Raw genomic sequence first — 57,671 nt, forward strand, 5'->3', positions numbered from 1 at the left:
AAGGGGGATTAGCTCAGCTGGCTAGAGCACCTGCCTTGCACGCAGGGGGTCAACGGTTCGAATCCGTTATTCTCCACTTATCTCATATTGCTGTTTCTTTCTACATTCAAATTGTAAATTGTAAATAGTCAATTGTAAATGAGATTTCGTTCTTTGACATGTTGTACAAAACCAAATTTTTATTTTTAGTATTGAGCTAAAAGTATATATCAACCGACGTTTCATGGTTTTGGAATTAGTTGTTGTAGCCTTGCTACTAACTTCTAACTTCTAGCTCCTGAAATAGTGTGATAAAAGAAAGTAATTAAGGGCGCATGGCGGATGCCTTGGCTCTCGGAGGCGATGAAGGACGTGATAAGCTGCGATAAGTTACGGGTAGGTGCAAATAACCTTTGATCCGTAAATTTCCGAATGGGACAACCCGGTATGTTGAAGACATATCATCTTACCTAGTAAGAGGCTAACGCAGGGAACTGAAACATCTTAGTACCTGTAGGAAAAGAAAATAATAATGATTGCGCTAGTAGTGGCGAGCGAACGCGCAGTAGCCCAAACCATACTTGTTACGGCATGTATGGGGTTGTAGGACCACGTCGTGGGACGACATTATACGAGAAGAACGTGGCTGGAAAGTCCGATCATAGAAGGTGATAATCCTGTATTCTAAGTATAATTAACCCTAGTGGTATCCTGAGTAGCGCGGGACACGAGAAATCCTGTGTGAATCTGCCGGGACCATCCGGTAAGGCTAAATACTCCCGAGAGACCGATAGTGAACCAGTACTGTGAAGGAAAGGTGAAAAGCACTTCGAATAGAAGAGTGAAATAGTTCCTGAAACCGTGCGCCTACAAGCGGTCGGAGCACCTATATGGTGTGACGGCGTGCCTTTTGCATAATGAACCTACGAGTTACTTTTACTGGCAAGGTTAAGATTCTTGAGAATTGCAGCCGAAGCGAAAGCGAGTCTGAATAGGGCGTTTTAGTCAGTAGGAGTAGACGCGAAACCAAGTGATCTACCCTTGGGCAGGTTGAAGGTTAGGTAACACTAACTGGAGGACCGAACCGATAAGCGTTGAAAAGCTTCCGGATGACCTGAGGGTGGGGGTGAAAGGCTAATCAAACTTGGAGATAGCTCGTACTCCCCGAAATGCATTTAGGTGCAGCCTTGTTTCATTACTAATGTGAGGTAGAGCGACTGATAAGATGCGAGGGCTTCGCCGCCTATCAAGTCTTGATAAACTCCGAATGCGCATTAGTTAAGAACAGGAGTGAGGGCATGGGTGCTAAGGTCCATGTCCGAGAGGAGAAGAATCCGGACCATCAGCTAAGGTCCCCAAATATATGCTAAGTTGAACTAACGAAGTCAGATTGCTAAGACAGCTAGGATGTTGGCTTGGAAGCAGCCATTCATTTAAAGAGTGCGTAACAGCTCACTAGTCGAGGAGTTTGGCGTGGATAATAATCGGGCATAAGCATATTACCGAAGCTGTGGGATGAACACGAAATATTGTTCATCGGTAGGGGAGCATTCCACTCTGCGTTGAAGAAGTATCGTGAGGTATTTTGGAGCGTGTGGAAACGCAAATGTAGGTATAAGTAACGATAAAGCAGGTGAGAAACCTGCTCGCCGAAAGACTAAGGTTTCCTGATCAACGCTAATCGGATCAGGGTTAGTCGGGTCCTAAGGTGTAGCCTAATGGCGAAGCCGATGGCTGAACGGGTTAATATTCCCGTACTACCCATAAGAGTGATGTGGGGACGGAGTAGTGATAGTGCCGCCAGCTGACGGAATAGCTGGTTGAAGGGTGTAGATGTTGAGGGTTATAGGCAAATCCGTAACCCAAGTCGAACCTGATAGTATGGAGCGTACTTTGTACAATCCAATAGTGCATGTAAACAGACTTCCAAGAAAATCCGCTAAACTTAATCTTATGTGGTACCCGTACCGTAAACGGACACACGTAGTCGGGATGAATATTCTAAGGCGCTTGAGTGATTCACGGTTAAGGAACTAGGCAAATTGACCCTGTAACTTCGGGATAAAGGGTCCCTACCCAGCGATGGGAGGGCGCAGAGAATCGGTCCAGGCAACTGTTTAACAAAAACACAGGGCTGTGCAAAATTGAAAGATCACGTATACAGCCTGACACCTGCCCGGTGCTGGAAGGTTAAGAGGAGATGTCATCGCAAGAGAAGCATTGAATTGAAGCCCCAGTAAACGGCGGCCGTAACTATAACGGTCCTAAGGTAGCGAAATTCCTTGTCGGGTAAGTTCCGACCTGCACGAATGGTGTAATGATCTGGACACTGTCTCAACCGTGAGCTCAGTGAAATTGTAGTATCGGTGAAGATGCCGATTACCCGCGATGGGACGAAAAGACCCCGTGAACCTTTACTATAGCTTAACATTGAATTTGGGCACGTGATGTGTAGGATAGGTCGGAGACTTTGAAGCTGGTACGCTAGTATTGGTGGAGTCGTTGTTGAAATACGACCCTTTGCTTGTCTGAGTTCTAACTCGTTGTTGCGAGGACACTGTTTGGTGGGTAGTTTGACTGGGGTGGTCGCCTCCAAAAGTGTAACGGAGGCTTCTAAAGGTGCCCTCACGACGATTGGTAACCGTCGGTAGAGTGTAATGGCATAAGGGCGCTTGACTGGGAGACTTACAAGTCGATCAGGTAGGAAACTAGAGCATAGTGATCCGGTGTTTCTGTATGGAAAGGACATCGCTCAAAGGATAAAAGGTACTCCGGGGATAACAGGCTGATCCCTCCCAAGAGCTCATATCGACGGAGGGGTTTGGCACCTCGATGTCGGCTCGTCACATCCTGGGGCTGGAGAAGGTCCCAAGGGTTGGGCTGTTCGCCCATTAAAGTGGCACGCGAGCTGGGTTCAGAACGTCGTGAGACAGTTCGGTCTCTATCTATCGTGGGCGTATGAAATTTGCGTGGCTCTGACACTAGTACGAGAGGACCGTGTTGGACTGACCTCTGGTTTATCGGTTGTGCCGCCAGGTGCATTGCCGAGTAGCTACGTCGGGATCGGATAAGTGCTGAAAGCATCTAAGTACGAAGCCGGCCACAAGATTAGATTTCTTAGGGTCGTTGTAGACTACAACGTTGATAGGAGGCAGGTGTACAGGTAGTAATATCATAGCCGAGCCTTACTAATTGCCCGTTAACTTTCTTTTGTCAGTATGGTTGTTATATACTTTTAGTTCTACTAAGAATAATTTGCTTAACTACACGCTATAATTATAGTAAGTAGCACAAAGCATACAAGAATAGATTTGGTTTTTGTATCACCATGTTTTTGACATGTTTGATGGTGTTTAATTCGTTGATATTTAGTTTTTAACTGTCAACTGTTAACTCTCAACTGTCAACTCAATGAAATTTAGGTGACTATAGCACAAGGGTTCCACCTCTTCCCATTCCGAACAGAGAAGTTAAGCCTTGTCACGCCGATGGTACTGCGTAACAGTGGGAGAGTAGGTAGTTGCCGTTTTAGTGAAGCCTCGTTATTGATCCGATAAGGAAAGATAACGAGGCTTTTTTGTATATCTTACTACCTATCTGCATAGAACTTCGCAGCGGCACGTTGCCGCTTTATGATTTTTCACTATCTTTGCGCCACACTATCTGATTAATTAATATTTAAAGCAAATCTATTATGAAAACAAAATTATTTTTTGCTGCTGTAGCTGTATTGTTTACTGTGGGTGTTGTAACATCATGTGGAAATAAAAAAGCTGCTGCTACTGCGGATGAAACTACTGTAGAAGTTTGTGATTCTACAAAGGCTTGTTGTGCGGAAAAGGTTGAATCTGCTGCCTGCGACTCAACTGAAACTTGCTGCGCTGAAAAAGGAGAAACAGCTGCATGTGACTCAACCAAAGCATGTTGCGCTGAGAAAGCTAAATCAGCAGAATAAAGAAAGCGAAGAAGGCCAAATTAATTTAAGGCCATAAATATATAATAAGAGGTTGTTTCAAAACTCCTCCCCATCCAAAGAGGGTAGGGGGAGGAGTTTTGAAACAACCTCTTATTATATGCAGCTTTTAAATTGTAACCTACAGTTGATAAATAGCTTCGAACTACTATTCATAGCAACGTTGGGTGATACATTTGATTTATTTCTATTCGAATTCTTATAAAATGAAATTTATTTCGATAAAAAAGTAACGTTTTTCTTTGTGGGTAAAAAAAAACACTTACCTTTGCAGCGTTAAAGATAGAAACAAGATAAGATGAATCAATCATATATACATATTCTACTCTGTGGTATTATTATTCTACTAGCAATGTTAGTTGGAAGTGAGCGCTGTATGTAGTTATGTATGATGTAGATATACGAAAGCCTTTCTCACTTCCAAGTGTGAAAGGCTTTTTTTTGCAGTGAACTGCCCAAAGTTATTTGTTAATCGTATTAGAATAAGTTATAAATTAAAAATATAAAGAAATGAGTGACAGATTATTTATTTTCGACACAACGTTGCGTGATGGTGAACAGGTACCGGGATGCCAGTTGAATACAGTAGAGAAGATTCAGGTAGCAAAAGCGCTGGAAGCATTGGGAGTTGACGTGATCGAAGCCGGTTTCCCGGTGTCTAGTCCGGGTGACTTTAATTCGGTTATTGAAATCTCTAAAGCTGTGACATGGCCAACGATTTGTGCCTTGACACGGGCAGTACAAAAGGATATTGAAGTGGCGGCTGAAGCCCTGCAATATGCAAAGCGTAAGCGAATTCATACAGGAATAGGTACTTCTGATTCTCATATCAAATATAAATTCAACTCAAACCGGGAAGAGATCATTGAACGTGCGGTTGCCGCTGTGAAATATGCCCGCCGGTTTGTGGATGATGTGGAATTCTATGCTGAGGATGCTGGACGTACGGATAATGAGTACTTGGCCAGAGTAATCGAAGCTGTAATAAAAGCAGGGGCTACTGTGGTTAATATTCCCGATACTACCGGCTATTGTTTGCCGGAAGAGTATGGAGCGAAAATCAAATATCTGGTAGATCATGTAGATAATATTGATAAAGCGATTATCTCTACTCATTGCCACAATGATTTAGGTATGGCAACAGCAAATACGATTAGTGGGGTACTGAATGGTGCGAGACAAGTAGAGGTAACGATCAATGGTATTGGCGAGCGCGCAGGAAATACTGCATTGGAAGAAATCGCAATGATCCTGAAGAGTCATCACGAAATAAAGATCGAAACGAATATCAATACCCAGAAAATATATCCGATAAGCCGTATGGTGTCCAGCTTGATGAATATGCCGGTGCAACCGAATAAAGCGATTGTTGGACGAAATGCATTTGCACACTCATCGGGTATTCATCAGGATGGTGTATTGAAGAATATGGAAACATATGAAATTATCAATCCTCGTGATGTGGGTATTGATGATAGTTCCATCGTATTGACTGCACGTAGCGGACGCGCAGCTTTGAAACATCGCCTTTCTGTATTGGGAGTAGAACCATCTCAGGAAAAATTGGATGAAATTTATGAGCAGTTCCTTAAACTGGCTGACCGTAAAAAAGATATTAATGATGATGATGTACTGGTATTGGCAGGTGCCGACCGGAGTCAGAATCACCGGATTAAGTTGGAATACCTACAGGTTACCAGCGGTGTCGGAGTACGTTCGGTTGCTAGTTTAGGATTGAATATTGCCGGTGAGAAGTTTGAAGCGGCGGCCAGTGGAAACGGACCCGTTGATGCTGCAATCAAAGCATTGAAGAAAATCATTGATCGCCACATGACGCTAAAAGAGTTTACAATTCAGGCTATTAGTAAAGGTAGTGATGATATGGGTAAAGTGCACATGCAGGTAGAATACAATAATCAGATGTATTATGGTTTTGGCGCAAATACGGATATTATTGCTGCATCAGTAGAAGCTTATATTGACTGTATCAACAAATTTGTGAAATAGTGGCAAGGCGCCGCTGCCAGGCTTCTCTGCGGGTGGATGTTTTTAACCGCAGATTTACGCAGAGTTTAAATGATGAGTACATTAAAAGACTAATTGAAAAGACTAATTAATATGAGTGAAAAAAAAACATTATTTGATAAGATCTGGGATTCCCACGTAGTGACTAAGGTAGAAGACGGTCCCACACAATTGTATATTGATAGACTTTATTGTCACGAGGTAACCAGTCCGCAAGCTTTTGCCGGAATGCGCCAACGGGGTATAAAGTGTTTTCGTCCGGAAAAGATATATTGTATGCCCGACCATAATACGCCGACACATGATCAGGATAAACCGATTGAAGACCCGATCTCTAAAACGCAGGTGGATACTTTAGCTAAGAATGCTGAAGATTTCGGTTTGAATCATTTTGGCATGTTGCACCCTAAGAATGGTATTATTCACGTAGTAGGTCCGGAAAGAGGGTTGACTCTGCCGGGAATGACGATTGTTTGCGGTGACTCTCATACATCTACTCATGGTGCTATGGGGGCTGTCGCCTTCGGTATTGGTACCAGTGAAGTAGAGATGGTGATGGCTTCGCAATGTGTCCTTCAAACGAAACCTAAAACAATGCGTATCACTGTTGACGGTAAGCTGGGCGAGGGTGTTACTGCTAAAGACATGGCACTTTATATCATTGCTCAAATGACTACAGGTGGGGCAACCGGATATTTTGTGGAATATGCCGGCGAAGCTGTACGTAACTTATCTATGGAAGGTCGACTTACTCTTTGTAACCTCAGTATCGAAATGGGAGCACGCGGCGGTATGATCGCTCCGGATGATGTGACTATTGAATATATAAAGGGTCGTGAATACACACCAACAGGCACAGAGTGGGATAAAGCGGTATCTTATTGGAAAACCTTGAAAACGGATGAAGGTGCTGTATTTGACAAAGAGATTGTGTTCAAAGCGGAAGATATTGAACCGATGATCACATACGGAACCAATCCGGGTATGGGTATGGGTATTACGCAACAAATTCCTGCGATGGAAAGTGTGCCTGAAGCCGGACGGATTTCTTATGCTAAGTCATTGGAATATATGGGGCTTGAAGCCGGTGCTTCTTTACTTGGAAAGAAAGTTGATTACGTTTTCCTGGGTTCTTGTACCAATGGGCGTATTGAAGATTTCCGTGATTTTGCAGCTTTGGTAAAAGGCAAGAAGAAAGCAGAAGGTATTGTGGCTTGGTTGGTTCCGGGCTCATGGATGGTTGATGCTCAAATAAAAGAAGAAGGATTAGATAAAATCTTTATGGAAGCTGGCTTTGAATTGCGTCAGCCGGGATGTTCGGCATGTTTGGCGATGAATGATGATAAAGTACCGGCCGGAAAATACGCCGTGTCTACTTCAAACCGAAACTTTGAAGGCAGACAAGGACCTGGAGCACGCACTTTGCTGGCTAGTCCGCTGGTAGCTGCCGCCGCCGCCATAACAGGAGTTATAACTGATCCAAGAACTTTAAAATAGAACTGCAATGAAAGAAAAATTCAATATACTGACCTCTACATGTGTGCCTCTCCCATTAGAAAATGTGGATACCGACCAGATTATTCCTGCTCGTTTTTTGAAAGCTACTACAAAGGAGGGCTTTGGAGATAACCTGTTTCGTGACTGGCGTTATGATAAACAGGGAAATAAAATAGAATCGTTTGTTCTGAATAACCCTACTTACAGTGGGAAGATTCTGGTGGCCGGTAAGAACTTCGGTTCCGGATCAAGTCGTGAACATGCAGCTTGGGCGATCGCAGGTTATGGCTTCCGAGTGGTAGTTTCCAGTTTCTTTGCCGACATCTTTCGCAATAATGCTTTGAATAACTTCGTACTTCCGGTAGTGGTAAGTGAAGCATTCCTGGCCGAGTTATTTGATTCAATTGATAAAGATCCGAAAGCAGAAGTGGAAGTGAATCTTCCATCACAAACCATCACCAATAAATCGACAGGTAAAAGCGAACAGTTTGATATTAATGCTTATAAGAAACATTGCCTGGAGAACGGATTGGACGATATAGATTTTCTGTTGACCAACAAAGATAAAATAGAGGCATGGGAAGAAGAAGTGTCAAAATAGAAATCATGGACACTACGCTCCGCGATGGTGAACAGACCAGTGGAGTGTCTTTTGTGCCTCATGAAAAATTAATGGTAGCACGTCTGCTTTTAGAAGAACTAAAAGTAGACCGGATAGAAGTCGCGTCGGCCCGGGTATCGGATGGAGAGTTTGATGCTGTGAAGATGATCTGTGACTGGGCCGCGCGACGAAACATGCTGCAACGGGTGGAAGTGCTGGGCTTTGTTGATGGGCGGACTTCTTTGGAATGGATTCAGAAAGCCGGGTGCCGTGTTATCAACCTGCTCTGTAAAGGTTCTCTGAAGCATTGTACTTGCCAATTAAAGAAAACATTGGAGGAGCATGTGGAAGATATTGTTGCCGTAGTTCGCTATGCCGACGAGATGGATATTGATGTAAATGTCTATCTGGAAGATTGGAGCAATGGTATGAAACATTCTCCCGAATATGTATTTCAACTGATGGATGCTTTGAAAGATACAAGCATCAAGCGATTTATGTTGCCTGATACACTGGGAGTTCTTAATCCGTTGGAAGTTGTGGAGTTTATGCGTAAGATGGTGAATCGCTATCCGGATAAACATTTCGATTTCCATGCCCATAATGATTATGACCTGGCGGTAAGTAACACACTTGCGGCCGTGTTAAGTGGGGCTAAGGGATTGCATACTACCATCAACGGACTGGGAGAAAGAGCAGGAAATGCACCATTAGCAAGTGTACAAGCCATTCTGAAAGATCACTTCAATGCGGTTACCAATATTGATGAGAGTCGTTTGAATGATGTGAGCCGGGTTGTAGAGTCTTATTCCGGTGTGATTATTCCTGCCAATAAGCCGATTGTCGGTGAAAATGTATTTACCCAGGTAGCCGGTGTACATGCGGATGGCGATAATAAAAGCAATTTATACTATAACGATTTGCTACCGGAACGTTTCGGTAGGGTACGCGAGTATGCACTCGGAAAAACATCGGGTAAAGCAAATATCCGCAAGAACCTGGAAAGTCTGGGACTTGAGCTGGATGAAGAATCCATGCGTCGCGTAACCGAACGTATTATTGAATTGGGTGATAAGAAAGAATTGGTCACTCAGGAAGACCTGCCTTATATTATTTCCGATGTGCTCAAAAGTGAAACGATGAGCAATAAGGTGAAACTGAAAAGTTATTTTGTTACTTTAGCGCATCGTTTGCGCCCAATGGCTACATTGAGTGTTGAAATCAATGGAAAAACGTATGAAGAAAGTTCTTCCGGAGATGGTCAGTATGATGCTTTCGTTCGTGCCCTGCGTAAGATATATAAGGTGACGTTGAATCGTAAATTCCCCATGTTGATAAACTATGCTGTAAGCATTCCCCCGGGAGGAAGAACGGATGCTTTTGTACAGACAGTTATCACGTGGAGTTACGAAGATAAAGTGTTCCGTACCCGTGGGCTGGATGCCGACCAGACAGAGGCGGCCATAAAAGCTACCATCAAGATGCTGAATATAATTGAAGAATACTAACTTAATTTTAAATTATGAATTTTGAATTATGGCTGTTAAAAGGAATAATTCAAACTTCAAAACTCAAAATTTGAATTAACATGAAATTGAATATTGCCGTCCTGCCGGGCGATGGGATTGGTCCCGAAATTGTTAAAGTAGCCCTGGATGCTACTATTGCCGTGTGTGAGAAATTTGGTCATGAATTAAGCTATACGTATGGTATTTGTGGCGCTACAGCGATAGATCAGGTGGGCAATCCGTATCCTGAAGAAACACATGAATTGTGTATGAAGAGCGACGCTGTTCTTTTCGGTGCTGTTGGTGATCCTAAATTTGACAATGATCCTTCGGCTAAGGTACGTCCCGAGCAAGGCTTGCTCGCTATGCGTAAACGTCTTGGGCTTTATGCCAATATCCGTCCGGTAACTACGTTTGAGTCGCTGATACATAAATCTCCGCTGCGTGCGGATCTGGTTAAGGGTGCTGATTTTATGTGCATCCGTGAATTGACCGGTGGTATGTATTTTGGTCGTCCTCAAGGACGTTCAGAGGATGGTAATACAGCCTATGATACGTGTGTATATAGCCGCGAAGAAGTTGAGCGCATCGTGACGTTGGCTTATGAATATGCAATGAAACGCCGTAAGAAAGTAACCATTGTAGATAAGGCAAATGTCCTGGCTACATCTCGTTTATGGCGTGAAGTAGCTAAAGGTATTGAACCTAAGTATCCTGAAGTGGAAACTGAATACATGTTTGTTGATAATGCTGCCATGCGTTTGATTCAGTGGCCTACTTCATTTGATGTAATGGTTACCGAGAATATGTTCGGTGATATTTTAACGGATGAAGCATCTGTTATTACCGGCTCTATGGGACTGTTGCCTTCAGCTTCTATCGGTACATACACTTCTGTATTCGAACCTATTCACGGGTCATGGCCACAGGCAGCAGGTCAGGATATTGCTAATCCGTTAGCTACGGTATTGTCGGCTGCTATGATGTTTGATTATGCATTTGATCTGAAGGCTGAAGCTGAACTGATACGCAAAACTGTAGATGCTTCTATGGATGCGAATATACGTACACAGGATATTCAGGTGGAAGGTGAGAAACCTTACGCTACTTCAGAACTGGGAGAATGGCTTGTTGATTATATCAAAAAAGCATAAGGAGATTTGCTATTTTATGATTTACGATTTACGATTGAAATTACTATAATCAAGTTACTTCAATCGTAAATAGTAAATCGTCTAATCGTAAATCTAATCATATTCGTCCTGGCAACGCTCGGCAGTTGTTTCAAACTCTAGTGTTGCATGATTTATTCCGCTATCGGCAAGCCGGTGGCGGATTTCATTTTTAATACCTTCCATTTGTCCCATTTGTTCGGTTACAATATGTGCAGTGAGTGCGACCTCCGTAGTGCTGATTGCCCAGATGTGAACATGGTGGACGCTCTTTACTCCAGGGGTTGAGTCAATAATCTTAAGAATATCTTCTGTATGTATTCCTAACGGAACGCCATCCAGAGATAACCGGATACTGTCGTGAAGCAACCGCCATGTGGAAATTAAAATAACAATGGCAACAACGATACCTATAATAGGGTCTATAATATAAAAGCCGGTCCAATTGATGACCAATCCGGACACCAGTACGCCAATGGAAACCAGGGCATCGGCAGCCATGTGTAAATATGCACCTTTTACATTCAAGTCCTTCTCTTTATCTTTCATGAAAAGCATGGCTGTTATTCCATTTACAATAACTCCGACGCCGGCAACCCAAGCTATGGCAGTTCCGGGGACTTCTGCCGGGTGCTGAAGTTTTTCAATACTTTCTACAAGAATGGCCCCGACTGCTACTAATAAAATTACTGCATTTAGTAATGAAACCAGTATGGTGCTCTTTTTATAGCCATATGTATATTTATCATTGGCTTTAATCTTTGCCAGTTTAAAAGCCAGCATAGCCAGAATCAGGCTGACAACATCACTTAAATTGTGCCCGGCATCGGAGAGGAGAGCTAATGAATTGAACCATAAGCCTGCACCAAACTCTGTAACAACGAAGACCAAGTTTAGAATGATACCAATGATAAACGCTTTGTTGAGCGAGGTGACATTGATTGTATGGTGATGATGATCATGGTCGTGCGACATAATTATTGAATTTATTTAGTTAGAAAAACTATATAATTTGAAAAACAACCAAATAGGGCGAACTGTTTACGAGGCTAAGTTACATTTTTAAGTATATTTGCCGCCATCGAAATTCATTAAACATATGTATATTATGAAAAGATTTGCATTACTGATTTTAATACTATGTAGTACATTCGCTTTAGTTCAGGCACAAACCTATCAGGAGCTTACCGACCGGGCTTTAAATCTCGTAGAAGCAGATGATTTGGTACAGGCAGAGGAGGTATTCCGCCAGGCACTAAAGCTGGAGCCATCTAATCCGCGCAATGCATTGGTCTTTTCGAATATTGGCACCATACAGCGTCGCATGAAGAAGTACGATAATGCCATTGAATCTTATACTTATGCTTTAAATATAGCGCCTACAGCTATTCCTATTCTATTAAATCGCGCTACGGTCTATATGGAGCTGGGGAAAACGGATCGTGCTTATGTGGACTACTGCCAGGTTCTTGATGGTGATAACTCAAATGCGGAAGCCTTGTTAATGCGTGCCTATATTTATGTGGTACGTCGTGATTATAAAGCTGCCCGGATAGATTATGATCGCTTGCTGAAAATAGAACCGAATAATTATAATGCCCGTTTGGGATTGGTTACCTTGAATCAGAAAGAGAAAAAGTTCAGTGAGGCTATTGAACTTATAAGTAAATTGATTGTAGACTATCCCGAAGACGCCACTTTATATGTTGCCCGTGCTGATGTAGAATCGGATATGCAGCATGTCGATCTGGCTATGATTGACCTTGAAGAAGCTATCCGCTTAGATCCGGAGAATTCGGATGCTTTTTTATTACGTGGTGAGATTTACTTATCCCAGAAAAAGAAGGCTTTGGCCAAGCAGGATTTTGAAAAAGCTATTCAATTAGGAGTACCTCAATCGGAATTGCATTCTCAGATGCAACAATGTCGGTAATATATACAATAATCTAATGAAATAATTGGATATTGAGACAATAATATAATATATCAGGTTTTGTGATTTTTTTAATGCTTTGGGGGAGAATAACGTCCGTTTTTTACTAATTTTCCTTTGCTTCTTGTTGCCAGGTTTATTTTTTTACTAATAAACCGTTAGGTTTGAAATTTACTTTTTAACGGTCTTTATTTTATCCGGTTTGTTATCTGGATATCTGTTTTTATTGAAGTGGTTATAATTTGCAAGTTTGACTATATGATGCCTTGTGTCTCTTTATGTGCTTTGTATTTAATGATATATCTGTCTTTTGTGTATCTGTGTGCCTTATTTTGTTGTTTTATGTAAGCTCTTGAATTTGAGATGGAGATGAAAAGATGAAGATAATGATCGTGAATAGGGGTTCTAAAGTTGAATATTTGATGCATGGATATTGTTAAAAAGTAATTCGTCTTGTTTATGTACTGTAAGAAAGTTTTTTTAATTGTTAAAGAATAGCCCTGGAATCATCTCTTGAAAGGCTTTCAAGGTTTTTTTATACTTTCTATACAAAAAATTTATACGAAAGGGTTGCGTATATAAAAAAAAAGTACGATTTTTGTAATATCAAATGTGCGTAAGCACGATGAGATGAAATTAAAAACACCTAACCAGTTAATTCAATGAGTGATTTAGAAAACAAAAAACAAGAAGGAACTCCGACGAAGCGCCCTTATAACATTAAGGAAAAGAAGGAGAAAAAAGCTGCTTACAGATCTTTGATCAGACCTGAGTTAGCAGATGAGTTGTATGACAAGATCATGGAGATCGTTGTTATGCAGAAAAAGTATAGAGATCCGGATTATTCAGCAAAAGATCTGGCAAAAGAGTTGAAAACGAATACTCGTTACTTGTCTGCAGTAGTAAATTCACGTTTTGGAATGAACTACTCTTGCCTGTTGAACGATTATAGAGTGAAAGATGCTTTGCATCTGTTGACAGACAGAAGATATGCTGATAAAAACGTAGAAGAAATCAGTGCGATGGTAGGTTTTGCTAACCGTCAATCTTTCTACGCGGCTTTCTATAAAAACGTAGGTGAAACACCTAATGGATATCGCAAAAGAAACGCAAAGAAATAATAAATTGTGCGTTTGATACAGGAAAAAAGGAATTATCCCGGACCAACCACCGGGGTATTTCCTTTTTCTCATTTTGATAACTATAATATCCCATACTATGAAGAAATATTTGATAGCTATGACAGTAGGAATAACCGTATTAGCTTCCTGTGATGGAGGCAAAAAAGATACAGCGGAAGCTGAAAGTTTTGAATATTCGGTAGAGCAATTTGCCGATTTGCAAATCCTTCGGTATAAAGTGCCGGGATTTGAAGAATTGTCGTTGAAGCAGAAAGAGTTGATCTATTATCTGACAGAAGCGGCATTGGTTGGCCGTGACATTCTGTTTGACCAGAATGGAAAGTATAATCTGGCTATCCGTAAAACATTGGAAAGTGTATACACCAATTACGATGGTGATAAAAATAGCGCCGACTATAAAAATATGGTGATATACCTGAAACGGGTATGGTTCTCCAATGGAATACATCATCATTATGGAAGTGAAAAGTTTATTCCTGAATTTTCGCCCGAATTTTTGAAAACAGAAATGTTGAAGATGGATGCTGCTGAACTTCCATTGTTGGAGGGACAAACAGCAGAGCAGTTGTATGAAGTGTTGTATCCTGTAATTTTTGATCCTGGCGTAATGCCCAAACGGGTAAATCAGGCAGATGGTGAAGATCTGGTATTGACATCGGCATGTAACTATTACGACGGAGTAACCCAAAAAGAAGCAGAAGCTTTTTATAATAGCTTGAAAGATCCTAAAAATCAGACTCCCGTATCTTATGGTTTGAATAGCCGCCTGGTTAAAGAGGATGGAAAGATTCAGGAGAAGGTTTGGAAAGTAGGCGGACTATATACAGGCGCTCTCGAAAAGATTGTGTATTGGTTGGAGAAGGCGGAGGCTGTGGCCGAAAATGAGGCACAGAAAGCAGTTATCTCCAAACTGATTGAATATTATAAAACAGGTGATCTTAAGACATTTGATGACTATTCCATTCTTTGGGTGAAGGATCTGGATTCGCGCATTGATTTTGTGAACGGATTTACAGAATCTTATGGTGATCCATTGGGCATGAAGGCAAGCTGGGAATCGTTGGTGAACTTCAAGGACATGGAAGCCACTCGTCGTACTGAACTTATAAGTAATAATGCACAATGGTTTGAAGATCATTCTCCGGTCGACAAACAATTCAAAAAAGAAGAGGTAAAAGGTGTATCGGCTAAAGTGATTACTGCTGCGATTCTTGCAGGTGATCTTTATCCGGCAACAGCCATCGGTATAAATCTTCCCAATTCAAACTGGATACGCGATCAGCATGGTTCTAAATCTGTAACCATAGGGAATATAACCGATGCTTACAATAAAGCTGCGCACGGCAATGGTTTTAATGAAGAATTTGTGTACAGTGGTGTTGAGCGGGATTTAATTGACAAATACGGCGATCTGACAGGCAATTTGCATACCGATCTGCATGAGTGTCTGGGACACGGTTCCGGTAAACTATTGCCGGGGGTAGATCCTGACGCATTGAAAGCTTATGGTTCTACTATTGAAGAAACCCGTGCAGACTTATTCGGGCTGTATTATGTTGCCGATCCTAAACTGGTGGAGTTGGGATTAACTCCTAATAATGAAGCGTTCAAAGCCGAATATTATACTTTCCTGATGAATGGGTTGATGACCCAGCTTGTACGTATTGAGCAGGGAAGCAATATCGAAGAGGCTCACATGCGCAACCGTCAACTAATTGCCCGCTGGGTATATGAAAAAGGCACTGCTGACAATGTGGTAGAGATGAAAAAGAAAGAAGGTAAAACGTATGTAGTTATCAATGATTATCAGAAACTACGTGATTTGTTTGGCCAGCTTTTAGTTGAAATTCAACGAATTAAATCTACCGGCGATTTTGATGCGGCACGTGCTATTGTAGAGAACTATGCCGTTAAGGTTGATCCTACATTGCATGCCGAAGTCTTGGAGCGCTATAAAAAGCTGAACTTATCACCTTACAAAGGTTTTGTTAATCCGGTGTATGAAGCTGTAACCAATGCCAATGGCGACCTTGTTGATGTGAAGGTTTCATATAAAGAAGGATATGTTGAGCAGATGCTGCGCTATAGCAAAGATTACGCTACGTTGCCGTTCTGCAATAAATAGAATTTCATGGAGTTAAGTGAGAAATTAAAAGATATCAGAACACAACTCCGTTTAGGTATGAACGGGGTTGTGTCTCAAAGCATGCGCGAAAAGGGGCTGGTTTATAAACTGAACTTTGGAGTGGAGCTTCCCCGTATTAAAGTCATAGCCGCGAACTACGAAAAAGACCATGCACTTGCCCAGGCGCTTTGGAAAGAGGATATTCGTGAGTTTAAAATACTGGCTGCTATGTTACAGCCCATTGAGAGCTTTTACCACGAAATTGCAGATATCTGGGTTGAAGATATCCGGAATATCGAGATTGCGGAACTAACGGCAATGAATCTTTTTCAATATCTGCCTTATGCTCCTGCCAAGTCTTTCCAATGGATAGCCGGTGAAAGAGAATATGTGCAGGTTGCCGGGTATCTTACCATCTCCCGATTGTTAATGAAGAAGGGCGATATGACCGAAAGGGCATCTTCCGAATTACTCGACCAGGCTATTACGGCTGTGCTTTCCGGCGCTTATCATGTGCGCAATTCGGCTCTGTTGGCTATCCGTAAATTTATGGAACATAGTGAAGAGCATGCTTTTCGGGTATGCCGGCTGGTTGAAAGTTATGCGGGGTCTGAAAATGAGGCAGAACACATGCTTTACACGATGGTAAAAGATGAAGTAGAGAATTATCGGAACTCCTAAAAAAACTCCTTTTTATTCCTTGCCTTTTACAAAAAACGGTTAACTTTGTTGGCGCTTAAATAAACACCCCTATGGAAGCTCCGGAAGTGAGAGATATAGTAAAGCAGATATTTACCGAATATCTGAAAGCTAACGGGCATCGGAAGACTCCTGAAAGGTATGCTATACTCGATACTATCTACTCCATAGAAGGGCATTTTGATGTTGATATGCTGTATTCCCGAATGATGAATGATGAGAAGTTCAGGGTCAGCAGAGCTACTCTTTACAATACCATCATTTTACTAATCAATGCCAAACTGGTTATAAAGCATCAGTTTACACACTCTTCGCAATATGAAAAGTGCTATAACAGAGATACACATCATCATCAGATTTGTATGCAGTGTGGCTCTGTTACGGAGTTTCAGAATGAAGTTTTGCAAAAGGCCATTGAAAGTACCCGGTTGAGTAGATTTCAATTATCGCACTACTCTTTGTATATTTATGGGTTGTGCAGTAAGTGCGACAGGAAAAATAAACGTAAACAAAGTAATCAAAATAAGAAAGAAAAATGAAAGTAGATGTACTATTAGGTTTGCAATGGGGCGACGAAGGGAAAGGAAAAGTAGTCGATGTGTTGACTCCCAGATACGATGTAGTAGCACGTTTTCAGGGTGGTCCTAATGCAGGCCATACGCTAGAGTTTGAAGGGCAGAAGTATGTACTTCGCTCCATCCCTTCAGGTATCTTCCAGGGCGATAAGGTGAATATCATCGGCAACGGTGTAGTGCTTGACCCGGCTTTATTCAAAGCGGAAGCCGAAGCATTGGAAGCGGCGGGACATAACCTGAAAGAAAGACTTTTTATCTCGAAAAAGGCGCACCTTATTATGCCTACGCATCGTATTCTTGATGCGGCTTATGAGGCTGCCAAAGGTGAGGAAAAAGTGGGAACTACCGGAAAAGGCATTGGACCTACTTATACTGATAAAGTGAGCCGTAATGGTTTGCGGGTAGGAGATATATTGGGTCATTTCGGCGAGAAATATGCACAGGCAAAGAAGCGCCATGAACAAACGTTGCAATCTCTGAATTTTGAATATGATCTGACTGAGCTTGAACAAACCTGGTTTGAGGGTATCGAATATCTGAAGAACTTTAATTTGGTTGACAGCGAGCATGAGATCAATAACCTGCTGTACGTAGGAAAGAAAGTTCTTTGCGAGGGCGCACAAGGCACTATGCTCGATGTAGACTTCGGGTCCTATCCGTTTGTGACGTCTTCTAATACCGTTTGTGCCGGTGCATGTACTGGTTTAGGCATTGCTCCTAACCGTATAGGCGAGGTGTATGGTATCTTTAAAGCATACTGTACACGTGTAGGTGCTGGTCCGTTTCCAACAGAATTATTCGATAAAGTTGGAGATCAGATTTGTACGTTGGGACATGAATTCGGTTCGGTAACCGGGCGCAAACGCCGTTGCGGTTGGATTGACCTCGTGGCTTTGAAATACTCTATCATGATCAATGGAGTAACCAAACTGATTATGATGAAGAGTGACGTTCTGGATTCATTTGCTACAATCAATGCGTGTATTGCATATGAAATGGATGGTAAGGAAATTGATTATTTCCCATACGATATTAACGATAGCGTAAAACCTGTATATGTTGAACTGGCAGGTTGGGAAACTGATATGACAAAGATGAAGAGCGAAGATGAATTCCCCGAAGAATTCAATTCATACCTGACATTCCTCGAAGAGCAACTTGGAGTGGATATTGTCATTGTGTCACTCGGACCTGACAGAGCGCAGACTATCGAACGCTATACCGAAGAATAAGCAGGCGGCAAGGTACCGCTGCCAGGTTTTTATTTAACGATAACTTAATTCTTTATAAAAATAAGAGAGCTTGAAAGGCCCTCTTATTTTTTTATCTATTTTTGGCAAACTATTTGTAGTTAGAATTGTAGTATAAATAAAAAGAATATAATTATGGGAATTCCTATTTCATGGATAATATTTATAGGTATCGCTCTGGTGAGTTACCTGGTGCAGTTGAATCTGCAAAGCAAATTTAAAAAGTACTCTAAGATTCCGGTAGCAAACGGAATGACGGGACGAGACGTGGCTATTCAGATGCTACGTGATAATGGTATTACTGACGTACAGGTGACGCATACTCCTGGCACATTGACCGACCACTATAATCCGGCAAATAAAACCGTCAATCTTAGCGAAGGCGTTTATGCCAGCAATAGCATCATGGCAGCAGCAGTAGCCGCACATGAGTGTGGGCACGCCGTTCAGCATGCCCGTGCATATGCTCCGTTGACTATGCGCAGTAAATTGGTTCCGGTTGTGACTTTCGCATCACAATGGATGACGTGGGTTTTATTGGCTGGTATTTTACTGATCAATACATTCCCACAACTATTATTGGCTGGTATCGTTCTGTTTGCCATGACAACATTATTTAGCTTCATCACGCTACCCGTAGAAATTGATGCCAGCAAACGCGCATTGGTTTGGCTAAGTGCTTCAGGAATAAGCAATTCTTATAATCATAAACAAGCCGAAGATGCCCTTCGTTCGGCTGCATATACCTATGTAGTAGCAGCGCTAGGCTCTCTGGCAACTTTGTTTTATTATATAATGATTTTCCTGGGACGGAGAGATTAAGGTATAAAATCAGGCTAGTCCTAAGAAGCGGTGCAAAGAAAAAATGCACCGCTTTTTTTTGTTAAACACTCCAACTTTCTACATTAACGCGGCTGTATGCCGTGTTAAACACTGCTACTCGTGGTGTTAAACCCCAAAGTTGGCGTGTTAACGTAGAAAGTCGGCGTGTTTAACAAGAAATTTCAGGTACTTTTTCGCTATAAATTACTACCTTTGCGGCTTAATTTAATAAAAAGAATTATGGCAGCTAAACCCAGTATACCTAAAGGAACGCGTGATTTCTCTCCTGTAGAGATGGCTAAACGTAACTATATATTTAACACCATTCGCGACGTATATCATCTTTATGGATTCCAGCAAATAGAAACACCTTCTATGGAGATGCTCTCTACACTGATGGGAAAGTACGGTGAAGAAGGAGATAAGTTGCTTTTCAAGATTCAAAATTCGGGTGATTATTTTTCGGGTATTACAGATGAAGAACTGCTTAGCCGTGATGCTATAAAACTGGCCAGCAAATTCTGCGAAAAAGGGCTTCGTTACGACTTAACTGTTCCTTTCGCCCGGTATGTAGTGATGCACCGTGATGAAATTAATTTTCCTTTCAAACGCTATCAGATTCAACCGGTTTGGCGTGCCGATCGTCCGCAGAAAGGACGCTACCGTGAATTCTATCAATGCGACGCCGATGTTGTTGGCAGTGACTCTTTGTTGAATGAAGTAGAACTGATGCAGATTGTAGATCAAGTATTTACCCGTTTCGGTATTCGGGTTTGCATCAAGATCAATAACCGTAAAATACTTACCGGTATTGCCGAAATTATAGGCGAAGCTGATAAAATTGTCGATATAACTGTAGCTATTGACAAACTGGACAAGATCGGACTGGAGAATGTAAACAAGGAACTATCAGGCAAAGGAATCAGCGATGAAGCCATAGCAAAACTGCAACCCATCATTTTATTGAGTGGAACCAATTCAGAAAAAATTAAAAAGTTGAAGCAAATATTAAAAAGTTCTCCTATAGGTCTGAAAGGTATAGAAGAAACTCATTATATAATTAGCAATTATAGAAAGAGAAATATTGATTTTGATTTATCTTTAGCACGTGGTTTAAATTATTATACCGGAGCTATTTTTGAGGTTAAAGCACTGGGTGTACAGATTGGAAGTATCACCGGTGGTGGTCGGTATGACAATTTGACAGGTGTGTTCGGAATGTCAGGTGTATCCGGAGTAGGTATCTCATTTGGAGCCGACCGTATCTTCGATGTATTAAACCAATTAGACTTATATCCTAAAAAAGCTGTAAATGGTACCCGACTTTTCTTTGTGAATTTTGGGAATGTAGAAACCGCTTACTGTATTCCTATCTTGAAAAAAATAAGAGCTGCTGGTATTAGTGCAGAAATATTTCCGGATGCATCGAAAATGAAAAAACAAATGAGCTATGCCAATGCGAAAAACATTCCTTTTGTAGCCATTATCGGAGAAAATGAAATAGCTAAAGGAAAAGTGAGGTTGAGAAATATGAAAACAGGAAAGGAGAGATTAGTGTCGGTAGATGAACTGATCGGCTTATTACGATCGTAAACATATAACAAAGAAATTTGTTTAGCTAGGGTAGGGCTTAAAACCTACCCTCTTTTTTTGAAGTAAATCTGACAAGACGTCAGTTCATGGGGTATGAAACACTTTTGGCACAGTTTTCGCTTCACCTTTAACGTCTTGGAACAGACAACCAAAATTAATAATTTATTAATAACAATATTTAAAATTTAGAATCATGAACATTAAACCGTTAGCAGACAGAGTGCTGATACTTCCTGCACCTGCAGAAGAAAAAACTATAGGTGGTATTATTATCCCTGATACTGCAAAAGAAAAACCTTTGAAAGGTGAAGTTGTGGCAGTGGGCCAAGGTACAAAGGATGAAGAAATGGTATTGAAAGTTGGTGACACCGTTTTGTATGGCAAATATGCCGGTACTGAACTGGAAGTAGAAGGTGGTAAATACCTTATTATGCGCCAAAGTGACATCCTCGCTATCTGGGGTTAATTACATGATAAATTCATAAAACTTAAAATATAATATAGAAATGGCTAAAGAAATAGTATTCAGTCTTGAGGCTCGCGACCAACTGAAAAAAGGAGTTGACGAATTGGCTAATGCCGTAAAAGTTACATTAGGACCCAAAGGACGTAATGTAATTATCGAAAAGAAATTCGGTGCACCTCAGATCACTAAAGACGGTGTAACTGTTGCGAAAGAAATCGAATTATCAGATCCTTTCCAGAACGCAGGTGCGCAATTGGTAAAAGAAGTAGCTTCAAAAACCGGTGATGACGCTGGTGATGGTACTACCACGGCAACCGTATTGGCACAAGCTATCGTAGCAGAAGGCTTGAAGAATGTAACAGCCGGAGCAAATCCAATGGATTTGAAACGCGGTATAGATAAAGCCGTAGCTAAGGTTGTAGAATCTATCAAAGGCCAATCAGTAGAAGTTGGCGAAAACTTTGATAAGATCGAACAAGTAGCTACCATCTCTGCTAATAATGACCCTTCAATCGGTTCATTGCTGGCCGACGCTATGCGTAAAGTGTCAAAAGACGGTGTAATCACTATCGAAGAAGCAAAAGGAACAGATACAACTATCGAATTGGTAGAAGGTATGCAGTTCGACCGTGGTTACCTTTCGGCTTACTTCGTAACCAACACCGAAAAGATGGAATGTGAAATGGAAAAACCATACATTCTGATCTACGATAAAAAAATCTCGAACCTCAAAGACATGCTTCCTATCCTGGAACCAGCCGTACAAACCGGTCGCCCACTGCTTATCATCGCCGAAGATGTAGATAGCGAAGCGTTGACTACCCTGGTTGTAAACCGTCTGCGCTCTCAACTGAAGATCTGTGCCGTAAAAGCTCCCGGCTTTGGCGACAGAAGAAAAGAAATGTTGGAAGACATTGCCGTATTGACTGGCGGTCTGGTGATCAGCGAAGAAAAAGGTCTGTCGCTCGAACAAGCTACACTGGAAATGCTAGGTACTTGCGACAAAATAACCGTTTCTAAAGATAATACAACTATCGTAAACGGTGCCGGTTCGAAAGTAAATATCGAAACCCGCGTAAATCAGATCAAGTCGCAAATCAAAACCACGACTTCTGATTATGACAGAGAAAAACTTCAGGAACGTCTGGCTAAATTGTCGGGTGGTGTAGCTGTACTTTACGTAGGTGCTGCCAGCGAAGTTGAAATGAAAGAAAAGAAAGACCGTGTAGACGATGCATTGTGTGCAACCCGCGCTGCTATCGAAGAAGGTATCGTTCCTGGTGGTGGTGTAGCTTACATCCGCGCTATCGAAACCCTGGAAGGCTTGAAAGGTGACAATGCCGACGAAACTACAGGTATTGAAATCATCAAACGTGCCATCGAAGAGCCTCTTCGTCAAATCGTAGCCAACTCAGGTAAAGAAGGTGCTGTTGTTGTACAGAAAGTACGCGAAGGCAAAGCAGACTTCGGATACAATGCCCGCATGGATGTATATGAAAATATGCATGCAGCAGGTGTAGTAGACCCTGCTAAAGTAACGCGTGTAGCATTGGAAAACGCAGCTTCTATCGCCGGTATGTTCCTTACTACAGAATGTGTTATTGTAGAAAAAAAGGAAGATAAACCAGAAATGCCTATGGGAGCACCAGGCATGGGCGGAATGGGCGGCATGATGTAATAAGCCCTTTAAAATAAAGCATTTAGCTAGTAGAATATCCATCCTTTAACTCTTAAGGATGGATATTCTTGTATATAAATGTATTCAATTGTTCTATAATACCTAGAAGTTGTTATTTTGGTACTATTTATGAAAAATAGTTCTATTTTTCCTTGAAAAGTAAATTTATATCTACTAACTTTAAGGAACGAATGATATAACCTAAATTATTAACCTATTAAAGTAACGTCTAATGAATAAAAGAGAAATTGGCCTGTATGCAGGCAAAGTCTGGCGCTTGTTGGTCGACAATTCCAGATGGAGTTATACTGAGCTTAAAAGAAGGTCAGGACTAAATGACAGTCAGCTGGGGGCGGCGTTAGGATGGTTGGCGCATGAAAACAAAATTGATTTTGACCAAGATGATGAAGGAATTCACGTTTCTATGTACGTTAATGTCTATATTGGATGACGGTAGCTATAAAAGTACAAAAAACAATCTCCCGGATAAGTGAAATGAATTAAACTTATTCGGGAGATTGTTTTTCTATGACTTCCCTTTCTATTTCTTTTTGCCGATTTTTAATTCGATGAGAAAAGCCGTAATCAACCCTATCCCTCCAAATAAGAGTACGCATGAACCAATAATAAGACTACTCGTTTGTCTGAGATCCCAATTCTTATAATAGTCAATATTATTAGATATAATAAAACCGACTAATAGTCCTAAACCGATTCCCATAAGTAAGCAGCCGGCTTTTAGGGCACTGTAAGAGAAGCTGGATTGAAAATACGAATCAAGCGATAGCTTATCTGTCGGCAGTGCTGTGTTCTCACTTAGCTTATCAATAATATTAAGACGCTCGCGGCGGCAAACGAAGAGCTCAAATAACTTATAAATACCATAGGTAATGATACCTACTACTACTGGGATTACTAAATAGTTCATAATTGAAATGTTTTTTGGGTTATGTTTTTTTGTTCTTTGTTCTGTTTGACGCATACTTCTCCGGAAGGTTACACTTTTTTCTTTTTACTTGCTTCCTTATTATACTTTTTAATTATGTTTGCACGAAAGCGTAACCTTTCTCCGGAACCTGCGTCTAACTGGATATGATGAAACACACAGATGAGAATACCTGTATAAAAAGGATCTTGAATGGAGAAACGGAGCTATTTGCTTATTTTCTCGATCGCTATAGCCGTCCTCTTTATTCGCTCATCATACAGATTGTTTCATCGCCGGAGGATACGGAGGAGTTATTGCAGGATGTTTTCCTGAAAGCATTTCAGTCTCTGGGTAGTTACCGTGGAGGCTCAAGCTTCTCTACCTGGTTGTATCGCATTGCATATAATAAAGCAATATCGGCCACACGCAAGCAGAAGAATGAATGCTTTTATATAGAAGAAAGTGTGATTAATAATGTATCGGATGATGAGGCTGAACATATTATGATACTTTCGGATAATGAAGAACAGCTTCTCAAACTGTCTCATGCCATTGGGCTATTGAATGCAGATGAGAAAGCCCTGATCACCTTATTCTATTATGAAGAAAAATCAATAGAAGAGGTTGCGTTGATATTTGCATGGACTCAGGTAAATGTAAAAGTCAAATTACATCGTATTCGCAAGAAACTGTATGTGTTAATGAATGGGAGATGAGTATGGAAACAAAGAAAGATAACCATATTGCTTTAAAGAAAGCATTGGAAGCTCGAACAGGCCATGGTTTGCCATCGAATTTCAATTACCGGATGATGAACCGTATCCGCCTGGAAGCAGAAAGGCAGCGGAAACGCCGCAGGTTTATCAGTTGGATGTCGTTAATACTTGGTGCACTTTCGTTACTGGGTATTGGTCTTTATGTAGTGGTAGATTATATGGAATTTAATCTCACGCATCATCTGCCTGAAATTGAGAAACTACCATTCGATGAACTTGCTGCATTCTATTGGTATATAGCTTCATTAGTATTCATATTATTAGGATTTGACTATTGGATGAGAAAGCGGAGAAGAAAAACAACACACGAATAGTTTTTTCCCGAAGATTTGTTTTCCTTTGCAGGAAAATAAATAGTGAATATGAGAAGCTTTGCATCAGATAATAATTCGGGCGTCCATCCGTTGGTGATGGAAGCGCTTCAAGAAGCAAACAAAAACCATGCAGTAGGCTATGGAGATGACCCGTGGACAAAAGAAGCCGTAGCCCAAATAAAAGAGGCTTTTACCCCCGACTGTGAACCTGTATTTGTATTTAACGGAACAGGCAGTAATATTGTGGCATTACAGTTGATGACACGGCCTTATCATTCAATTCTTTGTGCAGAAACAGCACATATATATGTTGATGAGTGTGGAGGACCGGTTAAGAGCACCGGTTGCCAGATACGCCCTGTTGCAACCGAAGATGGCAAACTAACTCCTGAACTTATCATGCCATATCTACACGGCTTTGGCGATCAACACCATTCGCAACCAGGTGTGATTTATTTGTCCCAATGCACAGAACTGGGAACGATATACACTCCGCAGGAATTAAAAGCAATCACTACATTGGCCCATCAATATGGAATGCGTGTACACATGGATGGTGCCCGTATTGCCAATGCTTGTGCTGCATTGAATCTTTCCTTGCGTGAATTGACTGTCAGTTGCGGCATAGATGTATTGAGCTTCGGCGGCACAAAGAATGGGCTAATGATGGGAGAGTGCGTTGTCATTTTCGATGCATCTTTAAAGGAAGAAGCTTTGTTTGTCCGCAAGCAGTCTGCACAACTGGCATCTAAGATGCGTTATCTATCCTGCCAGTTTACAGCTTATCTTAAGGATGAATTGTGGCTGAAGAATGCAATGCATGCCAATGCAATGGCGATGAAACTGTATCAGGTTCTAAAGGATTTCCCCGGAGTACGTTTTACGCAGAAAGTAGAAAGTAATCAGTTGTTTCTAACTATGCCGCGCCCGGTAATCGATAAATTGCTTCAATCTTATTTTTTCTATTTCTGGAATGAAGAGGCGAATGAGATTCGTCTGGTCACTTCTTTTGATACTACAGAGCAGGATATAGAGGCTTTTATACATGAATTGAATGCGAGTAAATAATTCAATGCCTTGAGTTATTCCGATAAAAAGTCCGCGCCTTCACAGGTGCGGACTTCTTCATGTATTCACATCCTCTTGGGGGTGGGATGTGATCATTCACTGAAAACAATCAGTGCTTTTACCCTAAATACCGAATGAAATAAACTAACCTTTAAAAACTTACAAGTTATATACCTACGGATTCTCGTAGGGGTACGAATGAATATCCTTTCTTCTTCAATGTTTTGATCATTCTATCCAGATGCCCGTTATAAAACTTATCTATCCGCTTGTCATCTGTTCCAAAATGAATCAACATTAAGTGCCCGTTTAATCCTTCCTTACTTTCCACTGACATTACTTTTTCATAGATTTCCTTACTGCTGCGATAATTCTTCATATCCGGTGTAGTGTAATCTGCATTGGTCAGTGTGCCGGCTGTAAAGTTCATGAGTTGTAATCCCAGTGCTTTGGTCCAGGCTGATATTTCTGCATTATAATGCTCATAGGGTGGCACAAAAAGAGGAGCATCTATGTAGGGGATACCAGCTTCTTCGAGTTGCTTATAATTCTTCATCAGGTCTTCTGTAAATTCTTCACGACTGATCAATGTTTTATTGCGGTCTTCCCATGAGCAGTATAACGGATGCCCATAACTGTGTGCGCCAATATAATGCCCTTCTGCTTTAAGTCGTTGTACAACTGCGGGGTATAGATTGAAGAAATCTCCGGTAAAGAAGAAACCGCCTTTTATACCATGTTTCTTTAAGATGCTAATGATTGCATCTGCACCATCTGCTTTATCGGCAGCGGTAAATATAAGTGTGATCTGCTTTTTGGATGGGTCGGTACGTACAATCCCATTGTCTCTGTATATGTTCTTATCGGTAGTTGTACCTGCTGCTTTCATTCCGTCTTTTTGCAAAGAAGAAAGATAGTAGGTAAGACATGCCGTGCCGTCCATGGTCGGTTCATTTGTGGAGTAATCATGAATGCCATCATGGTAAACCATTAATCCGGGTTGGAAACGGGCGTAATCTTCACCGCCGTCCAGCATTACTCCTCGGAGATTGCGGAATATATTTGTGTATACTGGCCCATCTACAATGCCGCCGGTTGTATTCCCAAGTCCGGCATTCAGATAAGAAGAGTGCGGTTGTGTCGGGTAATCGCCCCAAAGAGGCAGTTCTACGATCATGCTCGTTCCCCAAGGGTTGCAGCCAAAGAGCCAGTCGCGCATGGCAGCTTCCATCTCTTCGTATGTATTATCTCCGGTCAGTTCGCGGTATAACCGGCATTGGGTGAGCATGGCTGTGGTCAGGTTGTTGGAGCACCAAATGTACGGAATACCATGCATGAAGGGGCTTTGGACCGCTTTCTCGTAGGTACGATGAACGCCAGCCCGCATGTTGCGGATAAATTCATCGCTGAGTCGTTTGTCTCCGGCTTTGGCAATCTGATAATGCCCCATATTCATGAATGGATACCATTGGTAGTGGCGGGCACTATCGGCTCCCATCCACGGAGTTACCGGTTCGCGGCGGCCATATTCTACAGCTTGATCCAGATATTTGTTATCACCTGTTTTATTGAATAGTTCCATAGCTCCCAATTCCATATCGTCTACCCAGTTGTCTTCTTCATAAATATAGGGCGATTTGACTGAGGCAGTCTGGCAAGCTCCGGGAAATTGAACACCATGTTGATAAGCATCATCTGCTTTGGCTCCGATTTCTTTGGCAAATTCAGGATAGAAATCTTTCAGGATTTCCGAACCTAGAGCAAAACAGGAAGCAAACTTTCCGGCTGTACTGGCCACGCCTGTTGTGGCATTCATAAACTGTCCACGTACTTGTTTCTCGCCACTACAGAAGTAAACCGGGCGGCCTTCTCCCGGGCCATAACCATAATCTACTTTATCGTGGTTTGGAAGGCGCATGCCTGCATGGTCGCGGTCATCGGCTATCTGGTTATACATTTCGCCTTTCTCGGGATTCATGCGATTTAGCCAGTCAAGTCCCCACTTAATTTCATCTACAATGTCGGGAATTCCATTTGCACCAGGTAGACCGTGTGCATCGTAAGCATCGCCAAATGATTCGGGATTCTGCTGATAAGCAAACATCATTTGGTAAATGGCATTAGCCGAGGTAGTGGTGTACTGTAAATAATCGGTAGCGTCGTGCCAGCCGCCACGCACATCAAGAGGTTGCCCGGTTTTGGTTGGGTGGTAGATGATGTAGGCGTCATGTACGTGGCAGCTGTCTTTAAGGAAGGGATTGTACCCGCATCTTTGCTGGCGCATATAGTTTAGTAAGAAGTCGGCTGTTCCGTTATATACTTGATTATTAATAGCAAACTGTGGCGATTTAGCCTGACCGGCTTTAAGATAGAAAGTGCCGGATTGCTTGAAGTTACTGAAGTCTAAACGATAGGTTACTGCCATTTGCCCAATGGAACCGGATGGCTTAAGGGATGTAAATGTATGTACTACCTGTCCTGTAAAGGCATCAATAAGAGCAAAGTTATTAAGATTTGTTTGTTCCTCACTCATGAAAACTGCCACCTTTCTGGAGTCGGGTAAGTATCCAAGTTGGTTAATACGTATCCATGACTCTGCCTGGGCCTGAGAAGTGATGAACAATAGAGCTGTTACTAGAAGCCAATAGTTTAGTCTCATAATAGCTTAATATTTAAGGTTGGTAACTGTTTATCGGGATGTGATAATGCAAATAAAATGAATAATATTTAATAAAGGAATGCTTTAGTCGTGATATTAAATGTCGTTAGTTATTATTTGACTATTTTTAGAAATGAGGAAACATGAAAAAATGTTATGATGTGATGTGGGGCGTGTAGTTCATTGATGTTCTGTTTGCGTTTTGATTCGTTTGCATTTATTAAGGATTTGTCTATTGTACTTAATATAGAAAGCCTGACCCATAATGAAACAGGTCAGGCTTTATTTTGTAAGAGACTTGGCTTAATTACTTTCTGTAATAAGCTAAATCGTCTTTATCAAACTTACGGATGAAGTTGATGTGTTTTTCCACCTCAGCTTCGGCATAGCGAATGAATACCTGAGCAGAAGTTCCAAACAGTTCGGCATTCACTGTAGCGTCTTGAAGAAGCAGGTGGCCCATGATAGTATAAGCAGCCATCTCAACCAGGCGGCGTGCACAGAAGTCAAGTAATTCCTGATCTTTATCTTCTGTAACTTGCTCTACAGCGGCGGCATATTTGCTTGCCATATCTTTCAGGCGGTTTTTCAAGCCTTCCAGTTCGGGAGCAACTTCCATTGCTTCGTATTCGCGCAGACGGTTCAGGTATGCTCCGGTTGTTACGTAGCGGATAGCAGCCACAACTTGCAACTGGGTAGTTCCTTCATAGATTGAAGTAATACGTGCATCACGGTAAATACGTTCGCAAGCATAATCTTTCATGAAGCCCGATCCACCATGTATCTGGATACAGTCGTAGCCGTTTTGATTTGCATATTCACTGGAGATACCTTTGGATAGCGGAGTAAAACTATCGGCCATTTTAGCAAATAGTTTTTGCTCTTGTCTTTCTTCCGGAGTCAGTTTGCGTTCTTTGGCGATATCATCAAGTGCTTTGTATACATCAACGAAACGGGTTGTTTCGTAAAGCAGGGCACGTGAAGCATCAAGCTTGGCTTTCATTAATGAAAGAATTTCGGCTACAGCAGGGAATTCAATGATAGCTTTACCGAACTGTTTACGATCTTTAGCATAAGCCAATGCTTCGTTGTAAGCAGCTTGCGAAAGTCCTACGGATTGTGCAGCGATACCCAGACGGGCACCGTTCATTAAAGCCATTACGTACTTGATAAGACCCAGTTTGCGGTCGCCACAAAGTTCTGCTTTAGCGTTTTTGTATACCAATTCGCAAGTAGGAGAGCCTTTGATACCCATTTTGTTTTCAATACGACGCACATTAACGCCACCGTTACGTTTGTCATAAATGAACATGGAAAGACCACGACCATCGCGTGTGCCTTCTTCCGAGCGGGCAAGTACAAGGTGAATATCTGCATCACCGTTGGTAATGAAACGCTTTACGCCGTTCAGGTACCAGCATTGATCTTTTTCGCTGTATGTTGCTTTGAGCATTACAGCTTGAAGGTCCGAACCGGCGTCAGGCTCTGTTAAGTCCATAGACATGGTTTCGCCTGCACAAACACGGGTGATATAGCGTTGTTTCTGGTCTTCGTTTGCGAATTCGTAGATGGTTTCCGCACAGTCCTGAAGTCCCCAAAGGTTTTCAAATCCTGCGTCGGCGCTACTTACCATATCGGCAGCCATCATATAAGGTACATTACAGAAGTTCAAACCACCGTAACGGCGAGGCATAGCCATACCCATCAGTCCGGCTTTGGTTGTAGCATCCAAGTTTTGTGTAGTTCCGGCTGCATATGTTACGCGGCCATTTGCAACGGTCGGACCATCGTGGTCAACGCCTTCTGCATTTGGTGCAATGGTTTCGGTACAGATTTCTCCGATGATTTCCAACACCTTGTCGTAGCTGTCTATTGCATCTTCGAAGTCTACCGGAGCATAATCAAATTTATTCTTGTCGGCATAGTTGCGCTCTTTGAGCTCAACAATTCTCTTCATCAGCGGATGAGAGAGGTAATGCCGTAGTTCAGGAGTATCTAAATAAAAATTAGCCATCTTACTTACTATTTGCTTTATAATACTTAATCATTTTCGGAACAACTTCTTCGATCGCTCCATTTATCACATAGTCGGCTATGGTATTGATAGGAGCGTCAGCATCATTGTTGATTGAAATGATCATTGAGCTTTCCTGCATACCTGCGATGTGCTGGATTTGTCCTGAGATACCGCAAGCGATATATAGTTTAGGACGTACAGTTACACCGGTTTGTCCGATTTGGCGGTCGTGATCGGCAAAGCCTGCATCGACAGCGGCACGGCTGGCGCCTACTTCTGCGTTCAATACTTTTGCCAGGTCAAATAATAAGTTGAAGTTTTCTTTAGAACCTACACCGTATCCACCGGCAATTACGATTGGCGAACCTTTGAGGTTATGCTTCGCTTTTTCTACATGGCGTTCGATTACGTTTACGATGAAGTCTGAATCGGAAACATAGTCTTTTACTTCGTGTTTCACCACTTCTCCTTTATAAGTAGGAGAAAGGATTTCTTTCTTCATCACACCTTCGCGTACGGTTGCCATCTGTGGGCGGTGCTCGGGGTTGATGATGGTTGCCACGATGTTGCCACCGAATGCAGGGCGGATTTGATATAGAAGGTCTTTGTAAGTAATTCCAGCTTTTTTGTCTTCGTGGTCACCGATTTCCAGAGATGTACAGTCGGCTGTCAAACCGCTGTGAAGTGCCGATGATACGCGTGGACCTAAGTCGCGGCCGATCACGGTAGCACCCATCAGACAGATCTGGGGTTGTTCTTCCTGGAACAGTTTAACGAGTACGGATGTATGTGGAAGTGAAGTATAGGGGTAAAGTCCTTTGCCGTCGAAAACGTGGAGTTTGTCTACTCCGTAAGGAAATACCTGGTTTTCAATATCTTTTAGATTCGTTCCGATTACAATAGCTTCGAGCTGGCATTTCAACTGATTAGCTAACGAACGGCCTTTCGTAAGAAGTTCGAGGCTGACATCAACCACGTTTCCTTCTTCTATTTCGCAGTATACAAATAAGTTATTCATAATTATCCAATCGTATGGTTAGCTAATAGTTCAACAATCAGGTCTTCTATATCGCGGTCGGCGGCGGTAAGCGTTTTGCTTTCTTTTGCCTGGAAAACGATGTTCTGGATGGTTTTCACTTTGGTAGGCGAGCCCGAGAGTCCGCATTGTGCAACATCACCGTTTACATCGCTTACGCTCCACTCTTCCAGATTGAGGTAGTCGCATCTGTCGTAGAGGTTGGTGTAATCCAGGTCGCCTTGTTGTTTTTCGGTAACTGTCTTAGCATGTTTGTATTTCATGATAAGTTTGGCGTTACGCGGACGACAGGAAGCGGCCGAGCCGTTTACTGTAAGTACGATTGGAAGTGGTCCTTCTACTGTTTCGATACCACCGTCGATATGACGTTTTACGGTGATCTTACCGTTTTCTACTTTTAGGATTTCTTCTGTGTAAGTGATTTGTGTTAATCCCAGTTTTTCTGCAACCTGAGGACCAACCTGAGCTGTGTCGCCATCAATGGCCTGACGTCCGCCGATGATGATATCGAAATCACCGATCTTTTTAATAGCGGTTGCCAAGGCGTAGGATGTGGCCAGTGTATCCGCTCCGGCAAAGGCGCGGTCGGTCAGCAAGTATCCATTGTCTGCACCGCGGTAAAGTCCTTCACGAATAATTTCGGCTGCACGTCCCGGTCCCATGGTAAGCATGGTGATGGTTGAGCCTGGGTGAGCGTCTTTCAGTCGAAGAGCTTGTTCGAGAGCGTTCAAGTCTTCGGGGTTGAAGATCGCAGGGAGAGCTGCACGGTTGATTGTTCCGTCAGCTTTCATGGCATCTTTCCCAACGTTGCGTGTGTCGGGAACTTGTTTTGCCAGTACAACAATTTTCAAACTCATGTTCTTAATTATATTTGGTATTAGTATTTTGATAGTCGTTTCAACTAACAGCCTGCAAATTTAAACAAACACTTTGTTCTGCAAAGAAATAGAAACGAAAAAATGCACATATTTAAGGTTTTTGAGCAATTCTGTGCTTATAAACTGATTCCAAACACAAAGAAAGCCTTCTTTTCGTATGGGTTTACTCCGGCCTGGCCGAATATGGGAAAGGAGAAAGTATCTGTAATGCGAATCTCTTTGCTTGCTTTCAGTGCTATATTCGTTACATTCAGTTTATCGGCGTACATGCCTTCCCAGGGGGTGATTCCGGCTTCGATCTCAAAATCTATATCTTTAAAGGTGAATGGGTATTTCAGTTCGATGTAGCTGGAATATGCTCTTTTGTCATTTTCTTTATAGTCGTTTCCGGCTATGAGGGTGTACCAGCCGAGGGATAGGGGGAGCTTTTCGCTGAGTGTATAGATCAGTCCGGCGTCAAGAATATGTCCGGTGGTACGTGGAGAGTAGCTGAAGTAGTTTGATTTCTCGTCGTCGTTCTGCGTATAGATGTCGTTGAGGTGGAACATGAGGTTCTTATACTCATAGGTCAGGGTGAGGTCCAGCTCGTTGTTTTCGTCTTTTAACTCGGTAGAACCCCAGGCGGAGATGGAGAATCCGCCGGCTTCCAGTCCGATGGTGGGTTGTATGGCGGCGTTGCCGTTCTTCATACCGCGCCACATGTAACTGCTAACGAAATCGGCTCCGATAAAGAAGTCTTGTGCTGTAACAGAGAAGCATAAACACAGGAGGGCTACGATAGTTAATACTGTTTTTTTCATCTTGTTGGTTCTTGGTTTGAGGCTGCAAATATAAGGAATTACTGATAAAAACATGTTGTTTTACCGTTTTTGTACAGAATTAAGCGTTATCTTAGGCGGCGTAATTAGTGGAAAGAAGATGAAGAGAAGTGTATTTTTGCTTTCGCTCGTGTTGTTATTTGCCGGTAATCTGGGTGCTCAGAATGACGACTTTGGTGTGTGGACATCGGTAGGTGCTACAAAGAATTTGTTTGCCGGACTGGAGGCTTCGGTGGAGGGGGAGGTCCGTACTCGCGATGATGTGGGGGCAATAGACCGATGGTCGGGTACGGTGGGCTTGTCATACAAGGTGTGCAATTTTCTTAAGGTTGGCGGCGATTATGTTTTTATACGTTATAACCACGTCAGGCGCGGATGGGAAACGGGGCATCGGTATAATTTGTATGCAACGGGTTCGTATACGTGGAAGGTGTTTACCTTGTCGTTGCGCGAAAGATATCAGCATACGTATAAGCGGGGTGTGCCGGGCACTGATACGAGTGCAAATCCTGCGGATATATTCCGTTCGAGGTTGCAACTTGCTTATGATATAAAGAATTCTGCCTTCAAACCTTATGCGTCTATGGAGTTGTTTCACCGGTTGAACGATCCGCAGAATAATGGGTTGGATAAGATTCGTTATACTCTGGGCACGGAGTATAAATTGAATGAAAGAAGTACATTTAATGTATATTACCGCTACGAGACGGTAAGGGATGATGATCCTAATCTGCACATTCTGGGTATAGGATATGCCATTAAGTTATAGGAAATCGCTTAACATAGTTATTAAGGATGAATGCTTGAGATAGCTTCGTTTACTTCTTGACAGAAATGACATTTTGATAATAGAATGGAGTGGTAATCGCATATTCAGGGCTTGGGGCAGAAAGGGAAGGAAAAATGGCAAAAGAATTGGGTTTGCGGAAATCAATAGGATTCGAATTTGTGGAATTGGCTATCTAAATGTCCTTAATGTAATAAAACGGGTTTCAAACAATTGTGCATATTGAGATAAATATAGCAAATGCACACTTCAATTGCTTCGCTTAAAACAGACCAACCAGAGAATAAAAATCTATAAACTAAAACACGCTAAACACTTGAGCCGCGTGCTGTCGATACTTGAGCGCTTGACTGTCGATACTTGAGCGCTTGATTGTTGATACTTGAGCCGCGTGCTGCCAGCAGTACGCGGCTCAAGTGTAGAAATTATCGCGCTGGGGCACTTCCAAATATCAATAATACACTGCATAAGCAAGCCTAAGACGTGTTTTTAACATCTCATTGACGGTTTTTTAAAAGTTTACGTGTAATCAGAATGGGGCAAATGCTGTCTTTTTGATCTGGTTTTACTTGTATTTGCGACTTGGTGGTTAAAATGCCCTCATTCTCAATCTTAAACCCCATCTTTACCTTCCTGACTACCTGGTTGTCAGATATTATAAAAAGAATAAATAACCGCGCTCCCTATAACCACCTCCCATTCGTATGGATGGGAGCCATAACTCCCCGTTTAGCCGATAAAAACGAAACGTCTGTCGATTACATTTCAGATATCCGGATCTGAATTCTATTTTTGTATAGAAGATGATATCCCGAAAGAATGATCCGATTGCGTAAACCATACATATTAGAACGGTTAGTATATGTTGTTATTTGGCTGATTGTTTTTCTGTCTCCCCTGGTCATTGCCTATTGGGCAATGAATACACAAGTCGATCAAACAATTAACTGGGCAGCTATTGTCCGTGTGTGGCTCTACAGCATATTGCCCTTTTTCGTCTTGTTTTGTTTAAATAACTTTGGGTTAGCGCCATACTTCCTGCTTCGTAAAAAATATGTGCGCTATGCCATATCTGTCCTGGTGGCGCTCTCCCTCTTCATCTGGCTTGATACCGCCCTCCTCCATAGAGGTCCGATAGACGGCTTTCCTTTCGGCACACCCGAACAAATGATGGGACGGCGCGAAAGACTCCCGGGAGAACGCTCATTTACCCGTGCACCCGACTTTCAGAACCAGGATACTCTACAATACGATCAACCCAGGAGAGGAGAACTACAAGATCAACCCTCCAGAAGACCGCGCTGGTCAAGAGAAGAAGGACCGGGAGGAATGCGGCCGCAACCCTACATCGGCCTGATGTTGATGCCTGCCATATTTCGCGTATTGATTGCCACCCTGATGATTGGATTCAACATCGCAATCAAATTTCTTTTTAAATCATTGCAAGATGAAGAAGCGATGAAAGAGTTGGAACATCGCCAGTTGCAATCGGAACTGGAATACCTGAAATACCAGATCAATCCGCATTTCTTTATGAACACCCTCAACAACATTCACGCTTTGGTCGATATAAATAAAACACAAGCCAAGAAAGCAATCGTTGAATTATCTAAGATGATGCGCTACGTACTGTATGAAGCGAATAACAAAACAATCCCCCTGTCGCGCGAGGTATTATTCCTGAGCAATTACATCGAACTGATGAAGTTGCGTTATATTGAAACCGTAAACGTGAAAGTATCCTTGCCGGAAAATACTCCCGAAATCGAGATTCCGCCATTGCTCTACATATCCTTTATTGAGAACGCCTTTAAACATGGCGTTAGTTACCGGTCGGATTCGCTGATCTACGTCGCTATGCAGGTCGAAGAAGAAAGTCTGGTGTTTACATGCTCCAATTCCAATAACGGGAAAAGCGAAGAACAGCACCGCGGCATCGGACTGGATAATATACAAAAGCGCCTGAAGCTACTGTATAACGATAACTATACGCTTTCGATCAACGAAAGCCCCGAAAGCTTTAATGTCTTATTAATCATTCCACTTATATGATAAAATGTATTGCTGTTGACGATGAGCCTTTGGCCCTTAGCCAGCTAGCCGGATATATATCCCGTGTTCCTTTTCTGGAACTGGTAGCCTCGTGCCAGGATGCTTTTGAAGCAATGAAGGTCTTGTCCGAGAAAGAAGTCGACCTGATCTTTCTGGATATAAATATGCCCGATCTAAGCGGTCTTGACCTTGTCCGTTCATTGATTGTTAAGCCGCTGGTTGTTTTCACAACCGCCTATCCTCAATACGCAATTGATGGGTTTAAGTTAGACGCTGTCGATTACTTATTGAAGCCACTCGATTTCCATGATCTGCTAAAGGCGGCAGACAAAGCCCGTAAGTACATGGAACTACGGCAGGTGTCCGAAAGTGATTCCACACAGTTAAGTAATGATGGTTCACTATTTGTAAAGGCCGATTACAAGGTGGTCCGAATTAACATCTCCGAAATCAAGTACATTGAAGGGATGAGTGAGTATGTCCGTATCTTCGTTGAAGGCGAGGATAAACCTGTAATGACACTACTAAGCATGAAGAAAATAGAAGAGCGCCTGCCCGCCAGTCAATTCATGCGTGTGCATCGTTCATATATTGTTAACTTACAGAAGATTACGGAGATTTCCCGATTGCGTATCATTTTCGGGAACAATGTATATATTCCGGTGGGCGATAACTACAAAGATCGCTTCCTGGAATATATCAATAAGATGAGTGTGGGGAAGTGAAGAGTTGAAAATTGAAAGTTGAAAGTGACCATACGGATTAGTTTTTTCTCTCCGCATGGTCACTTTCAACTTTCAATTTTCAACTTTCAACTTTTCCAAAATTCTTTTTGGAATAGCATCTTTGTGTACTACAATATTAATTGTTTTGTACTCAACAAATGCTTTTGAGGCATACCAGGTTCCTTTGTATTTGTTGTTGGTTCCCCATGAGTTCTTAACCTTATAGTATTCCTTACCATTCTGGTCTTTGGCAATACCATAGATCAACATTCCGTGGTCGTCGGTTGTTTCCCAGTTATCAAAGCCGGTTTGACGCATTTCCTGGGTAACTGTTTTTTCGGGTCCCGGCTTTGATGTAGCTTCTTTGCGTTTATCATCAGCAGTCAGGCCGGTCCAGCGTGCCATATCAGAGCCGGTCAGGTCGGTACGTGCCATATCAGGGAGTACGGCGATTCCGTCGCGGGTGAATCCAACTTCACTAACATCGCTTCCCCATGCCACGGTGTAGCCCTTGTTCACTGCATTATCAATAACCGCCATAAACTCATTCAGTGGTAAGTTCCACGAATTGCCATTACGCCAGTTATCCTGAATTTCGATAGCAAACTCAGTATAGAATGGATGGTGTGTAAATGAAGTCAGAGATACATAATCATCCACATTCAGACCCAACGATTGGGTAAAAGTCTGCGGAGTGTATTCTTTTCCTTTATATGTAAACTTCTCCGGGTAAGCTCCCAGGTAAGTATCATAGATAGCACTTAATCCGTTCTTCCATACCGGACTCAGTTTCTGTAGTTTACCTTTGGCAATGGCATTTACGTAAGCTCCTGCCACAGCATCCAGTTCAGAGTGTACCGGTAGTGAATCGCCATACATAATACCCGGCATCGCCTCTTGTGGTACCAATCCGTAGTTCTTCATGCAGAAAAGTATATCATAGAAGCTACCTCCGGGAGAGAAAGAGTTGTCTCCGTGTAAACGAACGTATCTCTCGGCACGGTCTATCATGGTATGGTGAACAACAAACATCTCGGATAAATCATACTCGCCTTTTCCCTGTCGTAAGAGTTCCGACTCAACAAAGCCTAACATAGAGAAACTCCAGCAGGTGCTTGAGCGATTTTGATTCTTTACCGGAGTAATCGGATTCTCTTTCACCGTAGTAAATACAAATCCTTCTGTGTCTTTCTCTTGTGCTGAGGCACTCCAAACAAATGCACTCAAAGCAAACATTAGTACTACTTTTCTCATTCTATATATCTCTTAAAAGTTATTTTTATGCATCAAAGATACAAGAAATTCTTGAATTATATCATAGTAGTAATGCAAAGTTATCGCCCGCATGGAAACTGCCTGTCGCATCTTGCTGCCCGCACGGAAACCTGGCAGCGGCACCTTGCCGCCGCCTTGCCGCCCGTTTATTTTAGTTTGAACCTGTATGATCTTTCGCTAAAGGCGACATTCAGAAAGAGAGAGAACATCCGTTCTTTCTGTGTGCTTGCCGACACATTGAACTGATCGTTGTATTTAACTCCGAAAGATACAGTACTGCTGTTCTGCATGGTAAATGCCATACCGGCACTGACGTAAAAGTTCTGTGGCTTTTCATTCTTTATCACCACATAAGAATCGTAATACCCTGCGCCAAGCATAATTTGTTTAGGTAGCTTATATACATTACCCACCGTATAGCTTGCCCCTAGTGATATCTTATGTTGGTTATCATATCTAATGCCCGATTGTACCGACTTCATTTTGCTCCAGTCCATGTACTTATACTCCGCAGTGGCAATCCAACGTAAAGAACTGTATGCCGCCCCGAAACCATAGAAAGCCGGCAAGTATTGTTTCACCGAACGTTGTTCCTCATCTATGTATTCATTGCTTGAACTACTACTGACCGTAATGCTATTATCCTGTGCCAGGCGTTGCGAATACCCATAAACAGCCCCAAGAGTAACAGAACGATCCCTGCTTAATGAATAGTGATACTGTAATCCGAAGTCGGCATACACCGCCCGCTTTTCTGATTTCTCCTGAATGGTTGCACTTCCCTGGAGTTCTTTCTGAGTAACATCTCCGGTGATATAGGAGAGGTTCACCCCTGCCGATAAGCGCTTTGTCAACATGAAAGCATTGCTGAATGATATTTTAGATATTCCCCCTTCACCTTCAAACTGCGATGAAATGGTGCTTCCCGGACTTCCTTCGACCTCCTGATCCAGTTTGATGGAGTAGCCCACACTACTTACAGGCGATAATGATACCGCCCCATACCATTTAGGAAGTATCCTGAACCCTATTGCCGCATTACTTACATTACCCACAAACGAAGTACTTGAGGTATTGGATTGCGTGTATTCTTTAATTGCCCCCATAACCCCAACATTGAACAATATCTTCTGACTGCCGATTCCCGTTAATGAAGCCGGATTCGCTGTACTCAGGAAATTAGATGAACGGAGCGCCATACTTACCCCACCCATTCCGGCGTATAAACCACCCTCGCCGGTTGATAAGTCTCCCAGTCCAAACATCGAACTGGGTGAGTTTGTGGTATTCTGAGCATTCATCCGGCAACTAACCAGGATGATTATAGAGAGGAGAACTATTCTTTTCATTAGTTATAGGCCTTATAAAGTATTTGGATCTTAACATTATTCGTCGGATGGTCCTTGTCGCCCAGGATCAGTCCTTCTACGGTAGTGAGGAATTTGTCATCTGGTAGCATCAGCATCAGGTTCTGGCGGTATATTCCAAACGTTCCCAGATTGGTTTGCATAAAAGAAGTAATATCGAACGAGTAATATGCATCCTTATTTGTGATATCATCTTTAACCAGGCTACCATCCTGCAAAGCCTCTCCGCTGGAGTCGGTAATGACACCCTCGGTTACATCCTTTTCATTGGCAGTATATAGCGTAAGCGTCTCGGGGAGCGGAGCCTGATCGCCATACGCGTGTCGTACGGGATATAGATAAAGCACCGCGCTTTCTATTGTTACCAGTTCACCTTCTTTCAGCAAGTTATTCAGGTAGGGAAATTCTATTTTGGTATATGCTCCACTTAGCCCTTGCAAACAGCTCATATTCTCGCTTCTAGACGATAGCATGGCGTCACCTGCTCCTGCTTTTATGCCCTCAAAAGGGGTATCTGTAAAGTCCTGACTGGCCTGGTTGAACCTAAGGCTGGAATGTGGAGTAAATTTCAAGGTAAGCTCTGTTGTTGTTTCCCTGATCTGCCGGTAATACATGGTGATGCACATGCTTGAGTCGTTAACTGCAAAGCCGGTAATGCATTTATCATCTGTAGAGGGAACGATGGCAAGCCCCGGGAAATATAGCCGGAAGCGTTCCTGTGAATCGAAATGCATAGATTCTTTGACTAATAAGTCAAGGAAGTCTTTTCCGAATTCATCGGGTAGCCGTACTTCAAAGTCGTCTTTTCTTTTGGGTTTCGGTTGGAAAGAATGGGTAGCAAGTGGCGTGTCCTCGTATTTAATGGAAGATGTATTGTACAGGTATTCGTTATCGACCAATTCGACACTTTCAATAAGGCGGTGGATAGATATGTGTTGGGTGGATAGGGTATCTCCCAGGTAATCTCCTGTGGTTCTGAAAGTAACTGTGATCGAATCAAATACATAATCAATCTCACCGTTGAATGAGGTGTTTGCTACATTATATTCTGAAATGAAAGCTCCCCTGATCTTCCCGCGGTATGGGTCTGTGTAATAACCTATCTGGCAAATGGTGTCTCCGGAAGTTGATATGGAGTCGGTTCGGATGGTACTTAGGCTGACGGTGCATGTATCTGTGAGTACATTCCGGAACGAGCTGTCTACCCACTTGCCTCCCACATTTGATGATTCATCTACGCAGGAAATTACCATTGGAAAGAACAATAGAAGTAATATTCGTAAGATTTTATAGTTCATTTGGCTTGGTTTATACTATTTTGGATGGGCAAAAGAAGATGTTTCCGCTTAGGCGGACAAATAGTATCGACAAATCAGATGGTTTTACCGACATCATTTTTTTGGTAGATAAAATCAGTCTGTTTGTCGACTCTATTTCTTGTTGCTACCTTTCTCCTCTACATTTGCGCATCTATTTAAATTATTAATGCCAAGACTATGTGGAAAATAAAAGTGCTTAAAATGAATGTAATAAAGTGTTTTTTCTTACTGGGTACCTCTTTGCCATTGTTGAGCTCGTGTACGGACGATAGCGACAGCTATACTTACGGCGTCTGGAATGAACGTTCCGACTTTGACGGCAAAACCCGTAGTGGTGCTGCCTCTTTTACGATTGGTACCCAGGGTTATATCTGTGGCGGGTATACGGGAAAGAAAACTGAATATCTGAATGACCTTTGGGAATATAATACAAGTGGTAATTACTGGACGCAGCTTGCCTCCATGCCCGATGAGGCGGGTACGTGCCGTAGAGCTGCTACCGGTTTTTCAATAGGTTCAAAGGGATACATCACGACAGGATATGACTGGGTGGATATTAAATATCTGGCCGACACCTGGGAGTATGATCCGGCTGCCAATAGTTGGGCGAAAAAAGATGATTATGCCGGTGGCGCACGCCAATATGCATTGAGTTTCACCATTGGTAATTATGGCTATGTGGGTACCGGATACGATGATAACTATCTGAAAGACTTTTATCGGTTCGACCCTACAGCGGCGGCTGGTTCGCAATGGCAAAAGATAGATGGTTTCGGCGGAACTAAGCGTATGGGAGGTACGGCTTTTGTTATTAACGATGCGGCATATATTTGTACGGGTATTAATAATGGTACTTATGTGAATGATTTATGGAAGTTCGATCCGTCGGCCAGTGAGCCTTGGACATCTTTACGTAAGATCATTGACGATGATGATGATAATGATTTTGATGATGACTATACCACTATCACCCGCGCTCATGCCGTAAGTTTTGTGATTGATAATAAAGGGTATCTGGTAACCGGAGAAGCCGGCGGATATAGAACAGATTACTGGGTATATGATCCTACTACAGATCTTTGGAATAACGAAGACTTTACTCCTTTCGAAGGAAGCGGACGCTCGGGGGCTGTGGCTTTCTCTACCGGAACAAGAGGTTTCGTAACAACCGGTGCAAGCAGCAGCTACTATTTTGATGATACCTGGGAACTTTTGCCTTATGAACTCGAAGAAGAATAGAATAATTATCATCCTTTTTGTTTGTGTCATTGGGGTTGCGGTTGGCTATCAGTTCTTCATGGACAATTCGCATTCCGGCTATGTGGTTAAGGTGTTTGAAATAGACGCAAATAAATTTGGATATAAGATTATGCGCGATGAACGAACGGTTGTTATGCAGCCGTTCGTTCCCGGCATTCCCGGGAAGCGTTTCTTTGCTTCGCCTGATGATGCCCGCCGGGTGGGTGAGTTGGTATGCGAACGGCTGGAAACTGGTCAGGAGTTTTCTATTACTCCGGAAGATTTGCAGCAATTGAAGATATTGTCTTTTGCCGATTGAGAGATAATAATTGCTAAAACTGGCAGCGGCACCTTGCCGCCACCTTGCCGCAAACAAAATATTAACTAAATTTGTTTTCTGAATACTACGGTATCGAAAAATCGTGTTATGCAGAGAACAAAGAAAAACTATCTGATCTATGTCATCATGCTCATCCTGTTTGGTGGGCTCATTTATGGTGCAATAGAAGAGGGTAGTCGCTTTGATCATTATATGTCGGCTAGTGGTGCCGGTGTGCATGAGGCGGAACCTTTCGATATGTTTCTTGAGGTGGTGTCGGGCAATCTGCATCATTCGCTGGCCACTTTACTTATTCAGATTATTGTTGTACTGATTGCTGTACGCATATTTGGTTATTTGTTCCAGCGTATCGGTCAGCCGGGGGTGATTGGGGAGATCGTTGCCGGTATTGTGTTAGGCCCCTCTTTGTTGGGTAAATACTTCCCCGAAGCCTTTCTGTTTCTGTTTCCTCCCGAATCATTAACAAACCTCGAACTGATCAGTCAGATCGGGTTGGTGCTTTTCATGTTTGTTATTGGTATGGAGCTTGATTTCAGTGTGTTGAAGAACAAGATCAATGAAACACTGGTGATCAGCCATGCCGGAATACTGGTTCCTTTCTTTTTGGGTATCGTTTCTTCCTATTGGATTTACGAGGAGTACGCCTCCAGCCAGACTCATTTTCTTCCTTTTGCTTTGTTTATCGGTATCTCTATGAGTATAACGGCCTTCCCTGTGTTGGCGCGTATTATCCAGGAGCGGGATATGGCCAAGAGTCAGGTGGGGATACTTTCCATAGCCTCGGCTGCCAATGATGATGTCACGGCGTGGTGTTTGCTGGCCGTGGTTATTGCTATTGCCAAAGCGGGAACGTTTGCCAGTGCCATTTATACGATTGTACTGACAATTATTTATATTGTGATTATGTTTGCCGTGGTGCGTCCGTTCCTTAAGAAATTAGGGAAAGAGTATGCCAATCAGGAGGTGATCAATAAAAACTTTGTGGGGTTTATTCTTTTGGTATTGGTCGTTTCGTCTGTGACGACCGAAATATTAGGGATACACGCCTTGTTCGGTGCATTTATGGCCGGGGTTATAATGCCTCCCAACACGGGGTTCCGTAAGGTAATGATGGAGAAGGTGGAGGATATTGCTTTGGTTTTCTTCCTTCCACTGTTTTTTGCTTTTACGGGGTTGCGTACGGAGATCGGACTGATTAATAGTCCGCAGTTGTGGTGGTTGTGCTTGTTCCTGATTGCTGTGGCCGTTGCCGGTAAGTTGGGTGGTTGCGCTATTGCTGCCCGTTTGGTGGGCGAGAGTTGGAAAGATAGTTTGAAGATTGGTACACTGATGAATACCCGCGGACTGATGGAGCTTGTAGCCTTGAATATTGGTTATGAAATGGGTGTACTGCCTCCTTCTATCTTCGTTATATTGGTTATCATGGCGTTGGTCACTACGTTTATGACTACTCCGCTGTTGCATTTGGTCGACAGGGTTTTTGCAAGAAGAACAAGCAAAGAGTCTTTGAAGCAGAAGTTGCTTTTATTCTTCGGGCGGGCCGATTCGGGAAGTAATCTGCTCTATATCTATCATTTGCTGTTTGGCCGTCAGCTTGGAAACAGTCATGTTATTGCTGCCCACTATACATTAGGAACAGATTTGAGCCCGTTGACTGCGGAACATTATGAGCAGGAAAGTTTCAGTCTATTGAATGAAGAGGCCGGATTGCTTGGCTTACAAATAGACAGGCGGTATCAGGTGACGAATAAACTGGAACAGGAAATCGTTCAGCTTACCCGGCACGAGAACCCCAATATGCTTCTTCTGGGGGCCAGTAGCAGATATGGAGTTATGGAGAGCGCTTCGCGTGCTTCGTCGTTCTTCCATCTGCTGCGCGACAAGGTGCGTGTGGTGGTTGATCAGGTGAATTGTCCGGTGGGAGTGTTTGTAAACCGGGAGTACAGGCGGGGAAAGGTAACGTTTGTATTGGCGGGTAGCGTAGACGAGTTTATGTTGCATTACTTGCAATCTATCATTGCCAATGGTACTCCGGTTCAATTATATACCTTTGATACTCATGACGAAGGCTTCGTGGATGCAGTCGATTCGTTGGTGGCTCCGTATGCGGGTGAGGTTACTATGCGGAAGTTTATGGACCTTTCTATGTTGCTGGATGCGGATAAAGATGGGCTTCTCATCATGAGTCAGCAGATATATGCTATGTTGGCCGAGGATGAAACATTGAATCAACAACTTCCTTCGTTGCTGATCATCAGAGATAAAAAATAACGGAATACATGAAACGAATTACGATTGACGAACAAACAGGATTGGTATTGGAAGGTGGCGGTATGCGCGGGGTATTTACTTGTGGTGTACTGGATTACCTGATGGACAATAACATCCGTTTTCCTTATGCCATAGGGGTTTCGGCGGGTGCCTGTAACGGATTGTCGTATATGTCCGGCCAGCGGGGACGGGCTAAGTATAGCAATATCGACTTGTTGGAGAAGTATAATTATATCGGTTTGCGGCATTTATTCAAGAAGCGGAATATCATGGACTTCGACCTTTTGTTCCATGAGTTTCCCGAGCATATTCTGCCGTACGATTATGATGCTTATTTTGCATCGCCCCATCGCTTTGTAATGGTTACGACCAATTGTGTAACGGGCGAGGCGAATTACTTTGAAGAGAAACAGTGCAGGAAACGGGTTATTGATATCGTGAAGGCATCGAGCAGTTTGCCTTTTGTGTGTCCGGTGACTTATGTGGATGATGTGCCGATGCTGGATGGCGGTATTGCCGATTCTATCCCACTGGAGCGCGCCATGCAGGATGGCTACGCAAATAATGTCGTGGTATTGACCCGCAACCGTGGCTACCGCAAGGAGTCGAAGGATGTGAAAATCCCTTCTTTCTTATACCGGAAGTATCCTAAAATGCGCGAAGCTCTGAGCCGCCGCGGTGCTTTGTACAATGCCCAGCTCGATATGGTGGAGCGTATGGAAGACGAAGGACTGATCCGGGTTATCCGTCCCGAGAAGCCCATCGAGGTTGACCGTATGGAGAAGAACCCAACGAAGCTAACCGCTTTGTATGAAGAAGGCTATGCGTGTGCTTCTAAATCTTTTGGCTGATTGATTGTAGCTCGCATATAAAATGTATATTTGTACATTGTTGGCGACTTAAAAGAATTCTATGAACTACAATCAGATATTGGTAGAGATCTATCAGGAGATCAGTCTGTACGCCGGGGTAGGAGAACCGGCTACGTATATCCCCGAGCTTTGTAAGGTCGACCCGGACAGTTACGGCATTTGTTTGCGTACGATGCGTGGCACGGAGTATTTCATGGGCGACAGTGATGTGCGTTTCTCCATTCAGAGTATATCCAAGGTGTTTTCGATGGCTATGGGTTTTTCGTTCGAGGGCGAAAAGTTGTGGAGGCGTATCGGGGTAGAACCATCGGGTAGCGCTTTCAATTCTATTATTCAGTTGGAGATAGAGAAGGGCATTCCCCGCAATCCGCTGATTAATGCAGGTGCTTTGGTGATGACGGATGTTTTGCTTTCCCATCTCGAAAACCCGGAGGAAGAATATCTGGAGTTTGTCCGCCGGTTGTCCGGAACCACCGATATACAGTACAATGAACGTATTGCCGCCTCCGAGCGCGAGCATGGCTATCTGAATGCCGCCATAGCCAATATGTTGAAGTATTATGGCAATATAAAGAATGATATCGAACGGGTGTTGATGTTTTACTTCCGCCAGTGTTCGATTATGATGTCTTGCCGGGAACTTTCGCGGGCCTTCGTTCCCTTTGCCGATCACTCGCATGCGTTCCGTTTCGGTAACGTTTCGCTGACTTCTTCGCAGGTAAAGCGCATGAATGCCATTATGCAGACTTGCGGATTTTATGATGAGGCGGGAGAGTTCTCGTTCCTTGTGGGGCTTCCGGGAAAGAGTGGGGTAGGAGGCGGTATTGCTGCTATCTGCCCCCGGAAGTATGCCGTAGCGGTGTGGAGTCCGCGATTGAACAAGAAAGGCAATTCCGTAATGGGTATGAAAGCGCTTGAGTTGCTGACGACGAAGACGGAGGTGAGCATTTTCTGATGTGCCCATTGCTTGTTTCTACAGAAAAACTGCCTGGCTTTTTGGATAATAGTGGGGCCGATTTGATTATCCATTGTTATTAGTTTCAAATGACGGTTTCTTGGTGTTCCTGACACCCGGGTGTGAATGGTCTTGACACCCGGGTGTCAGGTGTGTTGAGACCCGGGTGTCAGAGTCGTTCACACCCGGGTGTCAGGAAGCATATGCTACTGGCATTTTAAATTTCCGGTTATGGCTTTCGGCTTTTGCTCCTGTGGTATTTAAGGAAGGGTGCGTCTTCTCTCTGTTATGCAGGCATACGATAAAGGGCTGTCCTAAAAGGTTTTTCCATTCACTGTAGGGGCGGTTCGCGAACCGCCCTATAGCGCGCAGAAAACGATTTTCCATGACTTGGGCGGTTCGCGAACCGCCCCTACGGTAAATCATTAACCTTTTGGACAGCCTCCTCTTCTCCAGAGATCAGAGAAGCACTTATCTGGAAGCGGCATCTTGCCGCAATTCCACGGTAAATGTAGCGTCTCCCTCTTCGGCAAATATGCCCCAAGGGTTTTGGTTCATCTGGTAGATGCGATTCGATAGAGCAACTTCATCATTAATGTAAGCCACGCAGACGGAGTTTTCTACCAACACTTTTATCTGGTATTCGCCATTTACGGCAGCCGGAAGTTTAGCTTCGGTCAGGGTACTGTTCACCTCTCCACCGACCACATAATCCAGTTTTACTTTGCCTGCGGCGGGGTCAATAACCAGATCGTACACATATTTGCGACTGCCTCCGGCTGCAAACTCAATGCCGAAACGTTTGGCGCTTGCTGCCTTTACGGTTGCCGAAATCTTGCTGGTGCCTTTCTCGAAACGGGGGAAAACAACCACCGCTTTCTCGTCTGTGCTCCTTAGGGAGTAGGTATTGGCGCTGACGGTGGTGTGTTTCACAATCTCGGTCTTGAGATCCACCTTATCGTTGTACTTCTGGTCGATGCTTTCGGGGATACCGAGTCCAAGTTCGCCATTACTTTTTTGGTAAAGACGGTGGACTACCAGCGCACCGGCCCAACTGTATGCATTCTTATCTTTGTGGTCATCGCGCGTGGGGCACCAGCCGAACAGATAACGGTTTGTGCCGTCCGATGCAGTTTTGGCAGCATAGTACGCATAACCATCCAGGAAGTTATCGGCAGGCACGATCCATTCACCGTAGCTGTGGTTGCTTACCGTGCGGTAAACGTAGTGTACTCCGCGACGGTCGTTCTGCTCGGAGAAGATGAGGTATTGGTAGCTGCCCATGCTGAATACGTCGGGACATTCCAGGTTCATTGTTTCTTCGCTGTCATAGAAGGGCTCTTTCCGGGTCCAGCCTCCGGTAAGGCGGTCGGATGTGTATTGCGAGAGGACGGCACGCCAGGAACCTTTATAGTCGGCGCGGGTGGTGACGAGCATCGTGTAGCTTCCGTCGGGGTTCTTTATGATGAACGGGTCGCGGAAGTCATTGCGGTCGTAGCCGTCGCCCCAGCCGTTGATGGCGTAACCCTGTTTTTCCCAGGTGTTGAGGTCGGTTGAGGTGGCGTAGAATATTTCTTCTTTGGGGTCGAGGTTGGCGTTGTGCGCCGTGTAGAAGAAATAGTAGGTATCGCCCTCCTTGAATACCGAACCGGTGCCGAGAGCATCTTCGCGACCGTTGTCTTCACCGCAAGGAATCATTTCGCCGGTGTCTTCGTAGGACACGAAGTCGGTGGTTACGGCCTTGTAGATGGGGTGGAAGGTGGCTCCGCCATCGCGTGCGTCTTGCAGGTAGAATACGTGGAACTTGCCGTTCTCGTAGAAAGGCATCGGGTCGCCTACCCATCCCTGAGCGGGTTTAAAGAAGGTAGAATAGCTCGAAAAAGAGTCGTCTACATCGTAGATAGCCGGGCCGGGGGCTGCGGTGGGGTCGTTGCTGATGTAATCGGTATCGCTGCATGCCGATAAGGCGAATGCAAGACAGATGATGATTTGGTATGTTATTGTTTTCATTGTTTTTATTGGTTTTCTGTAGGGGCGGTTCGCGAACCGCCCCTACAGTATTATTCAGCCAGGTAATTCAGAATGTTATACGTCAGCGTTTCCAGATTCCGGCGGTATTTATTTGCCGGAGAGTTCTCTTCGTTATACCAATCGTAACATTCGGCTCCCATAGTGATTACGGCACCGCGTTCGGCATTGCGTTCGTATTCGGTCATGATACATACCTCATTCATCTGATCGTCCCAATGCAGCGAAGCGAGTTGCCGACCGCCGTTGGTTGCTTCCCAGCGAGCCACGTCGCGATTGTAGACATTGCCGTCCCAATCGGCTGTGAAGTTCCAGCGGATGTTGTGGCCTTTGGCGTAACAGCCGTTGCTGATGAGGAAGAAGCGGTGAGTTTCGCCTGTGTTCCATTGGATGTTCCTGAACGCAGGGTGGGATGGGTCTTTGACGCGCATTCCCCAACCGATACCGTTATCGTCGTTTACCAGGAATGGGGTGTTGTCATATCCCCAGGCGTTGTTCCACATTTTGCCGTCTTTGGCAATGTTGAGTACGTTGCCCAGCGCCATACCGGCGGAACTGAGGTAGAGGTTGCCGCCTTGTGCCAGATAAGCATTCAAAGCATCGGTGACCTGTGCATTGACATCGGAATGCACAACCGGGTCGCCACCTTTATCGTAAGCATCATAGTGATACCAAATCACTGCATAGTCATTCAAATCTTTGCCCGCTTTAATATCGGCAAAGGAAATATATTCATTTACCGGGAAGTTGGCGGCAAACCATTCATAAGCTGTTTTATCGTCCATATTGGTGATGTCGCCTGCTGAGGCCGGAGCACCAAGGAAAGCCATCTTGCGGAAGTCTACCAGTTCCACAGATACTTCATAAGTAAATGATTCGTCCAGATAACTGATGGTATATTGAACGGGATTCGTAAAGTTGAGCACAGTTTCTGTGGGAGAAACCAGGGTAACCCCTTCGGACAACGCATAGGATGGTGCCAGTGCAGTAACATCGGTATTCAGCGGCATCTTAACGACAATCTTTCGTTCGGCGTTATCTACAGAACCATTATATATGCCAACGGTGAACTGATTGAAGTTCGTTACATCGGCTACATGTTTGCTGATAATCTTATAGTCATGGTACACATTGCCGTTGATCAGCGTATAGGTTACCACACCCGAGAAGTCAATCGGTCCGTTCGGGTTTGCGGGGGTTTTGATGCTTGCTCCTTCGGATAAGGTAAAAGACGGAGTGACTTTGGTGAGGTCCGTTCCGGTTTTGTACACCAGGTTAATGAGGGAACTTTCCTCGTCGAGGGTTTCCAACTTTGCTCCGGCGGTGAAGGTGAGGAGCTTTACTTCGCCCTGGTTTTGGATTCCGTTGTAATTATCGTCGTCGCATGAGGCCAAAGTGAGGGCCAATGCAAGACAGAAAATGATTGGGTATATTATTGTTTTCATATATATTGTTTATTGTATGGGTTGTTTAAATGGTTCTTCCACCACCTCCCCCCCTTCGGGGTACTCCTCCTCGAAAAGGAGGAGAGTTTGGCTGCGCAGCCGCCGGCGAGGCGCCGGAGCCAGATTCACGCTGTCCACCCGCATGGAAACCTGGCTGCCCCGGCTCGTGGCCCGCATGGAAACCTGGCACCGGCACCTTGCCGGTTACCAGCCGGGGTTTTGTTGGTAGATGCCATTGGTGAAGCTGATTTGTTGTTGCGGAATAGGAATATATTCATCCTGGTTCTTATCGAACTTGCCGCTGCCGAGGAAACTGCGGCGAGCGGATTCCGTGCGGAAGAAAGCATTCATTGTTTCCGTTACCACACCCCAGCGTACGAGGTCGAAGAAGCGGCTACCCTCCATAGCAAATTCCAGGCGGCGTTCCCAGCGGAGTGCCTGACGTGCAAAGTCATTGCTCCACGTACAGTTTACGCCATCTTTATACAGATCGACCTGTAGGTTCTTTGCGTAAGGAATAAACACCGTACTGTTCTGCGCCCTTTCGCGAATCAGGTTGATGAGGGATAACGCTTCGCTTTCGCGGTTCAGTTCGATAAGTGCTTCCGCCCGCATCAAAACCACATCGGCATAGCGGATAACGATTCTGTTTTTGGAGTTGCCATAGAAAGGCGATACATTCTTGAAACAATCGCATGACGGGTCAACGTTCTCTTTCAGTGAAGCATAAATGCCATACGTATTCGGGTTGCGGTTCCAGTTCTCTTCGTAAACGAGCTCTTCGTTATATTTATAAGGTACACCAGGCAGCGCCACGGTGTGATACAGACGAGGATCAGCTTTATCTACGCCAATCTGGTAGTTGCTGTTATCATACCCATCGAAGTTGGGCAACCCGCCAACGGTTTTATATGCATTCACCAGGTTTTGGCTAGGCTTGTGGAAGTCGCAACATCCCACGCCCATAGGCACAGAAAGTACATCCCCCCAGTTGAGGCGACCGAACATCGTTCCATCGTCAATGGAATACTGAATGGCGAACAAGGACTCCCGGCCATTCTGATAAGCACCCGGCAGGAAGTTACAAGCCATGTCCGACTCCAAACCATAGGAAGAATTCATGGCGATCTGAGTATACGCCAACACCTGCGTCAGATCATCGGCATTGATGGCGGTCAGCTCATTCTTTTTCGGATCATCCTGACGGTACGCCTTATATAAGTACGCTTTGGCCAGATATGCCGCCGCTGCAATTTTGTTGGCACGTCCCACCTGACTTTGCGTGGTGGGCAACAGATCATACGCTTTCTTAAAATCGGCACAGATCAACGCCCATTGCTCATCCGTAGTCAGCGTGTTGGGCACCTTGTCGTACTCTTCGATAGGCATATCCTCATCCACAAAAGGAATACGTCCGAATACGATTTTCAGCATGAAGTAAAAGTGACCACGCAGGAAATACATCTCGCCCATGCGCGTATCCTTAAGGTTGTACGTGGCGGGATCAACATTCTTTAGTACAGCCAGTGCTGAGTTCGTGCGCGAGATGGCCTGGTACATGAAGAACCAAAGACCATCGGCTTCGCCAAAGTCCGTTTTAATATTCTCCGATATCTCATAGAAATGGAAGTTCACGATGTCATTCTCATCATTCCCACCTTTGTATGCATCGTCCGAGCGTACCGTTCCGTAAGGCCACAGACTGAATGGCTTGTCGTAATGATCGTTACCGAGTGATGAATAAGCGGCCGTAACCAAACCATCAATAGATGCAGGGGCTTTGGCTTGTTCTTCGCTGAGGATGCCCTGCGCGTCTTCGTCCAGGAAGTCGCAGCTATGCAGGCATAGTGCTGAAAGGGTGATGAATGTGGTATATATAATCTTTTTCATGATGTTTTTTTAGTTATTTAAGTGAAACTGCTTGGAAACCGCAGGAAACCTGGGTGCAGCGCCTCGCTGCCGCCTCGCTGCTAGAATGAAACGTTAAGTCCGAAGGTTACAGTTAGTGGGATAGGGTAGCCCCATGCTGGGTTCTCAGGATCTACGCCCGTGAATCCGCCGCTCTTTATGGTGAACAGGTTTTGCGCGCTGGCATAGACGCGGAGCCTGCTCAACCGGATCTTGCTGATCACACTGCGCGGAACGTTATATCCCAACTGGATGTTGCGCAGCTTCAGGTACGAACCATTTTCCACGAAATAAGTAGAAAAGCGCGATTCATTAGCGCTGTCCGTATAGCTCAGTGCCGGGATGTTTGAATCGGGATTCGTAATCGGGTCATAAGCACTCAACAGGCGGCGGCCTTTATTGGAATACGTGTCCGAAACACTCCAGAAATCCGTAGTGTACTTCACCGTATTAATCACATCTACGTTCTGGATACCTTGCAGGTAAACCGTGAGGTCAAAGTTCTTATACGCCAGGTTGATGTTCAAACCATAAGAGAAATCAGGGTACGGATCGCCAATCCACGTACGGTCGCCGTCGTCAATCTTACCATCATTGTTGATATCCGCGTAGCGGATGCGGCCCAACGCCTTGCCGTCCTGCTGCACATGCTGGTCAAGCTCCTGCTGTGACTTGAAAATACCATCGGCCACGTAGCCATAGAAAGAATTCAGCGGACGTCCCAGAATGTTATCGTACGTACCATTACCACCGTAGGAGTTCTTCACCGACTCCGGCAAATAAGTTACCTTATTCTTGTTCGTCGAGATATTCGCTGTTACGTCATACTCCAATCCGAAGCCCGTGCGGTTGCGATAGCCCAGCGTAAACTCAAATCCCTTGTTTTCCATGCTCGCACCGTTGTAATACTTATTCCCCCCTTCGCCAATGATGGCCGCATAGCCGGGCGAATAAAGAATATCTTCCGTTTTCTTGATGTAATACTCCGCCGAACCGTAAAGCGACTGTCCCCAGAATCCGAAGTCCAGACCGATATTGGTTTGCGTAGTTGTTTCCCATTTCAGGTCAGGGTTCTGGAGTTGCGCACGTTTAATGCCCGAAGCCAGCAAGCCGCTGCCCGTGCCGTTAAAATCATAAGCCGTGCCCCATACCGCATTCCAGGTGGGATCACCTTTACCGTAATCCGTCGTGTAAATATCATAGATAGCCGTGTTGTTCATCTCCTGGTTACCGGTTTGTCCCCAGCCGAAGCGCAGCTTCAAATCCGACAACCAATCCGTAGTACCCTCCATGAATGCTTCTTGATTGATCTTCCAACCGGCATTGAACGCCGGGAACATCCCCCAACGGTTATTCTTACCGAAACGTGAAGAACCATCGCGACGCAATGTAGCCGACAACAAATAACGGTCATCATATGCATAGTTCACTTTGCCGAAGAAAGACATCAAAGAATAAGCCGTCGAGCTACCCCCACCGTTGCTTGTACCCGTGCCCAGGTCGGGCCACATATATTCGGGTGTCTCCAATAGATACCCTTCGCGCGAAGCGTTGAAGTTAATATCCTCCTGGCGGAACATTTCCATACCCGCCATGGTTTCGAAGCGGTGTTTCCCGATCTGAAAGTCATACGTAGCCACGTTCGTCCACGTCCATTTCAGCCAATGCGCCTGCTCAATGTACGACATGGTGCGGTCGCTTTCCAGATAACCACTGGTATAGCTGTACGTTAGCGAACGTTTGTAGAAGTTGCCATAGTCCAGACCGAAACTGGAACGGATATTCAGCCCTTTCAATGGTTGGATGTTCAGGAAAGCATTACCGAACATGCGCCAGTAGCGGTAGCGGTTGTCTTTATTATCCTCAATCAGTCGGGCCGGGTTCTGACGGTCGGGCAATCCCGTAATCGGGCCACCCCATCCTTTACCATCTACTGTATGTACCGGAATAAACGGAACAGCAATCAGCGCCGCTTCCACAATCTGATAAGGCTGTGTTACCTCCGACGTGTAGTTCACGGTGAAATTCTCGCCAATCGTAATTATATCGTCCCAAATCTTATAATCGCTGTTGATACGGGCAGAGATGCGCGAGAAATCGGTGTTCTTCACCAGCCCCTCATTATCATAATACCCCAGAGAGAAGTAATAATTCCCCTTCTCCGTACCGTTGCTCACGGAAAGATTGTAAGATTGTGCCAGCCCACCCCGGGTTACCTCATCGAACCAATCTGTGTTGGCCGGCTTCATCGTTTTGGCTGCATCCAGGTATTCCGGAAAATACAGGTTATTCAATGTATACGCCCCATTGGCGCCCTGGTCGTAATCATAACGAATGCCCAGACTATTGGCATTCGGGTCTTTACCCGAATTTACCGACGCCTTCCAAAACGCCTGCGCATATTCTTTGGAACTAAGTACATCAATCTTATTATGATACATGCTCATCGTAGCATAAGCATCGAAGTTTACCTTTACCTCGCCCTTTTTTCCTTTTTTGGTGGTAACGATAATCACCCCGTTTGCCGCACGCGAACCATAAATACTGGCAGCCGAAGCATCACGAAGCACCTGGATACTTTCAATATCATTCGAGTTCATCTCGTGCATGCCCGCCATAGTCGGTACACCATCTATAATATATAAAGGATCGTTGTTGTTCAGCGTACCGATACCACGGATGCGGATCGTAGCTTGTCCGCCCGGACTACCGTCCGAAGTCACCTGCATACCGGCCACCCGGCCTTGCAAGGCTTTCATCGGATTGTTTTCCGCAGCCGACATCATATCGTCTACTTTCACCACGGAGACAGCACCGGTCAGGTCGGCCTTGCGTTCCGTACGGTAGCCCACGGCCACCACTTCGTCCAATACAAGCGATGATTCTTTAAGCACCACATTGATCACCGTCCGACCGTTAACAGGAACCTCCTGCGTATCATATCCGATAAATGAAAAAACAAGGGTGGCGTTCGGGGAAACAGACAAGACATAATTCCCGTCCAGATCAGTAATCGTTCCGGTAGTCTGGCCTTTTACACTGATGTTGGCGCCGATCACACCGTCCGATTCTGTATTCGATTTAACACTTCCCCTTACTGTAATATCCTGTGCGTACATCTGTCCGCAGAAGAATAGAAGGAGTAGAAAAGTAAATTTTCTCATTTTACATAATAGATTTAAAACGTTAACTGAATAAGTTAGTCTCACAAGAATGCTTTCCGGGCTTCTTTGATCTCTGCATGCAAAGTAAATGCGAAACGCAGGGCGAGGCTGTAACTTATGTTTCAATGAATGCCATAAATGTTGCGTCCGAAAATTATAAAAATATCGTGTAACATCCATTATAGTTATTGAAACATTTGTTATATCTTGCATCTGCAATCTTTGGTTACTTTGCCGTACAGCTTTCCGGCGAACTTATTTATGGAATTTAATACCCACTAAAAACATGAATTATTTAAAGAACCTTCGTGACTTGTTCACACGCATAGTAACCCTGGCTTTTATCGGGGCGATGGGAATATTCTTCTCATGCAAAGCTGCCAATCCCCCTTATACGGTAAAGCATCTGGGCGACGGACAAAGCATCGTTCAGGTAGACCAGCCAAAGAAATATATGTTATTGCCCATCGAAGAAACATCCGGAGAATCCCGGCTCTTCGTCATCGTCGATAACGATGTGGTACAAACCCTGCACGTGCGACTGGCCGTAACCAAGACCGATTATTATGTACCCCTCGACCTGTCGGCCTACAGCGACAAACACGTGGCACTGAACTTTCATCACATTGCCGATGATGCCCTGTGCTGGACGGAACTGAAACTATCCGATGAATTTGATACCTCAAACCGCGAAACCTTCCGCCCCGCTTATCACTTCTCGCCCCTTTACGGCTGGATGAACGATCCCAACGGAATGGTATATAAAGATGGTGAATATCACCTCTTCTATCAGCACAACCCTTATGGCTCCATGTGGGGAAATATGCACTGGGGGCACGCTATCAGTCGCGACCTTATCAACTGGGAACACCTCCCTGTCGCAATCGCCCCCGACGGACTGGGTACCATATTCAGCGGAAGCGCCGTAGTCGATAAAGACAATACCTCCGGTTTCGGTGCCGGTGCCATTGTAGCTTTCTATACTTCCGCAGGAGAACGTCAGACCCAAAGCTTGGCATACAGTCTCGATAATGGCCGTACATTTAAAAAGTACGAACGCAACCCGATACTCACCTCAACCGTACGCGACTTCCGCGACCCCAAAGTATTCTGGCACGAACAAACCGGAAAATGGATACTCATCCTTGCTGCCGGACAGGAAATGCAGATCTATTCCTCTGCCAATCTCAAAGACTGGACCATGGAAAGCCGTTTCGGCGAAGGACATGGCGCACATGGTGGCGTATGGGAATGCCCCGACCTGATTGAACTCCCCATCGAAGGGACTGAACTCAAGAAATGGGTGCTCATCTGCAACCTCAACCCCGGCGGTCCATTTGGCGGTTCAGCCACCCAATACTTCGTAGGTACATTTGATGGTAAGACTTTCGTGAACGAGTCACCGACCGCAACAAAATGGATGGACTGGGGCAGGGATCATTATGCTACGGTGACCTGGAGCAATGCACCTGATAATCGCAGTATTGCCATTGCCTGGATGAGCAATTGGGACTATGCCAATGATGTGCCGACCCAGCAATTTCGTGCCGCCAATTCCATTCCCCGCGATTTAAGCCTCTATACCTATAATGGTGAAACATACCTCAAAAGCTCCCCTTCTCCCGAAATGCTTGCACTCCGTGGCAAAGCCCAGAAGAAAGGCTCATTCAAAGTAGACCGCACCTACAATTTAGATAAGGTATTAGCCGACAATACAGGTACATATGAAATTGAAATGGAAATCACCAACCGCGATGCTGAAATCATCGGCTTCCAGCTTTTCAATACCAAAGGCGAAGAAATAGATTGCTACTACAATCTGGCAGAAGGCAAGTTCTTCATGGACAGAACCAAGAGTGGAATCGTATCATTCAGCGATAAATTCCCTTCCATCACTGCTGCCCCTATTGAAAAAGGCAAGAACTTTAAACTCCGCTTATTTATAGATAAAGCAAGCGTTGAGGCGTTCGGCGAGGACGGACGTTTTGCAATGACCAATCTTGTTTTTCCAACGGAACCGTATAATCGGATTAGTTTCTATGCGAAAGGCGGAACGTATAATGTGACCTCATTAGTTGTGTATAGTCTGATACAATAAAAACCATTATTACTCTTATGAACTCATCATATAAAACAAACTCATCCCCCTCGGCGGGGAATGGGATAAAACTTCTCGTCCCAATTATGCTGGCATTCTTTGCCATGGGATTTGTTGATCTGGTTGGCCCGGCTACCAGTTATGTAAAAGACGATCTGTCTCTATCCGATACGATGGCGAATATCTTCCCATCCATGGTATTCTTCTGGTTCCTGATCTTCTCCGTACCAACGGGAATGCTGATGAATCGCATCGGACGCCGGAAAACAGTACTGCTTAGTCTTTTGATTACAG

At 44.0% G+C, this 57,671-nt stretch carries 44 protein-coding genes, 1 tRNA gene and 2 rRNA genes (1 of these 47 running past the window's edge); 33 read left to right on the plus strand and 14 right to left on the minus strand.

Annotation, left to right across the window (positions count from 1 at the left end; genetic code table 11):
- Positions 1-2: 2 nt before the first annotated feature.
- The 9 genes from D0T87_RS12085 (at position 3) to leuB (ending at position 10,737) form a co-directional block, all read left to right on the plus strand.
- Positions 3-76 (plus strand) — tRNA-Ala (locus D0T87_RS12085).
- Positions 77-294: 218 nt separating this feature from the next.
- A 23S ribosomal RNA gene (locus D0T87_RS12090) occupies positions 295-3,191 on the plus strand.
- Between the two features lie 206 nt (positions 3,192-3,397).
- A 5S ribosomal RNA gene (rrf, locus tag D0T87_RS12095) occupies positions 3,398-3,508 on the plus strand.
- Between the two features lie 165 nt (positions 3,509-3,673).
- Positions 3,674-3,934 (plus strand): hypothetical protein, encoded by a 261-nt coding sequence (locus D0T87_RS12100; RefSeq protein WP_163175394.1) that lies wholly within the window; start codon positions 3,674-3,676, stop codon positions 3,932-3,934.
- A 528-nt stretch (positions 3,935-4,462) separates the two neighbouring features.
- Positions 4,463-5,959 (plus strand): 2-isopropylmalate synthase, encoded by a 1,497-nt coding sequence (locus D0T87_RS12105; RefSeq protein ID WP_163175395.1) that lies wholly within the window; start codon positions 4,463-4,465, stop codon positions 5,957-5,959.
- A 111-nt stretch (positions 5,960-6,070) separates the two neighbouring features.
- Complete coding sequence (gene leuC / locus D0T87_RS12110) at positions 6,071-7,474, plus strand: 3-isopropylmalate dehydratase large subunit (RefSeq protein ID WP_163175396.1); 1,404 nt, start codon at positions 6,071-6,073, stop codon at positions 7,472-7,474.
- A gap of 7 nt (positions 7,475-7,481) precedes the next feature.
- A complete protein-coding gene (gene leuD, locus D0T87_RS12115; RefSeq protein WP_163175397.1) occupies positions 7,482-8,075 on the plus strand; it encodes a 3-isopropylmalate dehydratase small subunit in 594 nt (197 codons plus the stop codon).
- A complete protein-coding gene (locus tag D0T87_RS12120) occupies positions 8,051-9,583 on the plus strand; it encodes an alpha-isopropylmalate synthase regulatory domain-containing protein (protein ID WP_163175398.1) in 1,533 nt (510 codons plus the stop codon). The genes leuD and D0T87_RS12120 overlap by 25 nt, the downstream gene beginning before the upstream one ends.
- 80 nt (positions 9,584-9,663) lie before the next feature.
- Complete coding sequence (leuB, locus tag D0T87_RS12125) at positions 9,664-10,737, plus strand: 3-isopropylmalate dehydrogenase (protein WP_163175399.1); 1,074 nt, start codon at positions 9,664-9,666, stop codon at positions 10,735-10,737.
- 93 nt (positions 10,738-10,830) lie between these two features.
- Here leuB and D0T87_RS12130 read toward each other — a convergent pair whose 3' ends face one another.
- The gene (locus D0T87_RS12130; RefSeq protein ID WP_163175400.1) at positions 10,831-11,730 is read right to left on the minus strand and encodes a cation diffusion facilitator family transporter; all 900 of its coding nucleotides are present in this window, start codon (positions 11,728-11,730) and stop codon (positions 10,831-10,833) included.
- A gap of 133 nt (positions 11,731-11,863) precedes the next feature.
- Here D0T87_RS12130 and D0T87_RS12135 point away from each other — a divergent pair, with 133 nt between their 5' ends.
- The 11 genes from D0T87_RS12135 (at position 11,864) to D0T87_RS12185 (ending at position 23,489) form a co-directional block, all read left to right on the plus strand.
- The gene (locus tag D0T87_RS12135; protein WP_163175401.1) at positions 11,864-12,688 is read left to right on the plus strand and encodes a lipopolysaccharide assembly protein LapB; all 825 of its coding nucleotides are present in this window, start codon (positions 11,864-11,866) and stop codon (positions 12,686-12,688) included.
- Positions 12,689-13,350: 662 nt separating this feature from the next.
- Positions 13,351-13,809: an AraC family transcriptional regulator gene (locus D0T87_RS12140; RefSeq protein WP_163175402.1), complete on the plus strand. Its 459-nt coding sequence runs from the start codon at positions 13,351-13,353 to the stop codon at positions 13,807-13,809.
- 97 nt (positions 13,810-13,906) lie between these two features.
- On the plus strand, positions 13,907-15,955 hold the full coding sequence (locus tag D0T87_RS12145; RefSeq protein ID WP_163175403.1) for a dihydrofolate reductase: 2,049 nt from the start codon (positions 13,907-13,909) through the stop codon (positions 15,953-15,955).
- A 6-nt stretch (positions 15,956-15,961) separates the two neighbouring features.
- Positions 15,962-16,636: a DNA alkylation repair protein gene (locus D0T87_RS12150; protein ID WP_163175404.1), complete on the plus strand. Its 675-nt coding sequence runs from the start codon at positions 15,962-15,964 to the stop codon at positions 16,634-16,636.
- Positions 16,637-16,707: 71 nt separating this feature from the next.
- Complete coding sequence (locus D0T87_RS12155) at positions 16,708-17,193, plus strand: Fur family transcriptional regulator (RefSeq protein ID WP_163175405.1); 486 nt, start codon at positions 16,708-16,710, stop codon at positions 17,191-17,193.
- On the plus strand, positions 17,190-18,461 hold the full coding sequence (locus D0T87_RS12160; RefSeq protein WP_163175406.1) for an adenylosuccinate synthase: 1,272 nt from the start codon (positions 17,190-17,192) through the stop codon (positions 18,459-18,461). The genes D0T87_RS12155 and D0T87_RS12160 overlap by 4 nt, the downstream gene beginning before the upstream one ends.
- Positions 18,462-18,614: 153 nt before the next feature.
- Positions 18,615-19,301 (plus strand): zinc metallopeptidase, encoded by a 687-nt coding sequence (locus D0T87_RS12165; protein WP_163175407.1) that lies wholly within the window; start codon positions 18,615-18,617, stop codon positions 19,299-19,301.
- A gap of 240 nt (positions 19,302-19,541) precedes the next feature.
- On the plus strand, positions 19,542-20,894 hold the full coding sequence (gene hisS / locus D0T87_RS12170) for a histidine--tRNA ligase (protein ID WP_163175408.1): 1,353 nt from the start codon (positions 19,542-19,544) through the stop codon (positions 20,892-20,894).
- Positions 20,895-21,087: 193 nt separating this feature from the next.
- Complete coding sequence (locus tag D0T87_RS12175) at positions 21,088-21,360, plus strand: co-chaperone GroES (RefSeq protein ID WP_163175409.1); 273 nt, start codon at positions 21,088-21,090, stop codon at positions 21,358-21,360.
- Between the two features lie 40 nt (positions 21,361-21,400).
- Positions 21,401-23,038: a chaperonin GroEL gene (gene groL, locus D0T87_RS12180; RefSeq protein WP_163175410.1), complete on the plus strand. Its 1,638-nt coding sequence runs from the start codon at positions 21,401-21,403 to the stop codon at positions 23,036-23,038.
- 232 nt (positions 23,039-23,270) lie between these two features.
- A complete protein-coding gene (locus D0T87_RS12185; RefSeq protein WP_163175411.1) occupies positions 23,271-23,489 on the plus strand; it encodes a winged helix-turn-helix domain-containing protein in 219 nt (72 codons plus the stop codon).
- A gap of 90 nt (positions 23,490-23,579) precedes the next feature.
- Here D0T87_RS12185 and D0T87_RS12190 read toward each other — a convergent pair whose 3' ends face one another.
- Positions 23,580-23,966 (minus strand): DUF6249 domain-containing protein, encoded by a 387-nt coding sequence (locus tag D0T87_RS12190; protein WP_163175412.1) that lies wholly within the window; start codon positions 23,964-23,966, stop codon positions 23,580-23,582.
- Positions 23,967-24,133: 167 nt separating this feature from the next.
- On the opposite strand from D0T87_RS12190, the gene D0T87_RS12195 reads away from it, so the two are divergent.
- The 3 genes from D0T87_RS12195 to D0T87_RS12205 are packed head-to-tail and all read left to right on the plus strand — an operon-like array spanning position 24,134 to position 26,124.
- Complete coding sequence (locus tag D0T87_RS12195) at positions 24,134-24,682, plus strand: RNA polymerase sigma factor (RefSeq protein WP_163175510.1); 549 nt, start codon at positions 24,134-24,136, stop codon at positions 24,680-24,682.
- Positions 24,683-24,684: 2 nt separating this feature from the next.
- Positions 24,685-25,056, plus strand: coding sequence for a hypothetical protein (locus tag D0T87_RS12200; protein ID WP_163175413.1), 372 nt, complete (start codon positions 24,685-24,687; stop codon positions 25,054-25,056).
- A 48-nt stretch (positions 25,057-25,104) separates the two neighbouring features.
- Positions 25,105-26,124, plus strand: a complete 1,020-nt coding sequence (locus D0T87_RS12205; protein ID WP_163175414.1) for a low specificity L-threonine aldolase — start codon at positions 25,105-25,107, stop codon at positions 26,122-26,124.
- 166 nt (positions 26,125-26,290) lie between these two features.
- On the opposite strand, the gene D0T87_RS12210 is transcribed toward D0T87_RS12205, so the two are convergent.
- The 5 genes from D0T87_RS12210 to D0T87_RS12230 form a co-directional block, all read right to left on the minus strand.
- The gene (locus tag D0T87_RS12210) at positions 26,291-28,783 is read right to left on the minus strand and encodes a glycoside hydrolase family 9 protein (protein WP_163175415.1); all 2,493 of its coding nucleotides are present in this window, start codon (positions 28,781-28,783) and stop codon (positions 26,291-26,293) included.
- A gap of 307 nt (positions 28,784-29,090) precedes the next feature.
- Positions 29,091-30,797 (minus strand): acyl-CoA dehydrogenase family protein, encoded by a 1,707-nt coding sequence (locus tag D0T87_RS12215; RefSeq protein ID WP_163175416.1) that lies wholly within the window; start codon positions 30,795-30,797, stop codon positions 29,091-29,093.
- Between the two features lies 1 nt (position 30,798).
- On the minus strand, positions 30,799-31,818 hold the full coding sequence (locus D0T87_RS12220; protein WP_163175417.1) for an electron transfer flavoprotein subunit alpha/FixB family protein: 1,020 nt from the start codon (positions 31,816-31,818) through the stop codon (positions 30,799-30,801).
- A gap of 2 nt (positions 31,819-31,820) precedes the next feature.
- Complete coding sequence (locus tag D0T87_RS12225; protein ID WP_163175418.1) at positions 31,821-32,693, minus strand: electron transfer flavoprotein subunit beta/FixA family protein; 873 nt, start codon at positions 32,691-32,693, stop codon at positions 31,821-31,823.
- A gap of 137 nt (positions 32,694-32,830) precedes the next feature.
- Entirely contained in the window at positions 32,831-33,514 is a 684-nt protein-coding gene (locus D0T87_RS12230) for a hypothetical protein (RefSeq protein WP_163175419.1), read from the minus strand.
- 118 nt (positions 33,515-33,632) lie between these two features.
- Between D0T87_RS12230 and D0T87_RS12235 the strand changes: the two genes are divergently transcribed.
- From D0T87_RS12235 to D0T87_RS12245, 3 genes are all read left to right on the plus strand, one after another.
- Positions 33,633-34,301 (plus strand): DUF2490 domain-containing protein, encoded by a 669-nt coding sequence (locus D0T87_RS12235; protein ID WP_163175420.1) that lies wholly within the window; start codon positions 33,633-33,635, stop codon positions 34,299-34,301.
- Between the two features lie 837 nt (positions 34,302-35,138).
- A complete protein-coding gene (locus D0T87_RS12240) occupies positions 35,139-36,371 on the plus strand; it encodes a sensor histidine kinase (protein ID WP_163175421.1) in 1,233 nt (410 codons plus the stop codon).
- Positions 36,368-37,096, plus strand: coding sequence for a LytTR family DNA-binding domain-containing protein (locus D0T87_RS12245; protein ID WP_163175422.1), 729 nt, complete (start codon positions 36,368-36,370; stop codon positions 37,094-37,096). Before D0T87_RS12240 ends, D0T87_RS12245 begins: the two co-directional genes overlap by 4 nt.
- Positions 37,097-37,168: 72 nt before the next feature.
- On the opposite strand, the gene D0T87_RS12250 is transcribed toward D0T87_RS12245, so the two are convergent.
- The 3 genes from D0T87_RS12250 to D0T87_RS12260 form a co-directional block, all read right to left on the minus strand.
- Positions 37,169-38,350 carry an aminopeptidase C gene (locus D0T87_RS12250; RefSeq protein ID WP_163175423.1) on the minus strand — a complete coding sequence of 394 codons (1,182 nt, stop codon included), beginning with the start codon at positions 38,348-38,350 and terminating at the stop codon, positions 37,169-37,171.
- A 167-nt stretch (positions 38,351-38,517) separates the two neighbouring features.
- Positions 38,518-39,720 carry a hypothetical protein gene (locus D0T87_RS12255; RefSeq protein ID WP_163175424.1) on the minus strand — a complete coding sequence of 401 codons (1,203 nt, stop codon included), beginning with the start codon at positions 39,718-39,720 and terminating at the stop codon, positions 38,518-38,520.
- The gene (locus tag D0T87_RS12260) at positions 39,720-41,036 is read right to left on the minus strand and encodes a DUF4270 family protein (protein ID WP_163175425.1); all 1,317 of its coding nucleotides are present in this window, start codon (positions 41,034-41,036) and stop codon (positions 39,720-39,722) included. The genes D0T87_RS12255 and D0T87_RS12260 overlap by 1 nt, the downstream gene beginning before the upstream one ends.
- Positions 41,037-41,258: 222 nt before the next feature.
- On the opposite strand from D0T87_RS12260, the gene D0T87_RS12265 reads away from it, so the two are divergent.
- The 5 genes from D0T87_RS12265 to D0T87_RS12285 all read left to right on the plus strand — a co-directional run bounded on the left by D0T87_RS12265 (position 41,259) and on the right by D0T87_RS12285 (position 46,734).
- Positions 41,259-42,296 (plus strand): kelch repeat-containing protein, encoded by a 1,038-nt coding sequence (locus tag D0T87_RS12265; RefSeq protein WP_163175426.1) that lies wholly within the window; start codon positions 41,259-41,261, stop codon positions 42,294-42,296.
- Entirely contained in the window at positions 42,277-42,615 is a 339-nt protein-coding gene (locus D0T87_RS12270; protein WP_163175427.1) for a DUF4907 domain-containing protein, read from the plus strand. The genes D0T87_RS12265 and D0T87_RS12270 overlap by 20 nt, the downstream gene beginning before the upstream one ends.
- 108 nt (positions 42,616-42,723) lie before the next feature.
- A complete protein-coding gene (locus D0T87_RS12275; RefSeq protein WP_163175428.1) occupies positions 42,724-44,907 on the plus strand; it encodes a cation:proton antiporter in 2,184 nt (727 codons plus the stop codon).
- Positions 44,908-44,915: 8 nt separating this feature from the next.
- Complete coding sequence (locus tag D0T87_RS12280) at positions 44,916-45,758, plus strand: patatin family protein (protein WP_203558679.1); 843 nt, start codon at positions 44,916-44,918, stop codon at positions 45,756-45,758.
- 61 nt (positions 45,759-45,819) lie between these two features.
- Positions 45,820-46,734: a glutaminase gene (locus D0T87_RS12285; RefSeq protein WP_163175429.1), complete on the plus strand. Its 915-nt coding sequence runs from the start codon at positions 45,820-45,822 to the stop codon at positions 46,732-46,734.
- Positions 46,735-47,205: 471 nt separating this feature from the next.
- Here D0T87_RS12285 and D0T87_RS12290 read toward each other — a convergent pair whose 3' ends face one another.
- The 4 genes from D0T87_RS12290 to D0T87_RS12305 all read right to left on the minus strand — a co-directional run bounded on the left by D0T87_RS12290 (position 47,206) and on the right by D0T87_RS12305 (position 55,279).
- Positions 47,206-48,744, minus strand: a complete 1,539-nt coding sequence (locus tag D0T87_RS12290; protein WP_163175430.1) for a glycoside hydrolase family 32 protein — start codon at positions 48,742-48,744, stop codon at positions 47,206-47,208.
- A gap of 50 nt (positions 48,745-48,794) precedes the next feature.
- Positions 48,795-50,207 (minus strand): DUF4960 domain-containing protein, encoded by a 1,413-nt coding sequence (locus tag D0T87_RS12295; RefSeq protein WP_163175431.1) that lies wholly within the window; start codon positions 50,205-50,207, stop codon positions 48,795-48,797.
- Positions 50,208-50,411: 204 nt separating this feature from the next.
- Positions 50,412-52,097: a RagB/SusD family nutrient uptake outer membrane protein gene (locus D0T87_RS12300; protein ID WP_163175432.1), complete on the minus strand. Its 1,686-nt coding sequence runs from the start codon at positions 52,095-52,097 to the stop codon at positions 50,412-50,414.
- A gap of 80 nt (positions 52,098-52,177) precedes the next feature.
- A complete protein-coding gene (locus D0T87_RS12305; protein ID WP_163175433.1) occupies positions 52,178-55,279 on the minus strand; it encodes a TonB-dependent receptor in 3,102 nt (1,033 codons plus the stop codon).
- 352 nt (positions 55,280-55,631) lie between these two features.
- Between D0T87_RS12305 and D0T87_RS12310 the strand changes: the two genes are divergently transcribed.
- Positions 55,632-57,377 carry a GH32 C-terminal domain-containing protein gene (locus D0T87_RS12310; protein ID WP_239063648.1) on the plus strand — a complete coding sequence of 582 codons (1,746 nt, stop codon included), beginning with the start codon at positions 55,632-55,634 and terminating at the stop codon, positions 57,375-57,377.
- 17 nt (positions 57,378-57,394) lie between these two features.
- A protein-coding gene (locus tag D0T87_RS12315; protein ID WP_163175435.1) for an MFS transporter crosses the window boundary here: on the plus strand, positions 57,395-57,671 show its start. 905 nt of this gene lie beyond the right edge of the window; only the first 277 of its 1,182 coding nucleotides appear in the window; it begins with the start codon at positions 57,395-57,397; its stop codon lies beyond the right edge, outside the window.

It is taken from the genome of Bacteroides sp. 51, from assembly GCF_010500965.1.
Lineage (GTDB): Bacteria > Bacteroidota > Bacteroidia > Bacteroidales > Bacteroidaceae > Bacteroides.

What these genes read in the sequence shown, in the direction of transcription:
- D0T87_RS12220 (WP_163175417.1), bottom strand. Translation starts at nt 31,818, where the DNA reads ATGAATAACTTATTTGTATACTGCGAAATAGAAGAAGGAAACGTGGTT.
- D0T87_RS12195 (WP_163175510.1), top strand. Translation starts at nt 24,134, where the DNA reads ATGAAACACACAGATGAGAATACCTGTATAAAAAGGATCTTGAATGGA.
- D0T87_RS12150 (WP_163175404.1), top strand. Translation starts at nt 15,962, where the DNA reads ATGGAGTTAAGTGAGAAATTAAAAGATATCAGAACACAACTCCGTTTA.
- leuD (WP_163175397.1), top strand. Translation starts at nt 7,482, where the DNA reads ATGAAAGAAAAATTCAATATACTGACCTCTACATGTGTGCCTCTCCCA.
- D0T87_RS12250 (WP_163175423.1), bottom strand. Translation starts at nt 38,350, where the DNA reads ATGAGAAAAGTAGTACTAATGTTTGCTTTGAGTGCATTTGTTTGGAGT.
- D0T87_RS12190 (WP_163175412.1), bottom strand. Translation starts at nt 23,966, where the DNA reads ATGAACTATTTAGTAATCCCAGTAGTAGTAGGTATCATTACCTATGGT.
- D0T87_RS12105 (WP_163175395.1), top strand. Translation starts at nt 4,463, where the DNA reads ATGAGTGACAGATTATTTATTTTCGACACAACGTTGCGTGATGGTGAA.
- D0T87_RS12295 (WP_163175431.1), bottom strand. Translation starts at nt 50,207, where the DNA reads ATGAAAACAATAATATACCCAATCATTTTCTGTCTTGCATTGGCCCTC.
- leuB (WP_163175399.1), top strand. Translation starts at nt 9,664, where the DNA reads ATGAAATTGAATATTGCCGTCCTGCCGGGCGATGGGATTGGTCCCGAA.
- D0T87_RS12265 (WP_163175426.1), top strand. Translation starts at nt 41,259, where the DNA reads ATGAATGTAATAAAGTGTTTTTTCTTACTGGGTACCTCTTTGCCATTG.
- D0T87_RS12175 (WP_163175409.1), top strand. Translation starts at nt 21,088, where the DNA reads ATGAACATTAAACCGTTAGCAGACAGAGTGCTGATACTTCCTGCACCT.
- D0T87_RS12230 (WP_163175419.1), bottom strand. Translation starts at nt 33,514, where the DNA reads ATGAAAAAAACAGTATTAACTATCGTAGCCCTCCTGTGTTTATGCTTC.
- D0T87_RS12225 (WP_163175418.1), bottom strand. Translation starts at nt 32,693, where the DNA reads ATGAGTTTGAAAATTGTTGTACTGGCAAAACAAGTTCCCGACACACGC.
- D0T87_RS12215 (WP_163175416.1), bottom strand. Translation starts at nt 30,797, where the DNA reads ATGGCTAATTTTTATTTAGATACTCCTGAACTACGGCATTACCTCTCT.
- D0T87_RS12260 (WP_163175425.1), bottom strand. Translation starts at nt 41,036, where the DNA reads ATGAACTATAAAATCTTACGAATATTACTTCTATTGTTCTTTCCAATG.
- D0T87_RS12245 (WP_163175422.1), top strand. Translation starts at nt 36,368, where the DNA reads ATGATAAAATGTATTGCTGTTGACGATGAGCCTTTGGCCCTTAGCCAG.
- D0T87_RS12145 (WP_163175403.1), top strand. Translation starts at nt 13,907, where the DNA reads ATGAAGAAATATTTGATAGCTATGACAGTAGGAATAACCGTATTAGCT.
- D0T87_RS12290 (WP_163175430.1), bottom strand. Translation starts at nt 48,744, where the DNA reads ATGAAAACAATAACATACCAAATCATCATCTGTCTTGCATTCGCCTTA.
- D0T87_RS12305 (WP_163175433.1), bottom strand. Translation starts at nt 55,279, where the DNA reads ATGAGAAAATTTACTTTTCTACTCCTTCTATTCTTCTGCGGACAGATG.
- D0T87_RS12135 (WP_163175401.1), top strand. Translation starts at nt 11,864, where the DNA reads ATGAAAAGATTTGCATTACTGATTTTAATACTATGTAGTACATTCGCT.
- D0T87_RS12270 (WP_163175427.1), top strand. Translation starts at nt 42,277, where the DNA reads ATGAACTCGAAGAAGAATAGAATAATTATCATCCTTTTTGTTTGTGTC.
- D0T87_RS12280 (WP_203558679.1), top strand. Translation starts at nt 44,916, where the DNA reads ATGAAACGAATTACGATTGACGAACAAACAGGATTGGTATTGGAAGGT.
- D0T87_RS12200 (WP_163175413.1), top strand. Translation starts at nt 24,685, where the DNA reads ATGGAAACAAAGAAAGATAACCATATTGCTTTAAAGAAAGCATTGGAA.
- hisS (WP_163175408.1), top strand. Translation starts at nt 19,542, where the DNA reads ATGGCAGCTAAACCCAGTATACCTAAAGGAACGCGTGATTTCTCTCCT.
- D0T87_RS12205 (WP_163175414.1), top strand. Translation starts at nt 25,105, where the DNA reads ATGAGAAGCTTTGCATCAGATAATAATTCGGGCGTCCATCCGTTGGTG.
- D0T87_RS12235 (WP_163175420.1), top strand. Translation starts at nt 33,633, where the DNA reads ATGAAGAGAAGTGTATTTTTGCTTTCGCTCGTGTTGTTATTTGCCGGT.
- D0T87_RS12300 (WP_163175432.1), bottom strand. Translation starts at nt 52,097, where the DNA reads ATGAAAAAGATTATATATACCACATTCATCACCCTTTCAGCACTATGC.
- D0T87_RS12185 (WP_163175411.1), top strand. Translation starts at nt 23,271, where the DNA reads ATGAATAAAAGAGAAATTGGCCTGTATGCAGGCAAAGTCTGGCGCTTG.
- groL (WP_163175410.1), top strand. Translation starts at nt 21,401, where the DNA reads ATGGCTAAAGAAATAGTATTCAGTCTTGAGGCTCGCGACCAACTGAAA.
- D0T87_RS12100 (WP_163175394.1), top strand. Translation starts at nt 3,674, where the DNA reads ATGAAAACAAAATTATTTTTTGCTGCTGTAGCTGTATTGTTTACTGTG.
- D0T87_RS12155 (WP_163175405.1), top strand. Translation starts at nt 16,708, where the DNA reads ATGGAAGCTCCGGAAGTGAGAGATATAGTAAAGCAGATATTTACCGAA.
- D0T87_RS12255 (WP_163175424.1), bottom strand. Translation starts at nt 39,720, where the DNA reads ATGAAAAGAATAGTTCTCCTCTCTATAATCATCCTGGTTAGTTGCCGG.
- D0T87_RS12140 (WP_163175402.1), top strand. Translation starts at nt 13,351, where the DNA reads ATGAGTGATTTAGAAAACAAAAAACAAGAAGGAACTCCGACGAAGCGC.
- D0T87_RS12165 (WP_163175407.1), top strand. Translation starts at nt 18,615, where the DNA reads ATGGGAATTCCTATTTCATGGATAATATTTATAGGTATCGCTCTGGTG.
- D0T87_RS12285 (WP_163175429.1), top strand. Translation starts at nt 45,820, where the DNA reads ATGAACTACAATCAGATATTGGTAGAGATCTATCAGGAGATCAGTCTG.
- leuC (WP_163175396.1), top strand. Translation starts at nt 6,071, where the DNA reads ATGAGTGAAAAAAAAACATTATTTGATAAGATCTGGGATTCCCACGTA.
- D0T87_RS12310 (WP_239063648.1), top strand. Translation starts at nt 55,632, where the DNA reads ATGGGAATATTCTTCTCATGCAAAGCTGCCAATCCCCCTTATACGGTA.
- D0T87_RS12210 (WP_163175415.1), bottom strand. Translation starts at nt 28,783, where the DNA reads ATGAGACTAAACTATTGGCTTCTAGTAACAGCTCTATTGTTCATCACT.
- D0T87_RS12120 (WP_163175398.1), top strand. Translation starts at nt 8,051, where the DNA reads ATGGGAAGAAGAAGTGTCAAAATAGAAATCATGGACACTACGCTCCGC.
- D0T87_RS12240 (WP_163175421.1), top strand. Translation starts at nt 35,139, where the DNA reads ATGATCCGATTGCGTAAACCATACATATTAGAACGGTTAGTATATGTT.
- D0T87_RS12275 (WP_163175428.1), top strand. Translation starts at nt 42,724, where the DNA reads ATGCAGAGAACAAAGAAAAACTATCTGATCTATGTCATCATGCTCATC.
- D0T87_RS12160 (WP_163175406.1), top strand. Translation starts at nt 17,190, where the DNA reads ATGAAAGTAGATGTACTATTAGGTTTGCAATGGGGCGACGAAGGGAAA.
- D0T87_RS12130 (WP_163175400.1), bottom strand. Translation starts at nt 11,730, where the DNA reads ATGTCGCACGACCATGATCATCATCACCATACAATCAATGTCACCTCG.